We start from the raw sequence: 57,671 nt of genomic DNA, 5'->3' as shown, positions 1-57,671 counted from the left end.
AGCTTTTTCTGTGCCAATTTGAGGCTATCAGAAAGTTACTGGGTAACAACCAACGTGCCCATCTTTTGCCATTGGGCATTGAGCAATTACCCGAACTAAAAGCCTTTGATACGGTATTTTCAATGGGGGTACTTTACCACCGCCGTTCTCCCCTCGACCATTTATGGCAACTGAAAAACCAGCTCGTTTCCGGCGGCGAGTTAGTTCTGGAGAGCATGGTGATTGAAGGTGACGAATACCAATGCCTTATGCCGGGTGAACGTTATGCACAAATGCGGAATGTCTACTTTCTTCCATCGGCTAAGATGCTAAAAGTGTGGTTGGAAAAGTGTGGTTTTATTGATGTCCGCATTGTTGATCATGCCGTCACAACACTGGACGAACAACGCCAGACCGAATGGATGAAGACTGAATCACTGGCTGATTTTCTCGATCCAAACGATCACCGTAAAACGATAGAAGGCTATCCGGCACCGCTGCGAGCGGTTCTTATTGCCCGCAAGCAAACCATGACCTGACACTCCCCATCTTTTAAATTATCATTTTGCTCTTTCTGGCTACCCTTCCCAGTCACAGGGTTAACTCTGTGACTGGGGGTTCTGGCTGTTATTTTTTCCGTTGAACCAGACTAATTACGCTTTTCATCGATTCAACTAACGATCCATCAACACAATAATAAGCATATTCATCGACATCACTGTCGTCAGAACTCATTGTCACGCCCGCTTTCCGGTATTTCATGGAAGAAGGCACCGTCTTACCTGCTGAACTGTGAACTTCCGTGACGCCAATTTCCAAAAATTTACTGATATTGCTCATTCTGACCCCCGCTCCTGGCATAATAATTGGTCCTTGGCTAGCCTGTAATAACTCTTTTAACAGAGGCAGCCCCAACTCAGCATTTTGTTGCTGGCCTGAAGTTAAAATACGCTGCACACCGAGTTCGGTCAGTTGCTCCAACGCAACATGTGGATTAAAACACATATCAAAAGCACGATGAAAAGTGACTTTCATATTCCCTGATAATGACATCAATTGCCTCATGCGCAGCCGATCGATATGACCTTCTTCGTTTAACAGACCAAAGACGACACCAGGAAATCCCATATCACGGATACGAGCGACATCATTTTTCATCACTTCGAAATCCGTGTTGCTGTAGCAGAAGTCGCCTCCTCTTGGTCGTACAATAGGATGCACAGGAATTGATAAATGCTGTCGTGCATGCTGCAATGCTCCGAAGCTCGGTGTTACCCCGCCTTCCGGTGGGCTGGCACACAGTTCAATGCGATCAGCTCCCGCCTTTTGTGCAACTAAAGCACAGCTTATGCTATAACAGCAAATTTCCAGCCTTATCATTCAAAATCCCTCGGATATAAACCCTGGTTATTCTGTTTAACACGAGTTTGATTAGCCTACACGTTTTACTTCTCCCACGAGAAAGATATAGGAGAGTGCACCAATCAATGTTACAACGGAAATGTAAACCAGTGCTGGAGAAAAACCGTAGCTCTGCGCCAAATAACCTATCACAAGCGGCATCGAGATCCCTCCCAACCCGCCGGCAAAATTAAAAATGCCGCCGGTCAAACCAATCAAACGAATCGGTGCCAGTGAAGAAACCAGTGACCAGGTAATAGATGCAAAGCCATTACCAAAGAATGCCAGCGCCATCAGCACCATGACCCATATTGGGTTGTTAGTATAGTTGGCTCCCATAATACAGGCGGAAATGATCAAACCACAAATAATCGGTGTCTTACGCGCCGCGCCCAAAGAGAAACCTTTGCGTACCATTTTATCTGCCAACCAACCAGAAAGGAGTACACCGAGAAATGCGGCCAGGAACGGAACGGTCGTCATAAAGCCGGCTTTCAGCGCGGTGATCCCTTTCTCTTGAATCAGATAATTCGGGAACCAGGTCAAAAAGAACCACAGTGTTGAAGCGACTGCAAATTGCCCCAGATAGACACCCACCAGCTTACGATGGAACATTAGCTTCCAGTCAGCGATAGTAAGAGACGGTTGTTCCGCTCTCTTAGCGGGTGAGTCATCATCGATCAATCCTCCTCCACTGCGGATATATTCAAGCTCTGCATGACTCATATTTTTTGTTAACCGCGGCCGCCGATAAATTTTAATCCAGATGAATGACCAAATAATCCCGATACCACCAGTCAAGAAAAAAACCCAATGCCAGCTAATGAGTACCTGAATCCACATGAGAAGTGGGGTCAGAAAAGCAAGTCCAACAAACTGCCCTGAGGTGTAAAAACCAACGGCAGAGGCGCGCTCATGCTCAGGGAACCAACTTGTCACCATGCGGTTATTGGTGGGGAATGTCGGGGCTTCAAAAATACCAATGATGGAACGTAGTCCAATAAGTGACATCAGCCCGATGGCAAAACCCTGTAATAACGTCGCCACCGACCAGCCAAGAATAGCAATAAAATAGGTCAGGCGTGAGCCAACGCGATCAAGGAACCAGCCACCAGGAATTTGACATAAGGTATAAAGCCAGGAGAAAGCTGAAAAAATGTAACCCATTTCTGTTTTCGTGATAGCAAACTCTTTTTGAATATCTGCTGACGCAACAGCAAGGTTAGCGCGATCAACATAACAAATAACGACGGTGATAAAGATCATTATCAGCGTCAAATAGCGCCGACGCCCAATTTTCGTAGTTGTTTCTGAAATATTCATATCAATCTGTCTCCAGATTCTGGGCACAGAGAACCCTGTCACTTTGCCCTGTTGTTAACAGAGGGCGTAAAAAACGCATTGATTGAGTTAGTTAATGATGGGCATTATTACCATTCAGCAACGGAACCATCTTTATGTCGCCACAATGGATTCCGCCAGTCTGGTGCATTTTTGCTACGTTCAATGACCTGTGCTTCGTCAATTTCAACACCAAGCCCCGATTTCATTAAGGGTTTAAAGACCCCCCCTTCCATACTGAAATCTTCTTTATTTTTCACCAGATCAAGTAACTCAGCTCCTTTATTGTAATGAATGCCCATGCTCTGCTCCTGAAATACCGCATTACGTGATATGAAATCGATGTGCAGGCAAGCGGCCAGTGCAATCGGACCCAGTGGACAATGGGGTGCCAGAGCCACATCATACGCTTCAGCCATACCCGCAATTTTATAGCATTCAGTCATTCCTCCCGCATGCGATAAATCTGGCTGGATAATGGCCAGCCCTCCCATTTCCAATACACGTTTAAATTCAAAACGGGAAAACATGCGCTCACCTGCCGCAATTGGAATATGGGTTTGTGCTGCCAGACGTGGATAATATTCCGATTGCTCCGCCAGCACCGGTTCTTCAATGAATAGAGGGCGATACGGTTCTAACGCCTTAATTAATACTTTCGCCATTGGCGCACTAACACGGCCATGAAAATCAAGCCCAAATTCAATTTCATTACCGAACACTTCACGGATTTGTGCCACGGTATTGACAGCAGCATCAATTTTTCGAGAATCATCAATGATGCTCAGTTCTTCACAACCATTTAATTTGAATGTATCAAAACCGATCTTCCGTAAGGTTTTAATACCGTCAATCACCTCCGACGGGCGATCGCCCCCTACCCAGCTATAAGCTTTAATCTTATCACGCACTAACCCTCCCATGAGCTGCCACACGGGGGCATTCAAAACCTTACCTTTGATATCCCATAAAGCCTGATCGATACCCGCAATGGCGCTCATCAGAATGGAGCCGCCACGATAAAAACCCGCACGATACATAACCTGCCACAGGTCATTGATGCGGGCAGGATCTTGTCCAATCAAATATTCACTTAGTTCGTGCACTGCCGTTTCCACTGTGCGGACACGGCCTTCAAGCACCGGTTCTCCCCAGCCGACAACACCTTCATCTGTTTCAATTTTTAAGAACATCCAGCGGGGTGGTAAACGGTAAGTCGTGAATTGAGTTATTTTCATTGCACAGCCTCTCGGTACGCACTCACAAATAAGGTTGCTTGCCGTGCGGTATTCTCAACCGATTGACCGGCACGATAAAGATCACTGCCTAAACCGGCGCCTATGCAACCTGCTTTAATCCACTGAGACAAATTATCTGGCGTTACACCACCCACGGCAAAAACAGGCACATCTGATGGTAAAACGGCTTTCAGGGCTTTGATATAATCTGGGCCGAATGCTGATGCAGGGAAAATTTTTAGTGACTGAGCACCAGCTTCCAGCGCAGTAAAAGCTTCCGTGGCTGTCGCGCAACCAGGGCATACTGTCATACCATAAGAGACCGCTTTGCGAATCACTTCACTGTGAATATTAGGCGTGACAATCAGTCTGCAACCCATTTCCGCCAGCATATCCACCTGTTCTGGTTTAAGTACCGTTCCCGCCCCAATCAGCGCCTGACTGCCAAACGCTTTCACAACGACCGGAATACTCTGTTCCCACTGTGGAGAATTAAGAGGGATTTCCACTGTATCGAACCCGGCATTAATGACCGCTGCAATGTGTCCAAGCACTTCGTCCGGCTTAACACCGCGCAGAATAGCGATAAGTGGAAGATTGGTTTGCCACAGCATTTGCGATACTCCTTATACCTACCTGAAAAACGGTATCGCCGTCTGCCAGAGAAACATTTCGCCCAATAGTATCGAACGCCTGCTTATAACGAGCAGCTAACGAAAGTCCGGCAACGAGTGTGATAGTCTGTTGATCTGCAAAATAGTGACTCATGCTCGCAACTTCGGCACCAATCAACAGGCCAGATAAAAATTCACTCACATGTTCGCGCGGCAGAGCATTCAATATGTGTGAAGCGCGAACTTCGAATAAAAGCGACAAAATAGCAGGAGAATCTATTCCCCGTTTAAGCCCTGCGTTAAAAACCTCAGGGCAGACAATCTGTTCTGGTAACCCCGCCCCTACCAGTGAATGATGCAAAAGTAAATGGTGGAGTTCACCAGTCATCACAGTACGGAAATCACGGATTTGTTGGTTGTCAGCCAATACCCATTTGCAGTGAGTACCGGGCATGACATAAAGAGAAGAAGGAAAAAGCTGGTGAGCGCCCAATAATTGCGTCTCTTCGCCTCGCATCACGTTGTGATTATCTTCACGTGAAACACACAATCCAGAAATAATCCAGACATTGCTTTCAACGGGAGTTAATTGCTCACCTATTGCAGAGAACCTAATGGGAACCGACAAATAGGGAGCTATTTTCCAACCCACATTACTCCCGATCATTCCTGCCATGACAACCGGCGTTTTATCATTCCGCCAGCCTTGCGTGATTTCTGCTAACACTACTTGCGGGGATTTTCCATTAAGACGAGTCACTCCCATTGCAGATTGCCTGCTTTCCAGACATTCATCGCCCTGATATAGCCAGGCTCGTAAATTGGTCGACCCCCAATCAATAGTAATGTAGCGTGCTGTCATGTGATTTCCTTAAGTCTTCGTGTCAGAGTGCCTTAAGCCTGCTAACTTCATCGCCCATCCAGATTCGTTCAAATAACACTCACCGAAATGAGCTTATCGCCATGTTGAGTTGCAGTACTACGATAAAGATCACAAAAAGAATACGGCATTTTTAATAACACGATTTACAGGCTGATTTTAATCGGGATAGCAAAGAATTGCTGGAAAGGCGAGCTGAAAACAAAAAGTCATAACGCAAGCGGCGGCTGATGGTAGCATGCAGGATGCTGAATATGGTATAAAACCTGTTATTTTGTCATAACTCACACGCTTAAAAGTATTTGCATAGTTCAAATGCACGGGCTTTTATTCGTAATTTAAGGTAACTCGGTGAATATTCAAGCCATTCTTTCAGAAAAAATTAGCCATGCGCTGATTGCTGCTGGTGCTCCAGCCGACAGTGAAGCCCACGTTCGTCAATCTGCAAAAGCTCAGTTTGGTGACTACCAGGCGAATGGTGTCATGGCGGCAGCGAAAAAAGTGGGCATGCCCCCCCGACAATTGGCAGAAAAAGTCGTCAGTTTGCTGGATCTGCAAGGAATTGCCAGCAAAGTTGAGATTGCAGGCCCTGGTTTTATCAATATTTTTCTGGATAAAACGTGGATTGCTGCCAATATTGAAACTGCGCTGAAAGATGAAAAATTGGGTATCACTCCGGTAGAGCCACAAACCATCGTGATCGACTATTCTGCGCCGAATGTGGCCAAACAAATGCATATTGGGCACATTCGTTCCACGATTATTGGTGATGCTGCCGCACGTACTCTTGAGTTTTTGGGACACAAAATCATCCGAGCCAACCACGTTGGTGACTGGGGTACTCAGTTCGGGATGCTAATTGCCTATCTGGAAAAAATCCAGAACGAAGATGCCAGTGACATGGCATTGGCCGATTTGGAAGCCTTCTATCGTGAAGCGAAGAAAACTTACGACGAAGATGAAGAGTTTGCTGTTCGTGCCCGTAGTTACGTAGTAAAACTGCAAGGTGGTGATGAATATTGCCGTACCATGTGGCGCAAACTGGTTGATATCACTATGTCACAAAATCAGGAAACCTATGATCGCCTGAATGTGACGCTGACGAAAAAAGATGTTATGGGTGAAAGCCTGTATAACGATATGCTGCCTAGTGTTGTTGCCGATCTGAAACAACGTGGGCTTGCCGTTGAGAGTGATGGCGCTATCGTGGTTTACCTTGATGAATATAAAAACAAAGAAGGCGAACCAATGGGTGTCATCATCCAGAAAAAAGATGGGGGTTATCTATATACCACCACCGATATCGCCTGTGCCAAGTATCGTCATGAAGTCTTGCACGCTGACCGCGTTCTTTACTACATCGATTCACGCCAACACCAGCACCTGATGCAAGCCTGGACAATAGTGCGCAAGGCAGGTTACATTCCTGAATCCATGTCACTTGAACACCATATGTTCGGCATGATGTTGGGTAAAGATGGCAAGCCATTCAAAACTCGCGCAGGTGGCACAGTAAGACTGTCTGATTTGCTGGACGAGGCCATTGAACGGGCAGATGCCTTGATCCGCGGGAAAAACCCAGATATGCCGGAGGACGAACTGAAAAAAGTTGTCAACGCTGTAGGTATTGGCGCGGTGAAATATGCGGATCTTTCCAAAAGCCGGACTACCGACTACGTATTTGACTGGGATAATATGCTCGCCTTTGAAGGTAATACCGCTCCTTATATGCAATATGCTTATACCCGTGTCAATTCTATCTTCAAGCGTGCAAAAACCGATGAAAGCAGTCTGACACACCCCGTTCTTCTGAATGAAGAACGTGAACAAGCCTTAGCGACACGCCTGTTGCAATTTGAAGAAACTATCACAACGGTTGCCCGTGAAGGCACTCCTCACGTGATGTGTGCTTACCTCTATGATCTGGCCGGCCTGTTCTCTGGTTTCTACGAACATTGCCCAATCCTGAATGCGGATAGCGAAGAACTGCGCCAGAGCCGCCTGAAACTGGCTTTGCTGACGGCAAAAACTTTGAAGCAAGGTCTTGATACCTTGGGTATCGAGACAGTAGAACGGATGTAATTATCTTCTCCCAAACTGGCATGATCAAATCATGCCAGTCTCATCATGGCTACAATCCCCGTTGGGAAAAATCTTTTAATCTGAATCCCATTAAAGTGACACTGTCAGGGGCTTTGCCAAAATGCCCAACGCCACCGCGCAAGGTAAAGCCAGCAAAAAGCAAAGGCGCAATAAGTTAGGTAGTTTGCAAGCAACGAAAAAGGCATCCGTCGCTAAATATTAAATTTTTGATACCAAAATGTTACAAAATACTTTATTTATATCCTGCCAGGTGTATCCCACTTACTCTTTTAGAAAAAAAAGACAATATCATAAAAAATAAATTTATATATCTAATAGAAAAAAGCAATTTTTGCTCAAAAAAACCTAAATTTTAGACTTGTTTCATTAGCTAATCTCAACGAGGAATTTTCTAAAAAATTATGTTAACCAGACTAAAAAAATAATCTTTTCGATAAAATATTCAAGACTCACTAATCAATCCACTCCGCTCTTAAATATTCATAATAATTAATAAGTTATGCATTGCAATATATAAAAATGAATCTTAATCAACATGTTTAAGCTATTTTTAGCATTAAGTAAATCTGTAATTTTTAAATATTAATAAACATATATACAAGCATAGTAATAAATCTCAATTAAATAATAAAAATAAACTTATATATCTCATCAACAGAATATAATCTACAGATTGCAAATAGTAAATATTATGCTGAACTCATAATCAGAGAAGTCATCACCTTATTATTACTCCCCTTTTTGTATGTTCCTTATCCAAAAAGAATATGCTATCTTGATTTTGCTCTTTTAGAGCCATTTTATACATATTCCTTGCTGGCAAGGAATATGCGGTAGCTATAAACTAAAGCAAGGGCATCCTATGAAAAGACAGTTTATCGCACATACCTCACTGCCTGATAATTCTTTGCTTTTCAAATCATTGATAGGGAGAGAAAGATTATCTGAAGCCTACGAGTTTGAAGTTGAATTATTAAGTAAGAAAAGATTATCAAACCCAATATCTCTGCATAATAAGATACTCACTGTAGAGATAAAAAATAAGTCAGCACCAACAAGATACTTAAGTGGTTATATAGAAAAAATATCTTACGCACCATTCTATAAATATGATGATAGACTTTATTTATATACTGCTATTGTCAGACCTAAACTGTGGGAATTAAAACAAAGATTTGGTTATAGTATTTGGCAAGATAAGACTGTACCCGATATCATCACTGAGATATTGAGTAAGGCTGGTATTCTGTTTGACAATCAACTCATTGAAAAATATCGCAAATGGGAATACTGCGTCAAACATAATGAAAGTGATTTCGATTTTATTCATCGTCTGATGGAACATGAGGGAATTTATTATTATTTTAAACATGATATGGGAAACCATACCATGATTTTGGTTGACGCCCCCCAATCACATGAACCCATGCCTGAATATGAAACAATTAAATATTTCAGCACAGGTCATTCACTGAAAGAACACCTTACAGAGTATCTCTATAGTTGGAATGTCTCTAGTATCACCATACCGAATACCTACAGCCTTGATGACTACGACTTCCGTAAGCCACGGGCTGAATTACATACGGCTGTTCAAACCCCAAGTAGCTCTATTGATAACTCAGAGATATTCATTTGTCCCGGGCGCTATGTAGAAAGTGAACAAGGACAATTTTATGCTCGCGTTCGTCAGCAAGCTGCCGAAGCAAAAAGTGAGCTGGTTGGAGGCAAAGGAAATGTATTAGGAATGGCTCCAGGGCACACTTTTACCCTATCACTCCCCAGTGGCATCAAAGGTGATGATCATGGAGACTATTTAATTATAGGTACGCAATACTTTCTTTATGAAAAACCTTATGTCACCGATTCTACTGGCAAGGTTCTTAATACTGTCACCAACGACCTCTCAAATTCAGATACAAACAAAAACACCATTCAATTTGAGGCAATTCCTGCCAGCACTCATTGGAAACCACTTGCTGTGACCCCGTGGCCAAAAGTAACGGGCCTTGAAACCGCCGTTGTCACTGGTCCTAAAGATAAGCAGATATGGACTGACGAATACGGTCGTATAAAAGTGAAGTTTCGTTGGGATAAAGACAGTAAAAAAGATGATACCCGCTCTTGCTGGGTGCGTGTTGCGACTTATTGGGCAGGTTGGCGTTATGGTAGTCTGTGTGTCCCTCGTGTGGGCGAAGAAGTGGTTATCAGTTTCGTCAACGGTGATCCTGATAAACCTTTAGTCATCGGCAGTACTTATAACCAAGAGAATAAGCCCCCGTGGGAGCTGCCCAAACATGAAACTCGTGTCGGTATTATGTCAAATACCAAGGGAGGTAAGCATGAACAGGCAAACTATCTTTTTTTAGATGATGAACCCAATAATGAATCGTTTGATCTACATGCAGAACGTGACATGAATATTTCGGTGGAAAAAGATAAAAAAGTCACTATTGGCGGGGAGTGGGTACAAAAGATTACAGGCGAAACAAATATCTCAAGTTCTAAAACCATTACTATAAAAAGTGATACTCATGTAAATATCGATACTCCAACAACTTTCGTGAATAATAAATATAGTTGCATTAATACGACGCCATTTAATATGAACGTAAATGGAGCAAATGTAAGCGTTAATGGAGCAAATTTAAGCCTTAATGGAGCAAATGAAAGCATTAATTTAGCAAATGTAAGCAGTAATGGAATAAATATCAGCGGTAATGGAATAAATATCAGCGGTAATGGAGTAAACTGTAGCCGTAATCAAATAGAAATAAAAAGAAAAGATATATCTATCGAGACATCGGGTGTAGTCTTAATCAGTAGCAGAATTTTACACATTAACTAATAAATACATCCATCAGAATTCTAATGAAAATTATCGGTCATGTATTCAAGGCGTTGTTCTTCATCTAAATGCCTATTTTGCGAGATAACTTGCATGGTCACAGTAGAAGTCAAATGTCGATTTTGTCACCAGACGAAGGACGTTAAAAAACATGGTATTGGCAAAGGTGGGCACCAACGTTATCGTTGTTTAGTCACCTGAAATGCATGACAAAATCATTGGTATTTTCATTGAACGTGAATATTATGCTTGAGGGTGATCAACGCTTTGAATACATGTTCCCCAAACTGGCATGATCAAATCATGCCAGTCTCATCATGGCTACAATCCCCGTTGGGAAAAATCTTTTAATCTGAATCCCATTAAAGCCAGTGCAGCAAAATAGCTACCCGCCCCCGCAATCACAACGCCCATTAACCGTAGCAAGCGCCATGCCATATTGCCCTGCTCCCAATCCGGCATAAGCCACAATATTGTCAGTAATACCCCAACCATGACCGCAAGCGCTATTGCCAGTTTCAGCAGGAAAACGCCCCATCCGGCCAATGGCTTAAAAATCTCACGCTTACGCAATTGCCAATAAAGCATGCTGGCATTGAAACAAGCAGCCAGACCGATAGAAAGCGCCAATCCCGCATGTTTCAATGGGCCAATAAAGGCAAGATTCATTAACTGAGTCAAAATCAAAGTCGCAATCGCAATCTTAACCGGCGTTTTAATATCCTGACGAGCGTAAAAACCCGGAGCGAGAACTTTAACGACAATCAATCCCATTAAACCAAAACAGTAAGCGATTAACGCCCGTTGCGTCATCTCTGCATCAAAGGCAGAAAAATTGCCGTATTGAAAAAGTGACACTGTCAGGGGTTTTGCCAGAATGCCCAACGCCACCGCGCAAGGTAAAGCCAGCAAAAAGCAAAGGCGCAATCCCCAATCCATTAACCTTCTATATTCCAGGTGATCCCCAGTGGAAAAACTTTTTGCCAGTGAAGGCAGCAGGATCGTGCCTAACGCTACTCCCAGCACTCCCGAAGGTAATTCCATTAAACGATCGGCGTAATACATCCAAGAAACCGATCCAGACACAAGAAATGAAGCAAAAATAGTGTTGATAATCAGTGAAATCTGGCTGACTGAAACCCCTAAAATAGCGGGTCCCATTTGCCGAATAACACGCCATACCCCGCTGTCACGAAAGGAAATGCGTGGCAATACCAGCATGCCTATTTTTTTCAGATGAGGAAGCTGATAAGCCAATTGCAAAATACCACCAGCGATCACTGCCCAACCTAATGCCATTACAGGCGGGTTACAGTAAGGTGCCACAAACAGCGAAAAAATAATCATGCTGATATTAAGCAATGTGGGTGCAAAAGCGGGCACAGAAAAGCGATTCCACGTATTGAGAACCGCTCCCGCTAACGAAGCCAGAGATATCAAGAAAATGTAAGGGAAGGTAATTTTGAGTAGATCACGGGTTAAAGTGAATTTATCCGGTGTATCTGTAAAACCCGGAGCCGTAACATAGATTATCCAGGGTGCGGCCATTACCCCTATCACTGTGACTATCGCCAAAATCAGCGTCAACATCCCTGATATATAAGCAATAAAGGTGCGGGTCGCTTCATCCCCCTGCTGATTTTTATACTCAGCAAGTATAGGAACAAACGCTTGTGAAAAAGCGCCCTCAGCAAAAATACGGCGCAGCAAGTTAGGGAGTTTGAAGGCAACGAAAAAGGCATCACTCGCCACCCCCGCACCAAATATACGAGCAATGATAGCATCACGAATAAAGCCCAGAACGCGAGAGAACATCGTCATTGAGCTGACCGCTGCCAGTGATTTCAGTAAATTCATGGTATTTTCTAAGATTGATTTTTATGAAATGAGCATAAAAGATGTAAATCTATTAGGCAAAATAAATCAAGCTAATATTGTTGAATATTAATAATTTCTATTCATTCCAAACCTGGGAGTACAGTAAACAACCTCAATCTATATGCAACCTGCAACCAGATGGCTACATCGCCATCAACGGGTTGAAAACATGACCAAATTATAGTAGCCAGCTTCAAAAACATTTTTCCGAAAGGATGTTAAAAGCAAAATAACTACTTTAATATATTGAATATAGATTATTTATTTCAAAAATCTCAAAAATGAGTCTCAGTTTAAACATTTAAGAAATTACATATAAAAACAAACTGTATATTTAAAATTTATTTATATATAAACACATGAATATAAGTAATTATAGTAATAAAATTAAACAAAAAAAATAAGAGTATTTATTCCATAAACAAGATACAATCTATAGATTGCGAATACTGAACATTATGTTTAACTTATATCAGAGAAACTATATCCCATATTCCAATTTCGTATATTCCTTACTCCTGCAAGGAGTATGCGGTAGCTTTGAGCAAAAGCAAGGATATTCTTATGGAAAGACAGTTTATCGCACATGTCTCATTACCCGATAATACCTTATATTTCAAATCCCTTAGAGGAATAGAGAGATTATCTGAGGCCTACCAGTTTGAGATTGAATTATTGAGTGAAAAGAGGTTATCAAATCCAATATCGCTACATAAAACGACACTCACTGTAGAAATAAAAAATAAATCAGCACAAACAAGATACTTAAGTGGTTATATAGACAAAATATCCTATTCCCCATTCTATAAACATAATGACAGACTTTATTTATATACGGTCACTGTCAGACCTAAGTTGTGGGAATTAAAGCAAAATATTGGTTATAGCATATGGCAAGATAAGACTGCACCCGATATTATCACCGAAGTACTAAACAAGGCTAACATTCTGTTTGAAAATCAGCTTGTTGAGAAATATCGCACATGGGAATATTGCGTCAAGCATAATGAAGCTGATTTCGATTTTATCCATCGCCTGATGGAACATGAAGGAATTTACTATTATTTCAAACATGAAATGGAAAACCATACCATGATCCTGGTTGACGCACCTCAATCACATGAGCCAATGCCCGGATATAAAAATATTTACTATATCAACAAGGGTGATTCACCGAGAGCACACATCAAAGAATACCTCTATAATTGGAATGTCTCCAGTATCACTGTACCAAATACTTACAGCCTTGATGACTACGACTTCCGTAAACCACGGGCTGAACTATATACAGCTACCCAGACCCCAATCAGCTCCATTGATAACACAGAAATATTCATTTGGCCTGGGCGCTATGTAGAAAATAAACAAGGGCAATTTTATGCCCGAGTTCGCCAGCAAGCTACCGAAGCAAAAAGTGAGCTGATTAATAGCAAAGGAAATGTGCTGGGGATAGCTCCAGGACATACTTTCACACTATCACTACCCAATGACATCAAAGGCGATGATCATGGTGACTATTTAATTATAGGCACACACTACTTTCTCTATGAAAAACCTTACATAGCCAGTTCTTCTGACAATGCTTTTGATACCGTTATTGACAAAGTTTTTAATACGCTCACTGGCGATCTTTTTAGTTCAGATTCAGACAAAAACAAAAACACGATTCAATTTGAGGCAATTCCTGCCAGTACTCATTGGAAACCGCTGGCAGTGACGCCGTGGCCAAAAGTGACGGGTCTTGAAACTGCTGTCGTTACCGGTCCCAAAGATAAACAAATATGGACTGATAAATACGGCCGTATAAAAGTGAAATTCCGTTGGGATAAGGATTGCAAAAAAGATGATACCCGCTCTTGCTGGATGCGTGTTGCGAGCCATTGGGCTGGTTGGCGTTATGGCAGTATATGCGTCCCTCGGGTGGGCGAAGAAGTGGTTATCAGTTTCGTCAATGGTGATCCTGATAAACCTTTAGTGATTGGCAGCACTTATAACAATGAGAATATGCCTCCGTGGGAGCTACCTAAATATGAAACCCGCGTCGGTATTATGTCGAATACCAAAGAAGGTAAGCATGATCAGGCAAATTATCTCTTTTTAGATGATGAACCGGATAAGGAATTATTTGATCTGCATGCAGAACGGGACATGAATATTTCGGTGGAAAAAGATAAAAAAGTCACTATTAATGGCAACCGTACGACTGAAATAAAAAAACAGCAAAAAGACGCTGTGACTGGAGATGCTGACTTCACCTATAAGGCAAACCATGAAACAACCATTCAAGGCAAAGATACATTAAAGATCAACGACGGTCAGCAAGAAACCATCAAAAATGGACGAAAAACCGAGATTAATGGTGGCGATACTTATACCCTTAAGGGGAATTTAAACGCAAAAATTGATGGAAATTGGGAGCAGAATATTACAGGAATGACGACAATCTCAAGCCCCAGCTTCATTACGATAAAAAGCGATACCAAAACTGAGAATTCAAACACCAATATTTCAAATAGCAGCTTACATATTCTCAACTAATGACCATCTTTAATAACTATCCCCATGAATAACCAATACCTCCAGGGTTGTTATGAAAATCATCAAACCGTTGCGCCTGAGTGTACTTTATCGACCTTATCGTTGGTTACAAAGAAACCACCTCGGAATTTCCATTATGGCACTAGCAGATATGGGAGCAACTCCACGCTTACGCCCGGAAATAGAGCTTTGGCAACTGGCAGAAAATGAGTTGCAAACCTGTAATGGCATTATTGATCTCGCTATACCGAAACCTTGTGCTGAATTTTTAGCCACAGGATATGTCTATACCCACCATCAAGCTGATAAAACCACCTGTGCTGCGCGTATTCAGATTGGGCAGTTGGATAAGACATTAGTGGCTTTCGGTGATCGCTATTGGATAGATGATTCTCCTTCAAAACCTCAACCTTTTGCGCAAATGCGATTAGATTGGAGTCGAGCGTTTGGGGGGAAAGGTTGTGACGAAAACCCTCACGGAATCGGTTTCATCCCAGAAGAATTGGATAACGGATTAAAAATTCATCGTCTGCCTAATATTGAAGCCCTGCATCATCGCTTAATGTCACAACAGCAATTGACGTCACAGCAGGGAGCGCCCATTCCGGCCAGTTTTTGCCCTTTAGATTTTATATGGCCACGCCGTTTTACCCGTATTGGGAAAAAATACGACAAGGCCTGGCTGGAAAATGAATTTCCCGGTTTTGCCAATGACATTGACTGGCGGATATTTAATGCTGCCTCCGAAGATCAATGGTGGGACAAAAATACTACTCTGCCAGAGAAAGCAGCGTGGCGCATTTGGAATATGCATCCGGAACAACCTGTTCAGGAAGGTATTTTACCCGCATGGAACGCACGTTGCTTTATCAAACGGTTGCGTCTTGATGAGGAAATTTTTGAAGAAGTCGTCATGCGCAATACAACTGTATGGTTTTTTCCCCACCTGGAACAAATGATCCTGGTTTGGCATGGCAGCGCACAAATTAATGAAGATGATGCCAAGGATGTCTTGCAAATGATATCGGCACTGGAATTAAGCGATAACCCTCGCCCGCAGGAACATTACCTGCATGTCCTTGAACAACGATTGGATAAAGAAAAAGGCGTTCTATACACTTTTCGGGAAAAAGATCTTATCGCCGAAGAGATGATTAGCCCGTGGCTGGATACAGAACAACCAGAAAATAGCTCACCATTGCAACAAAATTTGCAAAATCGTGAAAAACGCCTGCGTGAACAGCAACAAGAACGCTTGTCTGAGTATGGCTACGATATCAATACAATATTGCCAGTTGATACAGAACAACCTCCTCCTTTTCCAAAACTGGATGAATTACCGGAGTTCATGGAAAAAATCGAACAATATGCCACCGAAAAAAAGGCAGAAGCTGAATTACAGAAAGAAAACGCAATTGCTTTAGCCAAAGAACAAGGCATTGATATTGAAAAAACAACGGTAAAGTCAGAACCCAAAGGGCCAGAAAACCTGCATCAGATACGGGATATGTTGCAAAAGCACCAAATAGGCTTCAATGATAAAGAGCTGGCACAAATCGAGCAAACAGTACACTCGATGTATTTATCTTCAGTACAGACACAAAGCCCTGCCCTGCGCTTAACAGGCAGCCTGTCACAGATCATTCGCAAAAGAGTACAAAAAATCATGCTACAAGGGGGAAATTTCACTGGCATGGATTTTACTGGCGCAGATTTGTCTGGCATGGATCTACGGGGAGCTAATTTCACTCGCACCTTATTGGAAAGCGCATGTTTAAACCATTGCCAGCTAGACGAAGCAAATTTCAACGAAGCCATGCTGGCGAGGACTGAAATTTGTAACGCTTCATTACGTGGAGCCAAATTAGATCATGCCAGCTTGTCGCTGGCTAAATGTGAACAAAGTGATTTTTCTTCAGCAAGTTTCACTGAAACCCAACTGCAAGAAACTCGATTTGACCATTGTCACTTTGACCATGCCATATTTACAGAACTACTCCTGCGAAAAATATTTATTACGCGTTGCCAATTCCAATATTCACAGTGGAAAAACTGTATATTTATGGAACTTGAACTTCCTGCTCTTAAGCTCAGCCACGCAAACCTGAATAAAGTTTCATTTATTAAGTGCAAGCTAAAACAAGCAACTTTTGATTATGCAGAACTGGAAAGCTGTTCATGGGTGGAAACTGAAGCAAACGGTATCCGGTTTCATTCAGCCAAGTTGCTGACCTGCGCATTTGCTATGAACAGTGAGCTTAATCAAGCCGATTTCAGCCATGCAACATTGACAGAATGTAACTTGCGCCAAATGCCTTTGGTCAAGGCGAAATTCTATGCCACAACCTTGAATAACACCGATCTCAGTGAATCCAACTGCCAGTCGGTTGATATGCAGTACCTTAATGCAGAAAACAGCCTGTTTATTAGGACAGATTTCCGGAGTGCCTTACTGAATAATGCCAACCTGATGAGCGCATTTATGCAGAAATGTAACTTTAATAATGCAGACTTACAGGAAGCTAATCTATTTCGTACTGATATATCCCAATCAATTGTCAGCGATTCAACCTCAATCACAAATGCTTATATCAAGCGTACCAAGACCTTGCCCAAACGAGATAAGGATGTGATATGAGTTCACTGACAGCCGATGAATTAGCAGACAAAATTAAGCAAGGTGAGATCATTGAAAAAATCAGTTTGCAGAATATTTCCCTGACCGGACGTGACTTATCCGGGGGAATCTTTAAAGAAGTTGATTTTTCAGGCGCTGATTTTTCTCGTACTTTAATAAAAGAAACCTGTTTTATCGAGTGTCAGGCACAAGAAGCCATTTTCGACTCGGCGATACTTGAGCAGAACACGTTTGAACAGTGCAATCTGAGGCTTGCAGTCTTTAATAAAAGCACACTGACAGACAATGTATTCCATCAATCTGTTTTGGAAAAAACCCAATTTACAGCGACAAAACAGAAGAATACCCAATTCGCATCTTGTTCATTGCAATATGCTGACTTCAGCCACAGTGACTTTGAACGAACCACATTTCTTACGTCATCAATGGATCAAACAAGATTTAGCCACGCTCATTTCTTTTTGGTCACTTTTTTTCAGCAGAATTTACGAACAAGCGATTTTTCTGCCAGTGAATTTAATAAAACCGTTTTTTTTGAATGCGATCTGCGTAAGCAAAATTTCCATAAACAAACCCTTAAAATGTGTCAGTTTATGAACAGCCAACTTGAATCCGTCAATTTTAATCATGCCATACTGACTAATTGCAATTTCAAAGGAGCCATTTTAAAAGACGCCTTACTATCAAATGTCAATGCAACCCAGGCATTATTTACCGAAGCAGATTTAACCCGAGCCAGTTGCAAAAACAGCCTGTTTGAACAAGCCCTTTTTATTGGTGCATCCCTTGAATCTGCCGATTTTCGGCACAGTAATCTGGCATTGGCAGTTATGCACAAAGTACAGGCAATGAATGCACGATTCACCGGTTGTAATATGCCTTACACGGATTTTTCCTATGCAAACGTCAACAATAGTGATTTTCGTGCTGCTCAATTTATGAGAACACTTTTTCATCGTGCTCAACAAATTGGAACATTATTTTCTGACCGCCAAGGTATTCTGGAAAATGATCCTGAACTATTTGCCGCTGAAGAGTGGAATATACAACATAACAAGATTTCATCAGGAGAATCAAAATGACGAAGCCCGCTTATGCACTTTCCTCATTCACCCTTAATACTGAGCCATTACAGCAGATTACCGGCCAGATTGTTAACGTTCTCCCAGATGGCAGTTTTATGGCGGAAAGCCATAACAATCGTGGCTGGCATTGCCGGCAAGCGGCCAGTTGTTTATTGACACCCAGCATGGGGGATACGGTATTAATTACGAAAATCAACAATCAACTCTGGATATTAGCCATATTGGAACGGGCAAAACAACAGCACATTGCTGAAATTAGTGTTCCAGGTGATCTCACCATCACCTCACAAGGAAACCTGAGCATGCACAGCAACGGATTCGCTATCACAGCCAATAATGGAAATTGCCATATCAGGGAAATGCAATATAGCGGGGAGTCCCTGTCTGCATGGATCTCGATAACCCGTCTGGTTGGTAATCAGTTCGAGTCTCTGTGGAAAACAGTCACACAACTGAGTCATCGTCTATTTCGCCATACCACACAAACAGAGCAGGTTCGTGCAGGTCAATTAGATATGCAAGCGGAAAATTATGCCCGATTACATGCCCAGCAGACTATTGTTTCTGCAAAAGCCATGACAAAAATCGATGCTGAACAAATTCATATCGGATGAGGATAAGACTATGTTTGCTAACACTCAAAGTGGTGGAATGGATATAGCCGCTCCTGATGTCTGTTTGACACCCGCGGTTACACCTGTACCTGTGCCTTATCCTAATATGGCTCAAGGCACTACCGGTATAAGCAATGCCACCAATATCTTATTTATGGGTTGTCCAGCCCATAATTTGGCAACAACCATACCCATGACAACAGGAGATAATTCCGGCGTTAATGGTGGTGTCGCTTCCGGCACCGTAATGGGTAATGCCCGCCATGTCATGGGAGCCAATTCCGTCTTGATCAAAGGTTCTCCGGCAACCCGTGTTTCCAGTTCTACTATGCAAAATTCGACTAATGCTATGGGCTCACGAATTGTACCCAGCCAAACAAAAGTTCTTATCACAGCCGCTTAGCTTTTTGTCTTTTTGATTTATTAATCGTTCATTATGCCTAAATATGCTTTGACAAACATTATGACAATGTTTCTTTCATTCAGTAAAAAAGCGGCAAAAAATGGCTTCCTATCCACAGTATCGATAACCACAGTATTGATAGCCATAACGGGTTGTTCATCAAAAACAAATTTGCCGCCCTATAAATTTATCTTCAATACAGAATCTAATGTAAATGATTACGCACCCGTGAAGATAAATATTTTTTTACTAAAATCAAATGAAGAGTTTATGTCTGCCGATTTTTTTTCCTTGCAAAACAAAGCTCAGAATACGTTAGGCGATAAATTGGTTAATAAAGACCTATTGTTTATACTCCCTTCTCAATCTACGCATTGCTTGTTGGAAAAAAACCAACCGGAAGCTAACTACATCGGACTTATCGCTGAATATAAAACATTGAACGGTAAGAAATGGCGCATTTTATTTCCCGTTCCTGTCCCTGAAAAACCCTCTTTTTACGAATTTTGGCGCACTCCTTCTGACGAACTACGGCTCTGCATAAAGGTCACTAACAATGGCTTAAGTCTCATCAATGAATGCAACTTGGGTTGTGTGACAGGAGATAAATAAGATAATGAAATCAGAAAAAGTTATCTGGGCAGAAGGCATGTTTTTACGCCCCCATCACTTCCAGCAAGCTGAAAAATACTTGGAAGCCTATATTCGTGATTGGGGAACAGCACAAAATCCTTATTATTGGGGGTTCTTAACTCTCGAATTAGATCAAGAACTACTCACGCAGGGTAAAGTCAGTCTTTCCTCAGCCAGTGGTATTTTTCCTGACGGAACCCCCTTTAGTTTTGATGCCGCCAATGCCCCCACGCCCTTACAGCTTGGTGAAAACCCGTCTGATAGCCGTGTTGTTCTGGCTTTACCAACTCGTCAGCGAGGGAAAGAGGAGGTCATTTTCAGTGAAAAAAGTGATTCCCTGGCTCGCTTTGTTAGCTTTGAAGCTGAAGTCAACGACTTTAATGCCATGTCTGTTGGCAATGCTACGATACAATTTGGCAAAATGCGTTTGCGCCTGATGTTGGAATCTGATTTAACTCCTGAGTGGATCGCATTGGGTCTTGTATATGTCATGAACAAAACGAATGACAAGAAACTCTATCTTGACTCGCAATTTATTCCGCCCCTGCTCAACTGTCATGCGAATCTACAAATCAAAAGTTTTATCAATCAAATACAAGACTTATTAGAACAGCGCCGCCAACAAATTAGCCATCGCCTGTTACAGTTGGGACGATACAATGATTCTGAGATTATGGATTTTCTCTTGCTGTCACTTTTGAATCGCTATAGCGGCCAGATGCACCATATGCAGAGCCTGTCGCTACTGCATCCAGAACGGTTATTCAACGAATGGTTACAATTTGCCACTGAATTGGCGACATTCTCCCAACGCCGTGTACCGGAAAAAAATTTACCTCTCTATGATCATGACAATTTAACGCAGTGCTTCAACCAACTTATGTTCCAACTACGCCAAGGATTGTCAATTATTCTTGAAGAACAGGCCATTCAGTTGCCATTAACGGAATACTCTCATGGCTTGAATATCGCAACGTTACCCGACGCCAATATGATACATACGTTCAGCTTTATTCTGGCCATCCATGCTGATGTTACAAATGATATCCTCATGAATAAATTCCCTGCCCAAATGAAAATTGCCCCCGTTGGCCGTATACGTGAATTGGTTCAATTGCAATTACCCGGCATCTTATTACGAACCATGCCATCTGTGCCCAGACAAATTCCCTGGCATTCGGGTTATGTCTATTTTGAATTAGAAAAAGAGGGTGACTTATGGAAACAGATGGAGAAATCCAGCGGTTTTGCCTTACATCTGGCCGGTGGATTCCCTGGCTTGCGCATAGAATTTTGGGCTGTCCGTAATCAGGCAAAATCGAGGTAACGAAGCCAATGACGCAAGAAAAGCAGAAAACTGAACATAAGATGCTTTCTGATGAAATCAACCATAACCCGTTGGTTTCTGTTGCAAATCCGTTGTTAAATACTATTCCCCAGATCCGCCATTCAATTGTTCACCCTGATCCAACCCATTTACGCCAGCAACTGATCAATGAAATCCGGCGTTTTGAAGTGGAATGTCAACAAATCAATCTGCCCTATAACGTGATCATTGGTGCACGCTACTGTCTGTGCACTGCATTGGATGAGGCCGCAGCACTCACACCTTGGGGGCTGCGCAGTGTTTGGTCTGGCAGTGGCCTGCTCGTCACTTTTCATAATGAAACCTGGGGGGGTGAAAAATTTTTCCAGTTATTAGCCAAGTTGTCACAAAATCCCAGGGATAATTTATTCCTATTAGAACTTATTAATTTCTGTCTCCTGCTTGGATTTGAGGGACGTTATCGTGTCATCGATAACGGTCGCTCCCAATTGGAAACCGTGAAACAACGCTTATTCCAGTTAATAAGTTCAATTAGAGGTAATTACTCCATTGAATTATCAAAAAAAACACAAGCCATTACCTTACCGAATAAATCCCACTCCATTTCCTTACCAGTATGGATCTCTATAGCGGTATTAAGTTTTCTGGTATGTATCTTGTATATAAACCTGAACTGGCAGTTGAATGATAGGGTTAATCCCATTTTGGCAAAAATCTACCAGACTAATTTGCCCAATGTAACGGTCAGCAATAAGGGATTTCCGTCTGCCCCCCTCCCCTCTCCTCCTCCTCAAAATCTGCAAAGCCGGCTAGAGGATGAAATAGCAGCGGGATTATTAGACGTCACTGATATGCCAGATAGAAGCGTGATCACGCTAAAAGGAGATGGTTTATTCAATACCAGCTCCATTCAGATCAAAAGCCGTTATTTGGATGTCATCAGGAGGCTTGCTGAAGTATTAAACCATTTTAATGGAGAAATCCTGATTGTCGGGTATACCGATAACATTCCCATTAATACCCGTTTTTCCCGTTTTTCATCCAATTACTCTTTATCACTAGCGAGAGCCAAGTCTGTGCAAAAAGAACTACAACGTTACCTGAACCAGCCCGAAAGAGTCAAAGCAGAGGGAAAAGGTGCTAAAAATCCTTTAGTGCCAAATAATACTGCCAGTAATCGAGCCAAAAACAGACGAGTCGAAATCACACTGTTAGTTTCTCCTGTAAGCCAAACGATGTAAGGAAATTAAGACATGCTGAATGCACTTTTTTCTATCATCACCAGCCGGTTAACATGGAGTTTTCTTGGAGTAACGGCTATTTCTTTTTTTATCTGGTACATTGGCCCCATTATTTCTGTTGATAACCAGTTCCCTTTTGAAACGAATACAATACGAATCATTACCATTATTTCTTTTTATTTGCTTTGGTTATTAATCAAAGTAATGCCGCGGTTATACCAATCATGGCTTAACCAAAAGCTGGCCAAGAAATTGGATATCACTAAAGATGAAAATGAAGAAAATAAGCAGAATAAGCAATATATTACATTGGCAGAGCGTTTCTCTGATGCTGCAAGATTATTGAAAAAAGCCTATTTTTCTGGTTGGTATAATAAAAATAAACCAGGCTGGATAAATTTTTTCAGCCGACAATATATATATCAATTACCCTGGTATCTGGTGATCGGTGCTCCCAACTCAGGCAAAACTACAACCCTGGCAAACTCTGGCCTACATTTTCCTCTGTCAGATTATTTGGGTAAATCCGCACTGTACAGTATGCAAGACATAAATAGCTGTAGCTGGTGGTTCACCAATAAAGCCGTTCTACTGGATACTACAGGTCACTATGTCACACAGGATAGCCAACAGGAGACTAAGGAATGGAAAAGTTTCATCCGATTGTTGAAAAAATACCGGATACGCCAGCCACTTAATGGAATTATTATCGCTATTAGTGTGGAAGATTTACTCAATTCATCCACTGAAAAACGAGATCAACAGGCTTATATGCTGCGCAAGCGCCTGTCAGAATTACATGAACAACTTAAGATACAATTCCCTATTTATATCATGATCACTAAGACTGACTTATTAAAAGGGTTTAGTGCTTATTTCTCCCATTTTGACAAAAAATCCCGTGAGCAAATTTGGGGATTTAATTTTCCATGGAATAATGCTTCACGGGGAAAATGGAATAAAGTCCTTGATTTTGATTTGAATGGAATTTTTAATCAACAATATAGCCAATTAGAATTACGGTTAGATGCTGAATTACCTTCTGTTCTCTTACACAGACACAGCCCACAACAATGTGCTGAAAGTTATTTGTTCCCGCAAGAGTTTGCATCCCTGCGACCGCTGATCGCACAATATCTTGAAATCGTATTCGCAAAGTCGGGATTTGAAATACCTTACTATCCACGAGGGCTATATTTTACCAGTGGAACACAAACAGGGTTTTCTCTTGACAATGTCATGGAGAAATTTAACCGCAATTTTCAGTTACCAACAAATAACAATAGTGATGCCATGTCATGGGAGAATAATAAAGGAATTATTCATCCTGTCCCGACCAACCAGGCTTACTTTATAAAAAATTTACTGGAAAATATCTTCAATGAAGCAGGAATTGCCGGTTATAACCGCTGGTGGATATACCGCAAACGCGTTCTGGGGGGATTGGGATATGTTGTTTCACTGGCAATACTGGCATTAGTGGCTAATTTACTTTTGACCAGCTACAACAATAACAAACATTACCTGATGGAAGTGCAAGCCAAATTTCCCGCCATTGCAAAACAAAGTGTTGACTTAAAGAAAAATGCCAATGATATTTATGCTTTTCTTCCTATTTTAAACAGTCTGACTCATTTAGATAAAAGCCAACGTTTTTCCTTAAATGATCCCCCTTTATCCTATCGAATGGGATTATATTGTGGTGAACAAATCAGTGATGCCAGCCGCTTTCTATATAGAAAAGCGCTACAAACATTATTGTTGCCCCAGATAGCAACAATCATTACTGACCAAATGCATGATAACAACAACGATAACATAGAGAAAACCTACAATACGCTAAAGGCTTATCAAATGTTATACCAGCCTAAGCATTATGATGGTAAGTTTCTGCATAACTGGGTCATGCAATATTTGAAAACCCAATTAAAAGCAGACACAACTCAACAGCATTTACAACAAATCGAGGAACACATCGGCCAATTGTTAGATAACCAGATTGTCACATCTCCTTTCATTCGTGACGATGCTCTGATCGAAAAAAAACAGCAATTAATTGGCAACATCCCACCAGCACAACGTGCTTATAATTATATGAAGGGAAAATTAATCAATGATCCCAATTTAGCTCCCGTAAATTTGGAATCACTTGCAGGTCCTCAAGCTGAATTGGCTTTCTCACACATTAGTGGCACACCCATTACAGATGGTATATCGGGGATGTTTACCCCTGCCGGTTATCAACAAGGTTTTGAAAAAAACCTCAATACTTTTCTAACAACCTTATATTCACAGGACAATTGGGTGCTCGGTAGCTATGCAAAAAAGCAGACCAATAAGGAAATAGAATTCTCCGTTAAGCAATTTTATATTAACGACTACATATATCAGTGGAGCGAATTTCTGGCGGATATTAATTTGATCAATATCGATAGTCTGGAACAGCGGATCAACACTTCACGCCTGTTGTCTTCTTTTGATTCACCTATGCGTAACCTTTTAATTAATATCAGTAAAAACGTCATACTGAATGAAAATAGCAATAATATCAAACAACTCAACAATATTGCGAAAATCCCTGTTGTGAAAAACCAATCAGATAAGTTAACGAGATTAGTGCCCAAACAAATAATGCCAGCTAATAATCAACCTACACCAGAACAGGGATTAGAAGAGTATTTTTCACAAATTATTGCGTTAGCAAAAAGACCGAATAAAAACACCCAAAGTATTCCCTTTGATAAGACCTTAAAAGAAATTAACGAATTATACCTGTATTTAACCTCAGTACAAAATGCAACCAATGCGGGAATGCCCTTACCTCCTGATCAGATTATCACGCGGCTACAAGCAACATCAGCCCTCCTGCCTATACCGTTCAGGGGTATAGTTTCTTCACTCGCAGTTGGAGCCAGTAGCGATACCCAGCTTAGTGACATGAAAAATGTCGGTAAGCATCTCAGTACAGAAATAGGCGATTTTTGCAACCAAGCGATTGCCAATCGCTATCCGTTGAACCCTAACGCAAAGCAGGACATCAAGCCCGATGACATGGCACGAATGTTTGCCCCAGAAACCGGCTTAATGGACAGTTTTTTCCAGAAAAATTTAGTGGGTAAGGTAGATACCTCCCTCCCAAGATGGCAATTTATACCCAGTGTGAATGGCAAGCCCTTACCAAAGGGGGAAAAGCTGCTCAGGCCTTTCCAACAGGCTCAGATTATCCGCAATACGTTATTTACCAACGGAATCCCAACGCCATCATTTCGCGTCATGGTTCGTCCTATCAACATGGATAACGATATATTGAGTATGGTGTTGGATATAGATGGACAGAGATTAGAATACAGTCACGGCCCGCAGCTTTCACAACTCATTAGCTGGCCTGGCCCTGCCAATACCAATCAGGTTCGTATTCAATTGAATCTCACTAATGGTACAACCGCAAACTTATCAACATCAGGTTTTTGGGCACTAAATCGATTACTGGATAATGCAAAACGGATCTGGCGTGGTAAAGCAGAGAACCCAACTAATGTCGGTGATATGAGCTTATGGGTAAGGTTTAATATCAGTGGTCATACTGTCTTGCTGGAATTTACCCCAAACAGTATTTTTAGTCCGTTTAATCTCCCTGCTTTCTCGTGCCCAAATCCAAAACTGTTTCAAGCAGTATGATCGATATCCTTACGATAAACTTGTGAACTGAATATAAGCTGAAAATACCATGAATATTGATGCCTTACTCACCCCAATCAGTGTGGAGTTTCCTTGCGGGGAAGATCTCGAATACGATGTTGAATTTCTGTCATTGGAGCAAAGCCTAATCGAAAAACCGGAACAACAGTTTGGTGAAGTACTCATTCCCGCTGAGCCGCCCAACTGGATAGAGGTGGAAAAAAAAGCCATTCATCTACTGTCCCGTTCCAAAGATCTGCGTGTCATCATAGCCCTTATGCAAGCATGGTTAAATATTCGGGGAATATGTGGGTATGCCGATGGCCTGAGTTTACTACGCCAAACCCTGGAACGTTATTGGGAAGATGTGTGGCCAAAATTGGAGCTTAATGATGAATATGATCCCTTATTCCGCCTAAACACGCTAGCCATCATTGAAGATGGTTCACCATGTACGATAAAAGCTCAAAACTCGATTCTCCTCAGGAGTGTTTCAGCGCAATTGTCATTACAGGAAATTTGTTTATTACTTAATGGTACGGTAACCGAAATCAAAGGTTATACTGGCGGACGCACTAGATTAATTAACGAGTTGCACCAGCAACCTAATAGCCCTGAGATCTTGGCAATCATCACCATTCATGAACAACTTACTGCCTTGGTTGAAATTATTCGCCATCATTTATCCGACAATGACATACCCGAATTGCCGCAGTTTTTAAAACAGTTGGATACCATCATTGGATTTTTTCCCATGTATAAACCAGGAGCAGATATTTCGGGACATTCTGGCGACACAAAAACATTTGGATCCGAACTTATGCAACAAAACAGCGCAACGGAGCAAATAACTTCACCAACCACAATCCCTGAATCCCTTGAAAAACAAACATTTTACCACTGGCAAGAAATAGAAATCAGTGACCGTAATGATGCACGCATTTTATTAGAAAAAGCCAAAATTTATTTTCTTCAACATGAGCCAAGCCATCCTGCGCCTATGATGATTGACCGCATCTTACGACTGATTGACAGTGATTTTATTAATATTATCTACGATCTTGTCCCTGAAGGATTAAATCAGCTTGAGAGCGTTTTTGGTCGCCCCAATAACCTTGATGGGATGGATTAAATGAATCGGAATACATGTACGTCACTTACCAAACTGCGGCTTAAAGATAACAGGGTATCAACTTAGTTATCCAGACAATAACGGAGAATGTATTATGAAATCCAGTGGACAAAAATTTATCGCACGGAATCGCCCTCCTCGCGTACAGATTGAATATGATGTCGAACTTTACGGTTCAGAGAAGACGGTTCAATTACCATTTGTTATGGGAGTTATGGCTGATTTAGCAGGAAAACCTGTAGAAGCCTTGCCAGACGTCAATGACCGCAAATTTTTAGAAATTGACATTGACAACTTTGATGAACGCATGGGTTCAATCAAACCGCGAGCCGCCTTTCAAGTTGAAAATACCCTGACCGGTGATGGTAAGCTGAATGTCGATTTAACATTTGAAACTATGGCTGATTTTCAACCTGATGCCATAGCCAAAAAAGTCGAACCATTGGCGCAATTGCTGGAAGCACGCACCCAACTGGCAAACCTGCTTTCTTATATGGACGGCAAAAATGGCGCAGAAAAATTGATTGCCGAGATATTACAAAACCCCGCTTTGCTCAAATCCTTAGCTGAAGCACCAAATCTTACCGATAACGCTTCAGCAGAAGGTAATGAAGAGAAGGAGTAATTGATGAGTCAAGTTGAACAAGAAACCCAGATTCAGCAATCAGAAGTAGCAAAAGAATATACCCCTGATGAGCTAAGTACATTGCTGAATAAGGAATTTCGTCCGCAAAGTGATAATACCCGTAGTGCCGTTGAAAATGCGGTGAAAACACTGGCACAACAAGCGTTGGAAAACACGGTTACTATTTCTGGCGATACCTACCGTACTATCCAATCATTGATTGCTGAAATTGATACCAAGATATCACAACAGGTGAACCATATTCTGCACCATGAAGAATTCCAGACCTTGGAAGGCGCTTGGCGCGGTTTGCATTATATGGTAAGCAACACAGAAACCGATGAAATGCTGAAAATCCGTGTAATGTGCATTTCCAAGAAGGAGTTAGGCAAAATACTAAAACGTTTCAAAGGGGTTAGTTGGGATCAAAGCCCCATTTTCAAAAAGATCTATGAAGCGGAATACGGTCAATTTGGTGGCGAGCCGTTTGGCTGTCTAGTGGGGGATTATTATTTCGATCATACCGCACCAGATGTTGAACTTCTGCGCCAGATGGCACAAATCAGTGCAGCAGCACATTGCCCATTTATTTCGGGCACATCACCAAGTGTTATGCAAATGGAATCCTGGCAGGAATTAGCTAACCCACGGGATCTCTCCAAAATTTTCCAAAACACTGAATATGCACCTTGGCGCAGCTTACGTGAATCAGAAGACGTGCGTTATATCGGGCTGGTACTACCGCGTTTCCTCTCCCGTCTCCCTTATGGCTTCCTCACTAATCCCGTTGATAATTTCAATTTTGAGGAAAATACAGAAGGTTCAACGCACAATAACTACACTTGGGCAAATGCCGCTTATGCTATGGCGGTTAATATTAGTCGTTCTTTTAAACTGTATGGCTGGTGTACTTCCATCCGTGGTGTAGAGTCCGGTGGTATCGTAGAAAACCTGCCTTGCTATACCTTCCCTTCTGATGATGGAGGGGTGGATATGAAGTGCCCAACGGAAATCGCCATTAGCGATCGCCGTGAAGCAGAATTGGCAAAAAATGGCTTCATTCCGTTATTACATCGCAAGAACACGGATGTTGCCGCCTTTATTGGTGCCCAGTCCCTGCAAAAGCCAGCAGAATACTATGATCCTGATGCGACTGCCAATGCCAACCTTGCTGCCCGTTTGCCCTACTTATTTGCCTGCTGTCGTTTCGCCCATTATCTGAAATGTATCGTGCGCGATAAGATTGGGACTTTTCAGGAGCGCTCAGATATGGAACGTTGGCTTAATGATTGGATTATAAATTATGTTGATGGCGATCCCGTTAATTCATCACAAGGAACTAAAGCGAGAAAACCGCTGGCAGCAGCAGAAGTTCTGGTGGAAGAACTGGAAGGCAACCCAGGATATTATCAGGCTAAATTTTTCCTGCGCCCCCACTATCAACTGGAAGGCTTAACCGTTTCCTTACGCTTAATTTCAAAACTCCCCTCACTAAAAGGAATCTAATATTAAAAATTAAAGAATATTTTTTACTTATAAAACTTCTCTCTATCCAAAACTTATTTATCCATCTTTGAATTTCAATACGTATATATCTTTATGCATAGCAACCAATATGTATTTATTGGATGTACTTATTAGTTTCATTCAATTCTCTATATTAAGGAGAAGATTATGTCTATACCAGGTGATGCATACATTAACTTTACTGATGTTAAAGGAGAATCAGGCGATTCTGAGTTTAAAGGGTGGACGGCTGTCATGTCGTTTTCACTTGAAATAATGAACAATGTTAATCCCCATGCTCAAGCTACTGGGTTAGGTGCAGGTATCGTGGCAGTTTCTGGTTTATCTTTGGATATTTTGTTTGACAAATCTAACATAACTTTGCGCCAATACCTCGTTAAAGGGACACATATCAAAGAAGTGCAACTTAAAGTACGTAGGCAGGGGGGTAAACAAGAGCCTTGGTATACATTGGTTTTGACAAATTCTTTAGTCGCTAGATCCGCCCTGACATACGGGGGAGGTATGTTCCATTCTTCTATCCTCTTGGCCTTCAAAAAACATAAAGAAAGCTATTTTTCTCAGGAATATGGCACAGGCGCTAAAGGTCCTGAAGTCAGCTATGAATGGGATTCTCACACCAATAAAGACGGCTAACATACACAAATCACACATATTAATGACCTTCCTGTGGATACTCACAGGAAGGCTGCCTTTTCAATTTCATTATCTCAAAACGTGATTATCTCCTAATTCATTGTCATCTATAACAATAGGTCTCCATACTTATGAGATTCACCATTGTTAATAACTCTGGTTCAAGCCAACCACCACAACTGAGTTACGATTTTTCTTCCCCTGGAGGAACAATCGGGCGTAGTACGGAAAATGACTGGTATTTACCCGATGATGGACAAGCAATTGCCAGATTACAGGCCGTTGTGTCTATTTCTGCTGATGGAGAATGCCGGATAAATAATCAAGGCTCCTCCTCTGAAGTTTTACTGAACAAGATACCCTTGGCTCCCAATCGCCGAGTTGAAATTCGTGATGGTGATATGCTGAATATTGGTAATTATCAGATCCAAGTTATTGATATCAATATGCACCTATCACAACAGGCGCCCCCCCACGGGATCAATCCTGAGCACTTGCTAGTTTCCAGTGAAATCTGGCACGATCTTGAGTGTATTTCAACCAATTCTGCTACCCCATCTTCTTCTGATCCACCCCAAGCTAAACCGGAAATAAATGACAATAACCCTCTGGTAACAAGCCAATACGATAAAGAACGCAATCCACTTGATCCATTGGCAGAAATTGAGCCAACAACCGATTTTGATGCCCTGCAATTGCGGACAACAGATCCGATTGCCATGTTCAATTCAGATACCATTTTTCAACAAGAAGACATATTGGATGACCATACACCAACCACGTTATTGCCACATGATGAAGATGATAAAGATAATGATAAGCAGGAGGTTGACCCACTGGCACTGTTTTCCGACAAACACAGTAAGGCTGCACAACCAATCAAAGATGATGATCTGTTGAATCAAATATTGGGTAACGCCGTACCGTTAAAGGAATCGGCTAATAGAGAAGAAACAGGAAAGGAAACCTTCCACGATTATTGCCAACATCAAGACATACACAATAACCAGGACACACGCGCTAATCAAAATACCAATGACCAAGATGCACACCAGTATCAAAACAATAACATTATCAAATTAGAAGACAAATTAATGGCGGCGTTATTAGATGGTATGGGGCTAAAAGAGATCAGCAGGCTGCAATTTGATGAACAAAAGATGTATCAATTAGGATCATTCATCAGTCAGTTAACTCAGGGTGTCCTTACTCTCAACACCTTACGTAACCAACTGAAGCACGAAAAAAACGCCGCCATACCTCAACCTCAGTCTGACGCCAACAACCCATTTAACCTTTTACCTTCTGGTCAGTCTGTTTTGGTGCTGATGCTTTGTCATCATGTACAAGGGTTTATGCCACTTGAACTGGCAACCCGTGACATTTTGATCGAGTTGCAGGCACACCAATTAGGCATGATTGCGGGAATACGAGCTATTGCGACAAATATATTACATTTATTTCATCCCGCTACTCTTGAACAAAAAGCACAAAAAGACAGTTACTCGCCGCGTTTTTCTTTGTCATCGGCTAGAAACAAAGCCTCAATGTGGGAGTACCTTCTCAAACACTACCAAGAAATAGAGAAAGAGCTTAAACAAGATTCTTTCCTGTTTGATGAAAAATTCCAGCAAGCCTATGAAGCAGAGGTTAACCGATATAAAAATTCCCAACTATAATGGCGAATGAGTGGATCATGAACGAAAATATAACTTTATTGCATGGTGGTTATCATAATCGGAATAACACTACGCGTATTACTGCCAAAGATAGAATACTGCCTTCTTTATTCGACAGACTCACCGATCATGAACCTGATAAAAAACAAGAAACAATCAACAATTACATGTTGTCACACACGGCCTTAAGACAGAATATCCTAAGGGATTTGCAATGGTTACTCAATAACATCAACAATGAATTCCTAGAAAATCTCACCCCATTTCCAGCAATTCGCCATTCTGTATATAACTTTGGTTTATCCTCCTTAGCAGGTGAATGTATATCTGAAATAGGATGGGAGAGTATCCAGAACAAGATCATTACAGCAATTCATATATTCGAGCCACGTATCATTCCCGATGGGCTGGAAGTCAGTTGTATATCCGATCCTCATACATTACCTCTGTACAACACTTTATCCATGGAAATAAAGGGATTGTTGTGGTGTGTTCCCTGGCCATTGGAATTCATGTTCCGTAGTGATATCGATCTTGAAAACGGTTATTTCACTATAAAAGAGGCTGGATAAATTCGAGAGAGAAGATATAGAAGCATGTAATAAATGCAGACCCAACCACTTAGCCGTCGTCATGAGTGAAGAGATATGGATAATAAACTACTTGAGTATTATAACCGTGAATTAGTGTATTTACGGGAAATGGGTAAAGAATTTGCCAAACTCTACCCTAAGGTTGCCAATCGTTTAGGTATGCATGGCATCGACATTGTTGATCCCTATGTTGAACGTCTGATGGAAGGTTTTGCTTTTCTGACCTCCCGCATTCAATTGAAAATGGATGCAGAATTCCCCCACTTTTCCGAGCAATTACTGGAGACACTGTACCCTAACTATTTATCTCCTACACCTTCAATGGCAATCGTCGAGCTCAAACCAGATACCAGCAAGGGAGATATTAGCCACGGGTTTTTAGTGCCACGAGGCACAATCATGCATTGCCAAACATTGAAAAAGGATGGGATCAATTTCCACTACACCACCACACAAGATGTTACCTTACAGCCTCTGCATCTAAAAAACGTTGAACTTGGCAGGATCCCCGCTAACCTTCCGCTCGTAGCACTGAACCTTCATCAATATGGCGCCGTCAGTGCACTGCGTATTCATCTTAGCTGTCAAGGAAAATTTTTCCTCAATGAACTGGATCTCAAGAAACTGGTATTCTTTCTTTCAGGGCCAGATATTCAATCCCAACGGTTGTTAGAACTGATTATGGAACATTCTGTTGGCATTGTATGCCAGACGCTTGGTGATGCTCCCCAATATCAGGTCTTGCCCGATATATCCCCGCATCATGAAGGATTTGATGATGAACAATCATTACTTCCCAATGATTCGCGTAATTTCAGTGGCTATCGGCAGCTCCAGGAATATTTTGCTTTTCCGGCACGCTTTCAATTCTTCAGTATCGGTAACATGGAATCTCTACTAAAACAGACAAAAGAAAAGAGTGAGTTTGAGTTGATACTGCTTTTGGATCAAACCGACTCCGAACTGGAACGTTTGGTGGGTGTTTCTTATCTGGCATTGAACAGTACACCGGTAATTAATTTATTCCCTAAAATCACGGAACGAGTTTCGATGGAAGAAAGTACCAGTGAATACCATTTAGTTGTCGATAACATTCGTCCTCTGGATTACGAAATTTTCTCGGTACAACGCCTGCACGGCGCAAACATCAAACGTAAAGAAACACAAGTATTCAGGCCATTTTGGTCTACTCTCAGTGACGACAAGGATAATTACGGCTCTTATTTTTCTGTGCGCCGTGAACCCCGTATTTTATCTGAACATACCCGTCACTATGGCACCCGAACCAGTTATATTGGAACAGAATCCTTTGTCTCTATTGTTGATGAACAGAACTCTCCGTGGCTCAATGAGCTAAAATTCCTGACCGCTGATGTCATGTGCACCAACCGCGACTTATCAGCGATGTTGCGCCAACAGGATCTCAACAGTTTTGTCATGTTAGATTCGGTTCCAATCAACCAAATTGTATTTCTCAAAAGACCTACCATTCCACGCCCTGCCTTAGCTCAAGGCTCAACCTCTTGGAAACTGATTAGCCAGCTTCAACTTAATTATCTGAACTTCATGGATAAAGATGACGAGCAAGGTACTCAGGCATTAAGGCAATTGCTAAGCTTATATGCCAACCTTGCAGAGCCATCCGTCGTCCGCCAGATTAATGGTATCCGTCACTGTTCATTAAAAACGATTTATCGGCGGGTTCCTGAGCCTGGCCCGATCGTCTTTGCCCGTGGTGTTAGCATTAGAATTGAAGTGAATGAACAAGAATTTGCAGGAACCAGCCCCTGGCTATTGGGTAGTGTGCTGGAAAAGCTCTTCTCACGACTGGTCACCATGAACTCCTTTACTGAAATGACGCTATATAGCCAGCAACGCGGCAATATCGGATTTTGGCCTGCCCGTATGGGCAGCAAGAATTTGCTATAACAGACAAGAAATGAATATGATGCAAAAAAATGTTATTTCTATTCATCAATTATGTCGTTTGCCGGATAATTTTTGGCAGCAACTCACCCAAACTCCCTGGCAATTCGATTTATTTCAAACCCTGCGCCGTATAGATGCCCAATCTGGGGCAAATTATATGCTAGGTTCTGCCCCATTGCCGAAATATGATCTACTGCGGTTAGGACAAAAAGCGTCCATGATTTTCGCTCCTTCTACTATTGCTGAAATCAAGCAACGAGAAAACTCGACGCTGTATGACATGCTCATTTACAGTTTTGGCTTGTTCGGTCCCAATGGCCCATTGCCACTACATATGACCGAATATGCCTATTCACGACAATATAATTATCAAGACCCAACCCTGAGTGCATTCGCTAACCTATTCCATCATAGATTAATACTGTTATTCTATCGAGCATGGGCCAATACTCGACCAACCGTATCGCTCGATCGTCAGGATAATCAACGCTTTTGCCATTATTTCTCCTGTCTGGTGGGTATGGGGTTGCCTGCTCAACAAAAATCAGACACCATCGACGATCACGCCCGTTATTTTTTATCTGGCCATTTATCCCGTCAAGGGCATAACGCAGAAGGATTAGAAAAAATACTTTCCAGTTACTTCCATGTGCCGCTAAAAATTGTGCAGAATATTCCTCAATGGCTAAAAATAGATGTGCAAGATCAGGCTCAATTAAAAGTGGGTCGCAATATGCCGCGTTTAGGTAAATCGGCTTTTTTAGGCATTGCACTCTACGATATCCAACATAAATTTCGCATTAAATTGGGTCCGCTAAAACTGGCTGAATACAAGATGTTCTTGCCGGAAGGAACCAAATCAAGGCAGTTGCGTGACTGGGTTTATCAATATTTGGGGATTGAATACGCATGGGATGTCCAGTTAATTCTCCACCAGTCAGATGTAAAAGGAATTTGTCTTTCTGAACCAATAAAATTAGGACTAAGCAGTTGGCTTGGAAAAATTGAGCTGGCTAAAAATAAACAACCAACCCATCGCGGGGATTTAATTTACAAACCGGAATGATCCCCCCCTCTCTTGCCTGCAAAACTCAATCACAGTCAACAATATTACGGATTATACGCTATGTCAGAAATCAGTCGTTCTGTGCTATTTGGCAAACTTAACCGCATCCTGTTCACTTCCTTAGAAAGTGCCACCACTTTTTGTAAACTACGTGGTAACCCTTATGTTGAGTTAGTTCATTGGCTGCACCAACTCATGCAGCAACAAAACAGTGATTTACAGCAAATTATTCGCCATTTTTCACTGGACGAGTCTGCGTTGACTAAAGACATTGTTACGGCGCTTGATCGCTTGCCACGCGGAGCCAGTGCCATCTCTGATCTTTCCGAACATATCGATAATGCCGTAGAACGCGCTTGGGTATATGGGTCGCTGAAATTTGGCGTCAATGAAATTCGCAGTGCCCATTTGCTGATAGGTATATTGAAAACCTTTAACTTACACAATGCACTGAAATCCATTTCTCTCCAGTTTGACCATGTGAATGCAAATACTCTACTCGACAATTTCAACGACATCTGCAACGGTAGCGATGAATCCCAATCAAATGCATCACAGGGAGCAACATTAGAGGGTGCAGCAAGTTCTTCTCTACAACAATCTTCCCTACAATCTTCTCTACAATCTCCTCTACAACAATATGGACAAGAACTGACTGCTCGCGCACGCAATGGTGAAATTGACCCTGTATCAGGGCGTGATGAAGAAATTCGTCAGATTATTGATATTCTGATGCGTCGCCGCCAAAACAATCCACTGTTGACTGGCGAGGCCGGTGTCGGTAAAACCGCTGTCATTGAAGGGCTGGCATTGAAGATTGTAGCGAAAGAAGTGCCCCCACCTTTGCTGGATGTCCAGCTTTGGTTGCTGGATATTGGTATGTTACAAGCTGGTGCAAGTGTCAAAGGCGAGTTTGAGTCACGTCTGCGTAAAGTCATCGATGAAGTACAATCTAGCCCGACGCCAATCATTTTGTTCATTGACGAAATTCATACCTTAATTGGGGCGGGCGGACAACAAGGAACCGGCGATGCTGCCAACCTGTTAAAACCGGCATTAGCACGCGGGCAATTACGAACTCTTGGTGCCACGACTTGGTCGGAATACAAAAAATATATCGAAAAAGATCCTGCCCTTACCCGCCGTTTTCAAGTGGTTCAAATTCATGAGCCCGATGAAAATAAGGCACTGCTCATGCTACGCAGTTTGGTCAAAGCTCTGGAACACCATCACCGTGTACTTTTGCTGGATGAGGCCGTTGAAGCTGCTGTACGCCTTTCACATCGCTATATTCCTGCCCGCCAGTTACCAGATAAAGCTGTGGCTCTACTGGATACTGCCTGTGCCAGAGTTGCAATCAGCCAATACGCAGAACCACCTCAACTGGAAAGTTATCGCCATCGCATAGATGCATTGCGGATTGAATTGGAGATTGCTGAACGGGAATTTAAAGTAGGCATCGGTGATAAACAACGCCCAGAAACTATTCTGGACGAATTATCTACGCTGGAAATCCAAAAAAACCAATTACAAGAACGTTGGGAACAAGAACTTTCCTTGAGCGATAGAATTATTTCTCTGCGAACGCAATTAAACGCAAACCACTACGACGACTTTGAAGTAAAACATGCCGAATTGTCAGAATTACAGCAACAATTGAAAACCTTACAAGGTGAAGAACCTCTTATTTTTGCTGCTGTAGACAGCAATATTATTTCTTCCGTTGTTTCAGATTGGACAGGAATTCCACTCAATCGTATGGTAAGAGACGAAATTGATGCCGTATTACAGTTGGCTGATACCCTTAGTCAACGTGTTATCGGTCAGTATCATGGATTAGAATTAATTGCAAAACGCATACGCACTTCACGCGCCAAACTGGATGATCCCAATAAACCTGTTGGCGTTTTCATGTTGTGTGGCCCATCCGGTGTAGGCAAAACGGAAACAGCTCTCGCCCTTGCCGAAACTTTATATGGCGGAGAACAAAACCTTATTACTATCAATATGAGCGAATTTCAGGAAGCACATACGGTATCAACGCTGAAAGGAGCGCCTCCTGGCTATGTGGGTTATGGTGAAGGTGGTGTACTGACGGAAGCTGTCCGACGCCGCCCTTACAGTGTGGTCTTGTTGGATGAAATAGAGAAAGCCCACCCTGATGTGCATGAAATTTTCTTTCAGGTCTTCGACAAGGGCTGGATGGAGGATGGCGAAGGGCGTCACATCGACTTTCGGAATACGATTATTATTCTGACATCCAATGTCGGGGCTGATTTAATCAGTTCATTATGTAGCCAGGACACCTTACCGGAACCAGAAGAACTCAGTACGGCATTGCGTAAACCATTATTAAATGTGTTTCCGGCCGCCCTATTGGGTCGATTACTGGTCATTCCTTACTCCCCATTAAGTAATGAAGTGATGATAAATATTGTGCATTTACAATTGGAGAGGATTAAAAAACGTCTGTTGGAAAACCACGGAATTACAGCAACATTCGATGATGTCATGATCGAGCATATCGTCAGTAGGTGTACAGAAATTGAGTCAGGTGGACGCATGGTTGATGCTATTCTGACAAATACCCTGCTACCACAAATCAGCCAACAACTGCTTTCCGCTAGTGCACATGATGTGCAATATCACCAGCTTCGGGTTTCTCTTGAGCAAGGTGAGTTTCAATGTCAATTCCTGGATTAAGCAGATAACAAGAGATTGCCCATTTGCAAAATTCTCACAAGACACATATCGTTGATTACATTGGTTTTACTCACCCTCTTCCGGTCGGATACTGCCTCAATGAATTTGAAATCGAAGAAGTCATTGGCAAAAGCCGCGGCAGTATTGTGTATCGTGTTTGGGATCACCATCTCAAGCAATCTATCGCTATTAAAGAATATACGCCTCACTTTTTTGCTATACGCCGTCAAGATATGAAACTCAACTTACGAGGAAAAAAGTTAGAAAAACGATTTTATTCTGGATTGCAAAACTTTATCCGTGAAGCCCATTTGATGTCCTGTTTCGAACATCCCTGTCTCCCCCGCTTTCTTCGCTTTTGGCAACAAAACTGCACAGCATATATAGCCACTTCCTTTTATAAAGGGATGACATTAAATAAATTGAGGATAAAACATCCACACTTGATCAATGAAAATTGGCTTCGTCAGATACTGTTTCCCTTGTTGAATGCACTTGATACGCTCCATCAAAGAAATTATTTACATTGCGACATTTCCTTGGATAATATTTTTATCCAAAAAAATCAGTCACCTATATTGCTGGATTTAGGCTCTACCCACCAAACAACAACATGCTTGTCTGATGATACAGAAATAACCATCCGATCTGGCTTTACCCCCGTTGAACAATACACTGCCAATGAAGAGAGCCAGCAAGGACCCTGGACAGATCTTTATGCGTTGGGGGCAGTACTCTATACCTTGATTGTGGGTAAATCACCTCCGGTTAGCATTGTGCGCAATCTTGAAGATAATTATCAGCCTCTGATAAAACTCCGCCCAGAAGGATATTCCTTACCATTTCTGCATGCCATTGACTCCGCCCTGGCAATAACCCCCTCAAAACGACCACTGTCTATATCCGAATTCATTGCTATTTTTTCAGCAAATTTATAAATTCACATTATCCCATGAATCATCAATCAATGATGTCAACACATGATCTTGCCAAACTCCGTCAATCATTAAATAGTTCCTTGCATAACCTTCTCGTTCAAAACCTAACTTCTTAAGTAAATTTCCACTGCGACGATTATGCGGCATGTAATTAGCCATAATCCGGTGCATTTTTTGGTGACGTTGCATATAACGGATTATCGGTTGCAAGGCTTCATGCATTAACCCTTGCCCTTGCCATTTTTCACCTAAAGAATAACCAAGGTAACAGGAATAAAATGCTCCCCGTACAACATTGGTGAAATTAGCGATCCCCATCACTTCATTTTCATTAGGATCCAGTAACAAGAAATTAAATGCCGATCCCTGCCGTTGTAATTCCGCTATATAATTCAGCCTATTTGCCCATCCAGAAGGTTGATAAAAACTACCATCTCTTGTCGGCTCCCATGGTTTAAGAAAATCTTTATTTTCTGAATAATATTCAGCCAGCCTGTAAGTATCCCGTTCATACACCACACGAACAATCATTCTATTTGTAATAAAGCGAATCCTGGGAGATGTAGAACGATAACCAAACATGTTTTCTCCTGATATTTACTTTGTAAAATCTATTAAGTAATTTAGCGCTTACGGCATTTTTAATCACCATCTGACGATAAAAAAATATCATCTATACCCCTCTACCTTAATACACAAATTAAGTCCAAAATAACAACGTATTCATATTTGTCTTTTCATATTTCAATGGTGCAAAATGTCATTAGTTTCACAAGCGCGTAGCTTGGGTAAATATTTTCTTTTATTTGATAATCTGTTAGTTGTTTTAGGATTTTTCGTTGTTTTTCCCCTAATTTCTATTCGTTTCGTCGAACAACTTGGCTGGGCTGCTGTTATTGTCGGTTTTGCACTAGGTTTGCGTCAACTGGTACAACAAGGGCTGGGTATCTTTGGTGGTGCTATAGCGGATAGGTTCGGTGCCAAGCCCATGATTGTAACGGGTATGTTACTGCGGGCTATGGGTTTTGCCTTGATGGCTATGGCATTTGAACCCTGGGTTTTACTCCTTTCCTGCATTTTATCTGGATTAGGCGGGACATTGTTCGATCCTCCAAGGGCTGCATTGGTCATAAAATTAACCCGCCCTCATGAACGTAACCGTTTCTATTCACTTTTATTGATGCAAGATAGCGCGGGTGCCGTCATTGGTGCGCTGGTAGGAAGCTGGTTGCTGCAATATAATTTCAATATTGTCTGCTGGATTGGCGCAACCATTTTTGTACTAGCCGCTCTATTTAACGCTTTGTTTCTGCCAGCATACCGTATCTCAACAGTTCGTACACCAATCAAGGAAGGTATGAAGCGTGTGATTAAAGATCGGCGGTTTTTTTATTACGTGCTGACATTAGCCGGTTATTTTGTCCTATCAGTACAAGTGATGTTGATGTTTCCGATCATAATCCATGAAATTTCCGGTACAGCTACCGCCGTTAAATGGATGTATGCCATTGAAGCCGCAATCTCCCTGACACTGCTCTATCCTATCGCCCGCTGGAGTGAGAAATATTTTCGGCAGGAGCAACGCTTGATGGCAGGTTTGTTTTTAATGAGTCTTTGCATGTTCCCAATAGGTTGGGTCAATCAACTACATCTCATATTTGGCCTGATTTGTCTGTTCTATCTGGGTCTGGTAACCGCAGAGCCGGCACGTGAAACATTGAGTGCTTCACTGGCTGATCCACGGGCACGCGGTAGTTACATGGGATTCAGTCGCCTGGGGCTGGCATTAGGAGGCGCATTGGGCTATACCGGCGGCGGGTGGCTCTATGATGCAGGCCATGCCTTGGACATACCGCAATTACCGTGGCTCCTGCTAGGATTGGTGGGCTTAATTACCATTTATGCCCTGCACCATCAATTCAACCAGAAGAAAATTGAACCTATCATTATTAACAAGCATTAATCATATAATGAGCTAATTAAGTAATAATTAGTGTAAGATCTGCTCATTGAAAACAAAAGGAGATGACAATGAGAAAATTTTTCTTAGGGGCAATTTTGCTACTGGCAGGATTAATCAGCGGCTGTGATCAATTCAAGGAAATCAGCATTAACGAAGGGTTGCTGAATGATTATCTATTAAAAAAAGTTCATTATCAAAAGCAAATTAGCCTGCCCGCAGCGACCAAAGCCAATATCACACTGGAAGATTTGACCAGTCAGATTGGCCGCCAAGATCCAGAAAAAATTGAATTATCGACACTGGCAAAAGTGCAATTAGTGACCTTGCTGGGAACGGTTCATGCTGATATGAAACTAACTATTAGAGCTAAACCGATATTTGATGCGGAAAAAGGCGCTATTTTCATTAAAGGTTTGGAAATCGTAGACTACCAAACCACACCAGAAAAAGTTGCCTCGCCAATTAAAACGTTGCTCCCTTATTTGAATGTGTCTTTAAGTGAGTTTTTTGATGCACATCCGGTTTATGTTTTAAATCCAGAAAAAAGCAAGTCTGAAGCCACTGCTTTAAAATTGGCCAAAGGCTTGAAAATTCAACCTGGCAAATTGATTATTGATTTGGTTGATAAATAATTTTCATTATCGATAAAATAGTAAAGGCGGGTTATTAAATAACCCGCCTTTACTTATTATCGCTATTTACCGATTAGCTCATCTATATGAGTTGTCACTCTACTTCCAGCTCTTCACGTAACGCTTGCAATGCCTCTCGAGTAATCATCGCCAACGTCCGATAAAAACCGCTGGTCGCATGGGCTTCAACTTTACCAAGAAATTGCCCACACCAAGGCAGCAAATATTCATCAAACAACTTAATCTGGGCCTGGACTTCATCCTCTGCGGCCTGATCTTCCAACCATGATGCAGCCAACAATAAGGAGCCAAATTGATCGGCAGGGATATCAGTCAAAGGCATGCCTCGCTCCACCAAAAACTGGCGTACTTCACTTTCATCCTTATCAGTATAGTCAGAGCGGCAGACTGCAACGCCCGCAGATGATCCAGTAAATAAGGCATGATAATCGGCTTCAATCACCGATAACTCACTGCTTTTCTGTAATCTATCCAATAACTCATCCTGATCCAAAGGCCACAATGGTTTCAATTTTCCCTCAGTAATCATGGTAATTACAGGTTGCAAAACAGGATCTTGTGGTGCTCGGTTAAACAATATTCCCAATATGCGGCAGACAATAGAAAATTCGTTCATGATTTAATACATCTCCAATAACTTATCTAAATAATAAATATCTGTTATTGTCCCTAATCGTCTGCCTTGCTGTAAAGTGACTTGTTAATAACCAAGGGTCATATCAACAAGGCCAATGGGTGATTCACCTTTTTCCATTCGTCGAATATTGTCACAAATCATTTCCATAGCTTCATCAGGAATAGTCTTAGCCGCGATATGTGGAGTGATATTAATGCGTGGATGAGTCCAGAAGGGATGTAAATTTGATAGTGGCTCTTCAACAAATACATCAAGGGTCGCACCAGCCACATAACCTTTATCAATGGCTGTCAGCAAATCTTGTTCTACCAATTGAGCGCCTCGTGCAATATTGATCACATATGAGCCAGATTTTAACTGCTTGAATAATGAAAGATCTAAAATACCACGAGTTTCTGGTGTATCTGGCAGGATATTAATCAATACCTTACATTCGGAAAGAAAATCACCTAACTGCTCTTTCCCATAAAAATTCTCGATATGATCAATTTGTTTTGGCGTTCGGCTCCAACAACGAACGTTGAAATCAAATTCTTTCAATTTTTCAATAACGCTACACCCCAGAACGCCTGCCCCCAAGACGCCAATGACAAACTCTTTTCGATTATGGGCTGGCATAGGGTTCCAAAAACGCTGTGCTTGATATTGTTTATATTCATCCATCCGACGGAAATAGTATAAAACTGAAGAAACCGCATACTCCTGCATTTGCCGTGCCATGCCCGTATCTTCAAGACGTATTAGCGGTATTTCCTTAGGCAATGTCCCCGGATTTTCTAATTCTTGTTGAAGGATGGCATCCACCCCAGCCCCAAGTGAAAATATCCCTTTGATATCCTGACGGTTAGCTAACATTTCATAGGGCGGTAACCAAACTAAAGCATAATCAGCAGGGGCGTTATCACCACTAACCCATTGCCGGACGTTAGCCTCAGGTAATCTAGCTTGTATTCCCTGAATCCATTTATCGCAATTAAAATTAGGAGAAGAGTGAAAGAAAATGATGTTCATAAAATCTCATTCCTTTTTGTTTTTCTAATAGGGTTAACTTATTGCTGAAAGGTTGCAAGCCTCCAATTAAGAAGACGGGAATGAAAATATTGATAATGTTATCTGGTTAACAAATTTGCCATGAACCGTTGCAACAAAAAAGCATTTTTATTCCCATAATTGGCTACCAGCCACACAAATTGTTTTTTATTTATCTAATCGGTAAAAAAGCCTGAAAAAAATCATCATAAGCCTGTTGACGCCTGCCCTGCTTTTCCCTATAGTAGCGCCCCGTTGCAGTGACGAACTCAAGAGAAATCACTGCAATATAAAATATGGTGAGGTGTCCGAGAGGCTGAAGGAGCACGCCTGGAAAGTGTGTATACGTGAAAACGTATCGAGGGTTCGAATCCCTCCCTCACCGCCATTTTCTACAAAAAAGCCTGAACAGAATGCCAAGGCTTTTTTAATAACTAGAAACTTAACCATAATGGGTTAGGTTAATATTGCAGTAACGCATTCTTATTGAATGTGAATGCAACGAAAAAAATTCGGTGAGGTGTCCGAGAGGCTGAAGGAGCACGCCTGGAAAGTGTGTATACGTGAAAACGTATCGAGGGTTCGAATCCCTCCCTCACCGCCATTTTCTACAAAAAAGCCTGAACATTTGTTCAGGCTTTTTTCGTCACTATAGCCAATAAAATTACCTATACCATCAGCATAATTTTTGCTCTAATAAAAGCCAAACTTTCTCACGTAGGTCACGGGCAATACTCATTTTATCTTCAACACTACGAGAATAGAAAGAAAACATAAAACAATTTCACCTTATGCCTTTTTACTAGGGCGTGTTGATGTTTTGTGAGGGATTATTAAACAGCATGATGATTTGGTATAATTACTTTCGCCAAAAAACAACCAGACCTCACCATCATGCCGCGAACTATGTTAACAGATCTCCAATGGAATAAGCTATCTGCGTTAATGCAACATGCGGGTTGGATTTATCACAAACCTGAACACCGTTTGACCGTTGAAGGCATTCTTTACCGAATGAGAACGAGCGTTCCCTGGCGCGATTTACCGCCAGAATTCGGCAAATGGAATAGTGTCTTTCAACGTTTCAATGCGTGGTCAAAGAAAGGGGTTTTACAGCTCATTTTCAAGTGGTTATCTGGGTTTGCTGATAGGGAATGGTTGTTTATTGATGGGAGTATCGTCCGTGCTCATCAGCACAGTGCCGGAGCGGCTTCAGATGATGATGAGGCGATTGGCAAAAGTTGTGGTGGACGTTCAACCAAAATTCATTTGGCCGTCGATAGTTATGGCTTGCCTGTTCATTTTGAATTGTCCGGGGGACAAGTGCATGACATTGTTCATGCTGAAAGTTTAGTCGAACAATCGCCCCCTTCGGACTTTGTGATAGCTGACAAAGGGTACGACAGTCAGGCTTTCAGAAATCATATTGAACAGCAAGGAGCAACGCCGATTATTCCCTACCGGAAAAATAGCCGAAAATCGGATAAACAGATTGATAAATGTTTATATCGTTATCGTCATTTGGTGGAGAATGCGTTCGCTAGGGTTAAACATTTTCGTGCAATAGCAACAAGATACGATAAGCTTGAACGGAATTACGCCAGTATATTGGCTCTGGCGTTTATCATTGTCTGGTTGCCCATGTGGGTTGAATGAATTATGACCTTAAAACATCAACAGACCCTATTATAGTGAATAAATAAATTAAGCGTTCCACCCCAAAAGACACCATCCGATAAGCCACATATAAAGCCAAACAGTAAATTAAAATTAAAAGAATATAACAAATTAGAGTTAATACTCATCATGGCAGAAATAATAAATTTCACTATAAAAACAGTGAGGATCAAAATCAAAGTCAAAGGGGTTCCTGAACGAATGATTGAACCATTTTCATTACCCCTTCTTAATCTTGGTTGACTACGCCATAAGCCCCATCCGATAACCCCACCCACAACAATGCCTACAATAAGCGCCAGAAATGCCGAATTTGGAAATGTTGTTTCATTTAATACGCTGTAAACAGCCAATATTAAAAATAAAACTGGCATAAAGAACAGTCGATCAATGCGCATTTCCCTATCATATAGCGCATTGATACCCCGTTTAATCAGAAAAACAAACAAAATCCAAACCCAGATAGGAGTACCTTTAATAATGGCTAAAATTGACATATTACTCACCTTTCTTACATTGAGCATTAAACCCTTTACATTTTAAATAAAATAGTCCATTCTTCATATTTATTCATCATTAAACTGTCAATTCTTAATATAATATAGACAAAGTCGTCATGTCAGCATCAGTTACTAATAACATGCAGAATTAAAAGTAACAGATGAAAATAATACCAAAAATAAACCAATTGCACTCTAATTTACATTACAAGTAACCTTATGAAAAATAAAAAACACTCAATAACAATCTCCCATTTTTAACCATAATATAAGAGATAAGCAGTGACATTTTTAGGAATAGTGAATAGTAAAGAATATAAGACATGGAAGCACCCCACACCTTTTCTCCCTTGCTTTCATTTTTATGAAATTCATGAATCAGAATCTATAAAAGTACCAGCAAAAGAAATAACCCAGGCTGTAAAAAATTTTGAAATGTCCGATGACTTATTTATTAAAACTTTGTCAAAAATTAGAAATGCGCCAACTTATTTACTTAATAAATTAGGAAGAAAAAATAACGACCAAGAATTTGGCTTAAAAACCTTTACCCCACTTAATGAAAATAGCCATGAAATATCAATGGGATTAACTGGCAGATTTTGGCAAAAGGATTTAGGTATCATACATCAACCTGATCTAGAATCATTTATTAACTTTGATGATCATAAATCAGCCAAATTGGTGCTACGCTTTTTAGTCAGGGAACATCTTAATGGCTATCATTCACTAGTGACCGAAACATTCATTTTTTGTCCCAATGATAATGTCAAGAAAAAATTCACTTTCTACTGGTTTATAATTAGGCCAGCCAGTGGGTTTATCCGAAAAAGAGCACTATCTGTAATAATTAACAAGTTAAAAAATAAGTTTTAATTATAAATAAGCAGAAAAATCATATTTATATTCAAGTAACAACCTTGAAACCATAAAAATCGAAAGATATTCAAAAATAAACATGCCTGAGACTTCTTGTCCAGGAAATGTAATCACAGCTCTCAGGCATGGACTCACTTTACATCAAAGAGACGACCCACTATTCGTAGCCTAATTTCAGTTGAAGAACACTGGATACTGAAAGAAAACGGCAAGTCCTAGCCAACGACATAAACTGAAAAAACTAATAGGAATGGTGATTATCGCGCGAGAGTATTTTTTGATAAAAATAGTTCTCATCCTGTATCGCAGAGAGAGCAATCATGGCGGAATACCTATCAGACGTTATATTGTTCGTTTTTTACCCAATCCTGTTGTTAGAAAAAGTTTATTAGAGAATGTAATTAAAGGCCTTCGATATATAAATTTATTTTATGTAAATATATTGACACCTATTTATTTGAATGTAATCTTGCTTGAAAATCTCAGTAAAACTTCGCCGTTAGTTTCGGCGTACTACAGGCCTATAAATACAAATTCTCTGTCACTTTCAATACAGGCAAAAACCTGCTGTTGACCACCTCCATAGGATGTGGTTTTCAGTTAAGAATAAAATTTATACTTTGAAAGGATAATATAATGGCTAACATGACAACGGTTCCTGCGGATGGTAAAAGTATTATCAAAGGACAACCATTCAGTGTAGTTTTTACGATAACTGGTGAATCAAATATTACGGATGCGGTGACGGTCAGTATTGTTTCTTCACCGGGTCTGATACTAATAAAGACATTCCCTGGCTCAGTTTATAAGAAAGTATTTTCCCAGCAATTGATATTCCTGGCCGATGAAAGCAGCAAGGATCATCAAATCAGCTTTACCACAAATTCTCCGAGCAAACTAAAAGGGGAGGTGACCTATCACTCTATCGACAATCCAGAGATGATACGAGACACTTGTGTACTGAGAGGAGCCTCGGCTTATTTGTACGATCCAAGTCCCGTTGCGTTTACTGGTCCAGCCCCAACAACCAACCCATTCATTTCAGCGTCAATCAATCCGATGATGAAAAAGGGAGGAGCAATTTCAAGCTATGATATTCCTCTTCGTGCAACAGCGCCCCTGCGAATATTCACTGCGGAGGACATGAAAGAAATTCCTGCTTATGAGGTTGATCTGGAAAAACAATATTATTACTATATGGTTAATAAACCATCAACTGATGCTGTTAACCTAAAAATATACGCAACTCAAAGTATCAATCGGTTCGTCGGGATTGAGACGATCTTCAGCCAGATAGAATACAGTCAAAAAGAAACCATATTTATTAACACTATTAAGCTTAATACATCCGATAGCTTTGAACCGCCTGTTATTGAGGAAACATACTCATCTTCTAATTTAACAAGGCCGGATCAAACGGATAATTTCCATTTCATGATTCCAAATTATCCGGGCGCGAAATCCGGTGATTTCATCATCGGGTTTGTGACCGACGATGACAAAGACATTTATAAGAAACAGCTATGTTTTGGACAGTTAGAGCGTGAACAGAGCGGATATTATAAATTGTCAGCCGATTACGATAATCTATACGCGGGTGATAATTTTATCAGCTATGTTGGGCTTGACGAAAAAGGCAACACTGTAGGATCTAAGCTTAATTACATAAGCTACGATAGTGGCGGCAATAACACCCCAGATCCCAATGATACAAACCGAACTCTGATTGCCCCAGAAGTCTATGATCAGTTCGGAGTATTTATTGGTATATATCAGGCAGTCAATATCAACAGTATTGGCCAAAAAGGGCTTGAGGTGCGACTGTTATCCGATTCGACGAAACCGGATACAACAATAGCCGCAGGTGACATGATCACGATTAAAGCTTATATCTCACACAGCATCGATACTCTCTCACCAGCCCGTCCTTTACCGATAGTAGTTATTGAAAATCACCCTGTGAAACCGAATGAAATAATAGATGGTTATTATAAGGTTATCATCAAACCTGAATTGCTGATGGGTTATGGCTCATCAGGGGGTGATGACGATAGCACGATCGCGATAGACTACAGACGTGTTGCTCAGAACCAGAAATCGAAACTTTATATCAGGAGCTTTGGTACAAGCTTTGGTATAGCAGAATCTTAACTAACCAAAATAAGTGGCAGCTAATAACTGTCACTTTTTATTAATCCGGCTGCAGTTTATATCGTCATAGGAATAAAGATTTCATGTAGTTTGCAGCCACATAAACTCTGTTCGGTAATATCAAAATAATTAAATTAATTGGTCAGAGGTGATTATATGTCTATAAAAAACAGTCTGACGGCCCCTTTTTTACCACAAAGTAGCAATGGTATTATTGATGAATCAGAACTAAGTCAATCCGTATTGGTGGTAGTAGTAAACCAATATGAAAAAGCCCATATTGGCGATTATATCATTGTTCATTTGAATGGAGATGTAAATATATCGTCAAAACCATTTTATATCATAGAGGAAAATATTCATCTTCCTAACTATGAAATAATAATACCATTTTCTGATATTCCTCTCGGTAGCTATGATGTTTTCTATACTGTTACCGACTGGACAGGAAATCCGGTGTCATCTGTAACTAGCCGCGTTACAATTAAAAAATCAGATTCTCCACAACAACCTATTGAAGCAACACTAATAATAACCGGATATCAACAAGTCGGTGACAATTATGCAATACTGACAATCCAGATTCACGATACAAAGACATCTGAACAAATTAAAAATACTGCCATCTCTTATAAAATAGAGCAGGCCATAAACATAAGTAGTGTGTTAGACATTGGCGGAGACCCCGAAACGATACAATCAATGACTACAGATGATTATGGACAGTTCAAAATGAATTTGAAAGGCCAAGAGGGAGGTAATTGTATTATAAGGGTTACAGCCAACAATCATGTCGGAAGTATAAAATATTTTATGGAACTATATTAAAGGGGAATTAATAATGGCAACTAAAACACTTAAATTTATTGATATAAAAAGTGGATGGTATATTTCATATTTTTTTATGACAGAGGCTGAATACGGTTATACAGTGAAAATATATGATGAAGATACAAAAACACTTTACGCCCAATGGACAAAACCAGACTATGGAGATAGTGAGATAAATAAATATGATGGCAAAACATTTCAATACACAGGAGCAGACGGGAAACTTGTATGCACTGTTGAGTGCCCTGAGAGTAATCATCTTGATAACAGTTGGAGTGAAGGTTCAATACAACCAAGTTCAGGAACGCCGATATTAGGAAGAACTTATTGTGCGGCTTTTGAGGATTTTGGTGGCTCAATTGATTACAATGACTTTTTTGTCTGTCTGGTAGGATGGTCACACGAAGGATAAGCACATCCCATTTTGCTATCAAAAAAGACCACCGCGAATTTTCACCGTGGGTGATAATACCCACGGTTTTCTGTTAATTCCAATGACATTCTCTTAATCACCATGTCATTTTTAGACCAATTTTTGCACTCAGCTCATAACTGTCTGCAAAATTATTCAGGCTGGTATTGACTGACGTCTGACCAGAGACAGAATACCTGCCATTACCCCAACTGTAGGAGCCACCAAAACCTGTCTCACCCCAAGTGTGGTCATTCCCACCGTGGAAGGCAACATTAGCAACATCAACAGCGTCATTATGTCCCAGAATTTCCTGACGGATGTTGAAAAGGCCGTAAAGATTAGAGGTTTTTTCATTCTTGCCCTGAGCATCACTCCCCTTTTGGCTGTAGTCTATCTTCGCACCTATGAGTAATTTCATGTTCCTACTTTGATCAAAGCGGACTTTGGTCCCAAACGTATCATGGAAATTATTCATATCGATGGAAGAATAAACCAACTGTGCTTGCGGAGTCAGTGACCATTTTGGCGTCAAATCAAACCGTCGCCCAGTTTCCAGACCCAATGCATATCCAAGGGCGGACTTACCATTACCCAGATGCTGATTCGCAGTCTTTGAATCCAGATCATTGTTAAAGTAAGTAAGTTGCGATAAGCCATCCAGATAAAACCCATTATTGCCGTACCACGTACTTGTCGCACCTATCGTGTAACCATTCGCATGGATTTTACCTTCACCATGTTCGGAGCCTACGTCTGCATTAATATTCGAATATTGCAGGAAAACACCACCAATCACTGAACCGTGGTCATTTTCATAAAAGCGTCCGTCTATGCCGACTTGAGCACGAGCCATGTTATAGGTGATATTACCAGCACCAGATGTGGTGATACGTGGCGATAATTTGCCGTAAGAGGCTGTCATCCGCCCCCATGCTCCATTGGACAACGGTTTTTTGTTATCGTCTGTGCTACCCTCGTCTGTAGTGGTTCTGAAACCCTTCACACCACGCAGTCTATCCTCACGCCCGTAGACTCGTCCATGCAAAGATTCAGGCATATTCAGAGTCTGTAAAACCCGGCCATAAGCCTCGTAAACGCTAACACCAGCATGATAGAGCCGCGTCGGAGGTATAGGATCTGGATTGGGTTTTGGATTGGTCAGCGATGAGCGCAGATACCAATTTCCATCCGAATTATCAATGCCATTCTTATGAAGACGGTAAGCATAAGCACCAGCCACAACGGCTGGCTCTCCCTTATAACTATAGTCACCAACCAAACTGAAAGTTCCGTCTGACGTGCCTTTCACATCAACAACCTTGATGCCTTCATTCGTCGGCGCACCCGCTCCGCCGACATTTTTGATAACGAGATGAGTTGTGCCGGATGTGCTGCCGTTCACCACAAGTCTATCAGTTTTTGAATTATCGCCTTCCAACACGGTCGATAAATTCACCGTACCGTTATTGCCGCTGTAGTTACCCGCAATCGCCAGTGTACGCCCCACGGCTTCGTTATCTCCGCCAGCCAAGACTGTGCCACTGTTATTCAAAGCGGAAATAGTCGTATTAAATCCGCCTATATCAAGCTTACCATGTTGCCCGATTGTATATGACGAAGCTACACTGAAAGCCCCTTCCGCTCCTTGGCGAAGTGTTCCCTTTTGTACTTCTGTTATGCCTGTATAGTGGTTAGCGCCTGTCAGAACGGTAGTACCGCTACCGGCCTGCACCAATTGCCCTTGCCCTTTTAGGGAACCGGAAAATGTCACTTGATCGGCACGGTTGAAAACCAGTTTCGTATCAACCCCACTCTCCACCAGCCCTGCGAGGGTTCCGCTGTTATGCCCGTCACCGATCTGTAAAGTGCCATGACGGATTACCGTGCCACCCGAATGAGTATTTGTGCCGGTAAGCGCCAGCGTGCCTTTACCGTTTTGAACCAATCGTCCCTCACCGGTGATATTGCCACCAAATGTCACTGCATCTGCGCGGTCAAAAGCCAGCGTGCCTTTGCTCCCAGTGACCACATCGCCGGAAATGTTGCCCTTGGTACCGCCGTCACCTATCTGGAGAATACCGTGTGTCACTGTAGTGCCACCCGAATGAGTATTTGTACCGGTAAGCGCCAGCGTGCCTTTACCGTTTTGAACCAATCGTCCCTCACCGGTGATATTGCCACCAAATGTCACTGCATCAGGGCGGTCAAAAGCCAGCGTGCCTTTGCTCCCAGTGACCACATCGCCGGAAATATTGCCCTTGGTACCGCCGTCACCTATCTGGAGAATACCCTGTGTCACTGTCGTGCCACCCGAATGAGTATTTGTACCGGTAAGCGCCAGTGTGCCTTTACCGTTTTGAACCAATCGTCCCTCGCCAGTGATATTGCCGCCAAATGTCACTGCATCTGCGCGGTCAAAAGCCAGCGTGCCTTTGCTCCCAGTGACCACATCGCCGGAAATGTTGCCCTTGGTACCGCCGTCACCTATCTGGAGAATACCCTGTGTCACTGTCGTGCCACCCGAATGAGTATTTGTACCGGTAAGCGCCAGTGTGCCTTTACCGTTTTGAACCAATCGTCCCTCGCCAGTGATATTGCCGCCAAATGTCACTGCATCTGCGCGGTCAAAAGCCAGCGTGCCTTTGCTCCCAGTGACCACATCGCCGGAAATGTTGCCCTTGGTACCGCCGTCACCTATCTGGAGAATACCCTGTGTCACTGTCGTGCCACCCGAATGAGTATTTGTACCGGTAAGCGCCAGTGTGCCTTTACCGTTTTGAACCAATCGTCCCTCGCCAGTGATATTGCCGCCAAATGTCACTGCATCTGCGCGGTCAAAAGCCAGCGTGCCTTTGCTCCCAGTGACCACATCGCCGGAAATGTTGCCCTTGGTACCGCCGTCACCTATCTGAAGGACACCCCGCGTCACTTTCGTACCGCCCGTGTAATCATTCTTACCGTTCAGAACCAACGTACCGAAATCCGTTGTTTCAAGTGTAGCCGAACCCGTCAGGATTGACTCAATTGTGGCAACTCTACCGGTTGTTGACATATTACCCGTTCCAACGCGAATTTTAGCGCTGCCTGTTTTATCATTTTCTAAGGTCAGAGAATCACCGGTGATTTTGTAACCATCAGCGCTAAACTGCATACCATTTACAGTGACATTACCATCGCTGTTATCTAGCTTCACGGTGCCTGAGGCACCGGAGAAGATGGCAAACTGGTCAGTACTTTTCCAACTGGAATTGGGATATCCTGTTTTTGACGTCCAGTTATCATTTCCACCGACCTGCCAAATACCATCACCCCCATCAATGGCATTATTGTTGTGTTTACTGCTGTCACTACCATCCCAGTAATTCAGGAGCATACCGCCAGTATTGATGAGATGAACTTCATGGTTTCTATTCATACCGAGAGAGAGTGAGTCCGGTTTTCCGCCAGTGAGCGTCATTCCGTTATCGGTTAAGGTGCCGCCATAATGGAATATATCGTATTCACCTGCTGCTAGCCCACCAAGATCCGCGACATTAAGCGTTCCTGCCAGTGTCAGATCACCACGGACATTAAATAATGCAGACGCGGATGCATCCTCTGCCCCAAGCGAAATATCCACATTGGCGCCGCTACTGAGAATAAGATCTTTGCTAAATGTCAGAGTATCGCCTTGTTTGCCTGTAAGGTGACCGCCGCTTTCGATTGTTGTCGTGCCGCCAATGATGCCAGTACCATTAACACTCCCCCCATTTTTAACATTGAAGGTCGAGGTTGTTGCGCCTAGCTGGTTGTCAACGACAAGAGTTCCCTTTTCAACACGCGTTGATCCTGTAAAAGCCGAGGAATCCGAACTTATCCTCGTTACACCAGCGCCCATCTTCTCGATATGACCATTTCCAGAAATAACACCATCAAAGTTGCTTGTTCCATTCAGATTGAGTGCCAAAGTGCCTTTGTTTACAATATCGCTCTTGGCAAGATTTCCGGTCGTGCCACCATTACCGAGTTGTAACGTTGCACCATTGCCAATGGTAGTCTGGCCTGAGTAGGTGCTATCATCGGTTACGATCGCCTTGCCACCCGTGATCTCCAGCGTACCTGTCCCGTTTATTTCACCATCAAGTGTCACCACACTGTTCGCGGCACCAGCAACAATAACCGCCCCATTATTGTCAATTCCGGTGAGTGAGAGCGTGCCGATTGTGGCACCATCGCCAAATTGCAGTTTGCCTGATGTCACGGTGATTGGCTTACCTGTAGTTACATTGCCGGTCAGGGTCAAATCACCTGTACCCTGTTGGTGAAGGGAACCAACGCCTTCAATATCAGCGGCAAAGAGGGTGTGAGCCGTTCGGTCGAAGGCCAGTACGCCTCCCTGCCCGATTGTCACTTTGGAAGTATTATCAATGCTTCCCGCTGTTCCTTTATCACCAAGTTGCAAAATACCCGATTCGATTTTTGTCTCACCTGTATAGGTGTTTGCATTTGTCAAAATGGTTATGCCACTACCCACTTGGTGAACTGAACCTGCGCCACTAATAATGTGGTTATAGGTAATTTTATCGTTCCAGTTGAAATAAAGGTTTCCCTCATTGTCAATATTACTGGAGACACTTCCTGTTTTATGTCCGTCACCCAGACGTAACGTGCTGCCGGATAATATATTGACCGTGCCAATATTCATGTCGTGGGTATAGGTAAGATCCAGATTTCCCGTCGTAGCACTTTTTCCCCCGATGGTGACAACTGAATTTTTCGTTCCGGACACATTGCCCTTCAGGCTTGCATTTGGACCAGACATATAAAGGCTGGTACTGCCAAGCTCTACATTGCCATCAATTGCGCCTGAATTATGAATATCGTTAGTAATGGTGCCATCATTCTTTATAGAGAATTGGTCTCCCTTTATTACACCGCCATCCAAATTCGTGATGGTATCAACAACGCCTTTATCGTCGATATAGATTCCATTTCGCTTTCCATATAAAAAGGAAGCGTTGGTAATCTGTTTAATTTTGGACGACCTGATCTGGGGATTGGCGTCTAATTGAGCCTTGCCTTGCCCAGTGACTTGAACCGCATCCTGGTCAGCCGTGATCCCTTTACTCCCGGAGTTATTATTCAGATTTTCGAGGTATCCTCCACCTTGAATCAGAATGCCGTGATAGAGGCCAGTCACTGTTCCATAATTATTGAAAGTATCGACATTACTGCCAGAGTCAATATCAAACGTTGCGAGATTAGAGAGAATGTTACTTTTCTGAGATTTAAGTATCCCATAATTATCAATGGATTCAAGTGTTGACGTTTCAACAGCTATTCCATCAATCGATCCTTTATTCCGATTTAGGATCTTACCTATGTATCCATATTTATCTTCATTATTTGAGCCACTCGCATATTGTATCTGTATTGCATTCAATGAGTTAATGTCATTATTGGCGTTAATTGAACCATCATTATCTAACGTGTTTATTTGACCAGAAACCCAAATAGCTCCCGACACTCCACTTATTGTTCCGTGATTGAGCAACTTTTCAACAGAACCAGTGTAAGTTACTGTGACTCCACTGGTTCCCTGCAAAACTCCATAATTCTCAATGCTATCAACTAAAGTTTTTGGGGCCAGATTATTGTTATCGCCGACATTAACTGCACTGTATTTCAGACCGTAATGATCAAAATCATTTGCATTCCCTTTAGGGGCATTAATCGATGCACCTTTATTAATAATAAGATTCTCACAACTTGATAGATTATAGGGATTTGTCTCATTATCGGAAATAGTCGTCGTATTCGAAGAGCCACATGATGATGCAACCACTATTGTATTAACACTTATTCCGGGAAAAAACAAAGCTACTCTAAGGGCTATCGGTAACACGGCACGTCTATATATTTTCATAATTTGGTTCCCTAAATAACTTAGGCTCATATAGAAAGGGAGCTAATGTGTCTGAAATATAATCAACGCTTTTATCAACAAAAATAAAATAGTGCGGACTCTCAGACTATAAATACTTTAGAATAACTTTATTATTTCGTCGATTATTTCTACCCCAATTTACACCTCTGGAATAGATTCTGTGCTAAGCAAGGGTAAGCTCAAGACGTGTGAATTTTTTGACGAATACAAAAACGCATAAGGCAGGATGACAGCGTTCTCAGGTATGAGAAATTTAATTCTCTGATATTAATGCGACAAAAAATCCTTCAAAAATAACATCAATAACTCAGGCTTTTCTTCATGAGGAGAATGACCAGTAAAAGGAATATTTAATAAGTAAGAATGAGTGAGTGAGTGACTTAATCAGCTAACTCAGTTAAGTGAGTGCGTGACACTAAACTATCCTAATCCGCCCCGCACTGCTATTAATTCATAAGTGATCTTGCAGATAGCTTGATTAGAACATTATTTCCTCCATTTTCCTTAATCCAAAGGACACACTCGGATTATATGGCCATCAGGATCTTTCACGAGGAAAGTGCGACCAAAAACGTCAGTGTAGGGTTCCTGCTGAATTTCAATGTCTGGATTTTGTTGCCATTGCTCAAAGAGTTGATCAACTTCTTCACAAGTGGGTAACATAATACCAATCTCTGAAAACCGCGGCACTGTGTTATCTGGCTTCGTTCCTCCACTCCAAATAGCAAAAATAGCTTCTTTACCTACAGTAAATGCAACATAACGTGGGCTGGAAAAAACCGGTTCAGAATTTAAAATAGTTGCATAAAAGGCTGTAGAGCGCTCGATATCAGAAACGTAAATCAGTTGAAGATTAGGCTTAACAGCAGAAACGAATTTTTCTATTGCGGGGATTTCTGTCTCAGGTCTTTCAACTACAACCTTAAGCCTTGAGAGTGTTTCGACCAGATCTTGCGTCACTTGCTTAAAAAAACTTACCGCTTGGGCATCAGAAAGTTGGTCTTTAGGCTCAAAAGAAACACTCACCTGAATACCATTTGCCATATTATTTTCGCCAGTCAAAATTTGGTGACAAAAAGTTAACACTCCCATCTGTGGCAAATTGACTTGATCAGTGAATTCTTTATTAACTTCAATCTTTGCAAGATAGAAACGAATTTCCGGCATACCACTCAATACCATTCTGCCGTATTGCCCTGTTTTCATTTCACCTTCAAATTCAAAATATTCAAGATCAACCTCCCATTTTTTTCGTAAATCAAAATTGACATAATGGGACCAAATATGGGATGGCTTTGCATTTACCGATGTAGAAAAAGTTAGGGTTAGCATAAAAAAACTCCAACAGTCAGGTAGCAGGTTCAATACATTAAGAATCCTCAAGATAACAAACCCGTGTGACAGTTTTTGTCAGTAGTTAATGCTCTATTTTTTCCGTTTCCCGCCACTCTCTAAGTAATGACTGTCTTGAACGGGGATAACACAGTTGTTCTATTTTCAAGTAGCGCATTCTATCCGACCTGAAATGGCGAAATGTTTTTCTTAATTCACACCAACCAATAACAATACTGATATTCTCAAAATATCCCAATGCAAATGGCCATATTGTTCTTGTCGATTGATTGTTTTTCAGATCTAAATAAGTGAAAGTGATTTTATGCCGATGATTGATCGCTTGCCGTATTTGCGGGATATCAATGGAAGGTTCAATTTTCGTAGTAGCAGGCCCAACTAATAATGCAT

The 57,671-nt window shown here is 41.7% G+C and carries 42 protein-coding genes, 2 tRNA genes and 1 pseudogene (2 of these 45 running past the window's edge); 32 read left to right on the top strand and 13 right to left on the bottom strand.

What is annotated here, in order from left to right:
• On the top strand, positions 1-518 hold the 3' portion of the coding sequence (gene cmoB / locus Xish_RS16295) for a tRNA 5-methoxyuridine(34)/uridine 5-oxyacetic acid(34) synthase CmoB (RefSeq protein WP_099118880.1). The gene continues 463 nt to the left of window position 1, outside the view; the window shows 518 of its 981 coding nt (coding positions 464-981); its start codon lies off the left edge, out of view; its stop codon occupies positions 516-518.
• A gap of 88 nt (positions 519-606) precedes the next feature.
• Here cmoB and cutC read toward each other — a convergent pair whose 3' ends face one another.
• From cutC to Xish_RS16270, 5 genes are all read right to left on the bottom strand, one after another.
• Complete coding sequence (gene cutC / locus Xish_RS16290; protein ID WP_099118879.1) at positions 607-1,359, bottom strand: copper homeostasis protein CutC; 753 nt, start codon at positions 1,357-1,359, stop codon at positions 607-609.
• Between the two features lie 51 nt (positions 1,360-1,410).
• Positions 1,411-2,703 carry an MFS transporter gene (locus Xish_RS16285; protein ID WP_099118878.1) on the bottom strand — a complete coding sequence of 431 codons (1,293 nt, stop codon included), beginning with the start codon at positions 2,701-2,703 and terminating at the stop codon, positions 1,411-1,413.
• Between the two features lie 107 nt (positions 2,704-2,810).
• Positions 2,811-3,959 (bottom strand): galactonate dehydratase, encoded by a 1,149-nt coding sequence (gene dgoD / locus Xish_RS16280; RefSeq protein WP_099118877.1) that lies wholly within the window; start codon positions 3,957-3,959, stop codon positions 2,811-2,813.
• Positions 3,956-4,573 (bottom strand): 2-dehydro-3-deoxy-6-phosphogalactonate aldolase, encoded by a 618-nt coding sequence (locus tag Xish_RS16275; protein WP_099118876.1) that lies wholly within the window; start codon positions 4,571-4,573, stop codon positions 3,956-3,958. The genes dgoD and Xish_RS16275 overlap by 4 nt, the downstream gene beginning before the upstream one ends.
• Positions 4,524-5,435, bottom strand: coding sequence for a 2-dehydro-3-deoxygalactonokinase (locus Xish_RS16270; RefSeq protein WP_099118875.1), 912 nt, complete (start codon positions 5,433-5,435; stop codon positions 4,524-4,526). Before Xish_RS16270 ends, Xish_RS16275 begins: the two co-directional genes overlap by 50 nt.
• Before the next feature lie 369 nt (positions 5,436-5,804).
• Here Xish_RS16270 and argS point away from each other — a divergent pair, with 369 nt between their 5' ends.
• The 3 genes and pseudogenes from argS to Xish_RS16255 all read left to right on the top strand — a co-directional run.
• Positions 5,805-7,535, top strand: coding sequence for an arginine--tRNA ligase (gene argS, locus Xish_RS16265; RefSeq protein ID WP_099118874.1), 1,731 nt, complete (start codon positions 5,805-5,807; stop codon positions 7,533-7,535).
• Positions 7,536-8,418: 883 nt separating this feature from the next.
• Complete coding sequence (locus tag Xish_RS16260) at positions 8,419-10,404, top strand: type VI secretion system Vgr family protein (protein WP_099118873.1); 1,986 nt, start codon at positions 8,419-8,421, stop codon at positions 10,402-10,404.
• Between the two features lie 93 nt (positions 10,405-10,497).
• Positions 10,498-10,596: pseudogene (locus Xish_RS16255) on the top strand (IS1 family transposase); the annotation flags it as partial.
• A 129-nt stretch (positions 10,597-10,725) separates the two neighbouring features.
• Here the strand turns inward: Xish_RS16255 and murJ are convergent.
• The gene (gene murJ / locus Xish_RS16250; RefSeq protein WP_099118872.1) at positions 10,726-12,261 is read right to left on the bottom strand and encodes a murein biosynthesis integral membrane protein MurJ; all 1,536 of its coding nucleotides are present in this window, start codon (positions 12,259-12,261) and stop codon (positions 10,726-10,728) included.
• A 585-nt stretch (positions 12,262-12,846) separates the two neighbouring features.
• Here murJ and Xish_RS16245 point away from each other — a divergent pair.
• From Xish_RS16245 to Xish_RS16155, 19 genes are all read left to right on the top strand, one after another.
• Positions 12,847-14,820, top strand: a complete 1,974-nt coding sequence (locus Xish_RS16245; protein WP_099118871.1) for a type VI secretion system Vgr family protein — start codon at positions 12,847-12,849, stop codon at positions 14,818-14,820.
• A gap of 52 nt (positions 14,821-14,872) precedes the next feature.
• Complete coding sequence (locus tag Xish_RS16240) at positions 14,873-17,458, top strand: DUF2169 family type VI secretion system accessory protein (RefSeq protein WP_099118870.1); 2,586 nt, start codon at positions 14,873-14,875, stop codon at positions 17,456-17,458.
• The gene (locus tag Xish_RS16235; protein ID WP_099118869.1) at positions 17,455-18,540 is read left to right on the top strand and encodes a pentapeptide repeat-containing protein; all 1,086 of its coding nucleotides are present in this window, start codon (positions 17,455-17,457) and stop codon (positions 18,538-18,540) included. Before Xish_RS16240 ends, Xish_RS16235 begins: the two co-directional genes overlap by 4 nt.
• Positions 18,537-19,157: a DUF3540 domain-containing protein gene (locus Xish_RS16230; RefSeq protein WP_099118868.1), complete on the top strand. Its 621-nt coding sequence runs from the start codon at positions 18,537-18,539 to the stop codon at positions 19,155-19,157. The genes Xish_RS16235 and Xish_RS16230 overlap by 4 nt, the downstream gene beginning before the upstream one ends.
• Positions 19,158-19,167: 10 nt before the next feature.
• A complete protein-coding gene (locus Xish_RS16225) occupies positions 19,168-19,560 on the top strand; it encodes a DUF4150 domain-containing protein (protein ID WP_099118867.1) in 393 nt (130 codons plus the stop codon).
• A gap of 33 nt (positions 19,561-19,593) precedes the next feature.
• On the top strand, positions 19,594-20,172 hold the full coding sequence (tssJ, locus tag Xish_RS16220) for a type VI secretion system lipoprotein TssJ (protein ID WP_341865773.1): 579 nt from the start codon (positions 19,594-19,596) through the stop codon (positions 20,170-20,172).
• 1 nt (position 20,173) lies between these two features.
• Positions 20,174-21,520, top strand: a complete 1,347-nt coding sequence (gene tssK, locus Xish_RS16215; RefSeq protein ID WP_099118865.1) for a type VI secretion system baseplate subunit TssK — start codon at positions 20,174-20,176, stop codon at positions 21,518-21,520.
• An 8-nt stretch (positions 21,521-21,528) separates the two neighbouring features.
• On the top strand, positions 21,529-22,761 hold the full coding sequence (locus Xish_RS16210; protein WP_099118864.1) for a DotU family type VI secretion system protein: 1,233 nt from the start codon (positions 21,529-21,531) through the stop codon (positions 22,759-22,761).
• Between the two features lie 12 nt (positions 22,762-22,773).
• Entirely contained in the window at positions 22,774-26,439 is a 3,666-nt protein-coding gene (gene tssM / locus Xish_RS16205) for a type VI secretion system membrane subunit TssM (protein ID WP_099118863.1), read from the top strand.
• Between the two features lie 49 nt (positions 26,440-26,488).
• On the top strand, positions 26,489-27,571 hold the full coding sequence (tssA, locus tag Xish_RS16200; protein ID WP_099118862.1) for a type VI secretion system protein TssA: 1,083 nt from the start codon (positions 26,489-26,491) through the stop codon (positions 27,569-27,571).
• 94 nt (positions 27,572-27,665) lie between these two features.
• Entirely contained in the window at positions 27,666-28,196 is a 531-nt protein-coding gene (tssB, locus tag Xish_RS16195; protein WP_099118861.1) for a type VI secretion system contractile sheath small subunit, read from the top strand.
• A 3-nt stretch (positions 28,197-28,199) separates the two neighbouring features.
• A complete protein-coding gene (tssC, locus tag Xish_RS16190; RefSeq protein ID WP_099118860.1) occupies positions 28,200-29,702 on the top strand; it encodes a type VI secretion system contractile sheath large subunit in 1,503 nt (500 codons plus the stop codon).
• Between the two features lie 168 nt (positions 29,703-29,870).
• Positions 29,871-30,359 (top strand): Hcp family type VI secretion system effector, encoded by a 489-nt coding sequence (locus tag Xish_RS16185; RefSeq protein WP_099118859.1) that lies wholly within the window; start codon positions 29,871-29,873, stop codon positions 30,357-30,359.
• Between the two features lie 131 nt (positions 30,360-30,490).
• Complete coding sequence (gene tagH, locus Xish_RS16180) at positions 30,491-32,038, top strand: type VI secretion system-associated FHA domain protein TagH (protein ID WP_099118858.1); 1,548 nt, start codon at positions 30,491-30,493, stop codon at positions 32,036-32,038.
• 17 nt (positions 32,039-32,055) lie between these two features.
• Positions 32,056-32,610 (top strand): type VI secretion system baseplate subunit TssE, encoded by a 555-nt coding sequence (locus tag Xish_RS16175; protein ID WP_099119124.1) that lies wholly within the window; start codon positions 32,056-32,058, stop codon positions 32,608-32,610.
• Between the two features lie 75 nt (positions 32,611-32,685).
• A complete protein-coding gene (gene tssF, locus Xish_RS16170) occupies positions 32,686-34,560 on the top strand; it encodes a type VI secretion system baseplate subunit TssF (RefSeq protein WP_099118857.1) in 1,875 nt (624 codons plus the stop codon).
• 10 nt (positions 34,561-34,570) lie between these two features.
• A complete protein-coding gene (tssG, locus tag Xish_RS16165; protein WP_425275041.1) occupies positions 34,571-35,626 on the top strand; it encodes a type VI secretion system baseplate subunit TssG in 1,056 nt (351 codons plus the stop codon).
• Positions 35,627-35,686: 60 nt separating this feature from the next.
• Complete coding sequence (gene tssH / locus Xish_RS16160; protein ID WP_099118855.1) at positions 35,687-38,329, top strand: type VI secretion system ATPase TssH; 2,643 nt, start codon at positions 35,687-35,689, stop codon at positions 38,327-38,329.
• Between the two features lie 23 nt (positions 38,330-38,352).
• Positions 38,353-39,267: a serine/threonine protein kinase gene (locus Xish_RS16155; protein ID WP_167383294.1), complete on the top strand. Its 915-nt coding sequence runs from the start codon at positions 38,353-38,355 to the stop codon at positions 39,265-39,267.
• Here the strand turns inward: Xish_RS16155 and rimJ are convergent.
• Positions 39,262-39,849, bottom strand: coding sequence for a ribosomal protein S5-alanine N-acetyltransferase (gene rimJ / locus Xish_RS16150; protein WP_099118853.1), 588 nt, complete (start codon positions 39,847-39,849; stop codon positions 39,262-39,264). The two genes, Xish_RS16155 and rimJ, sit on opposite strands and share 6 nt — an antisense overlap.
• Before the next feature lie 175 nt (positions 39,850-40,024).
• On the opposite strand from rimJ, the gene mdtH reads away from it, so the two are divergent.
• Positions 40,025-41,230: a multidrug efflux MFS transporter MdtH gene (gene mdtH / locus Xish_RS16145; RefSeq protein ID WP_099118852.1), complete on the top strand. Its 1,206-nt coding sequence runs from the start codon at positions 40,025-40,027 to the stop codon at positions 41,228-41,230.
• A 68-nt stretch (positions 41,231-41,298) separates the two neighbouring features.
• The gene (locus Xish_RS16140) at positions 41,299-41,862 is read left to right on the top strand and encodes a lipoprotein (RefSeq protein ID WP_099118851.1); all 564 of its coding nucleotides are present in this window, start codon (positions 41,299-41,301) and stop codon (positions 41,860-41,862) included.
• 94 nt (positions 41,863-41,956) lie between these two features.
• Here Xish_RS16140 and Xish_RS16135 read toward each other — a convergent pair whose 3' ends face one another.
• Positions 41,957-42,499, bottom strand: a complete 543-nt coding sequence (locus tag Xish_RS16135; protein ID WP_099118850.1) for a TorD/DmsD family molecular chaperone — start codon at positions 42,497-42,499, stop codon at positions 41,957-41,959.
• Between the two features lie 84 nt (positions 42,500-42,583).
• Positions 42,584-43,531, bottom strand: coding sequence for a glyoxylate/hydroxypyruvate reductase GhrA (gene ghrA, locus Xish_RS16130; RefSeq protein ID WP_099118849.1), 948 nt, complete (start codon positions 43,529-43,531; stop codon positions 42,584-42,586).
• 316 nt (positions 43,532-43,847) lie between these two features.
• Between ghrA and Xish_RS16125 the strand changes: the two genes are divergently transcribed.
• The 3 genes from Xish_RS16125 to Xish_RS16115 all read left to right on the top strand — a co-directional run bounded on the left by Xish_RS16125 (position 43,848) and on the right by Xish_RS16115 (position 45,205).
• Positions 43,848-43,937, top strand: a tRNA-Ser gene (locus Xish_RS16125).
• A gap of 126 nt (positions 43,938-44,063) precedes the next feature.
• Positions 44,064-44,153 (top strand) — tRNA-Ser (locus Xish_RS16120).
• 290 nt (positions 44,154-44,443) lie between these two features.
• Positions 44,444-45,205 (top strand): IS5 family transposase, encoded by a 762-nt coding sequence (locus tag Xish_RS16115; RefSeq protein ID WP_099116796.1) that lies wholly within the window; start codon positions 44,444-44,446, stop codon positions 45,203-45,205.
• A 17-nt stretch (positions 45,206-45,222) separates the two neighbouring features.
• Here the strand turns inward: Xish_RS16115 and Xish_RS16110 are convergent, their stop codons facing one another.
• Positions 45,223-45,723, bottom strand: coding sequence for a DUF6622 family protein (locus Xish_RS16110; protein ID WP_099118848.1), 501 nt, complete (start codon positions 45,721-45,723; stop codon positions 45,223-45,225).
• A 303-nt stretch (positions 45,724-46,026) separates the two neighbouring features.
• On the opposite strand from Xish_RS16110, the gene Xish_RS16105 reads away from it, so the two are divergent.
• The 4 genes from Xish_RS16105 to Xish_RS16090 all read left to right on the top strand — a co-directional run bounded on the left by Xish_RS16105 (position 46,027) and on the right by Xish_RS16090 (position 49,999).
• The gene (locus tag Xish_RS16105; protein ID WP_141553997.1) at positions 46,027-46,602 is read left to right on the top strand and encodes a hypothetical protein; all 576 of its coding nucleotides are present in this window, start codon (positions 46,027-46,029) and stop codon (positions 46,600-46,602) included.
• Between the two features lie 639 nt (positions 46,603-47,241).
• Positions 47,242-48,756: a hypothetical protein gene (locus tag Xish_RS16100; RefSeq protein ID WP_099118846.1), complete on the top strand. Its 1,515-nt coding sequence runs from the start codon at positions 47,242-47,244 to the stop codon at positions 48,754-48,756.
• A 156-nt stretch (positions 48,757-48,912) separates the two neighbouring features.
• Positions 48,913-49,584, top strand: coding sequence for a hypothetical protein (locus Xish_RS16095; protein WP_099118845.1), 672 nt, complete (start codon positions 48,913-48,915; stop codon positions 49,582-49,584).
• Positions 49,585-49,597: 13 nt separating this feature from the next.
• Positions 49,598-49,999 carry a hypothetical protein gene (locus Xish_RS16090; RefSeq protein WP_099118844.1) on the top strand — a complete coding sequence of 134 codons (402 nt, stop codon included), beginning with the start codon at positions 49,598-49,600 and terminating at the stop codon, positions 49,997-49,999.
• Between the two features lie 97 nt (positions 50,000-50,096).
• On the opposite strand, the gene Xish_RS16085 is transcribed toward Xish_RS16090, so the two are convergent.
• The 3 genes from Xish_RS16085 to Xish_RS16070 form a co-directional block, all read right to left on the bottom strand.
• Positions 50,097-55,907, bottom strand: coding sequence for an autotransporter outer membrane beta-barrel domain-containing protein (locus Xish_RS16085; protein WP_167383293.1), 5,811 nt, complete (start codon positions 55,905-55,907; stop codon positions 50,097-50,099).
• Positions 55,908-56,432: 525 nt separating this feature from the next.
• Complete coding sequence (locus Xish_RS16075; RefSeq protein ID WP_244186178.1) at positions 56,433-57,260, bottom strand: VOC family protein; 828 nt, start codon at positions 57,258-57,260, stop codon at positions 56,433-56,435.
• An 85-nt stretch (positions 57,261-57,345) separates the two neighbouring features.
• A protein-coding gene (locus Xish_RS16070; protein WP_099118842.1) for a helix-turn-helix transcriptional regulator crosses the window boundary here: on the bottom strand, positions 57,346-57,671 show its end. 361 nt of this gene lie beyond the right edge of the window; the window shows 326 of its 687 coding nt (coding positions 362-687); its start codon lies off the right edge, out of view — the gene reads right to left on this strand; the stop codon is at positions 57,346-57,348.

Origin of the sequence: Xenorhabdus ishibashii, assembly GCF_002632755.1 — a bacterium.
Lineage (GTDB): Bacteria > Pseudomonadota > Gammaproteobacteria > Enterobacterales > Enterobacteriaceae > Xenorhabdus > Xenorhabdus ishibashii.
Note: the sequence above shows the minus strand (reverse complement) of the source record. Positions and strands in the feature narration are given on the sequence as shown.

Coding starts and splice junctions, on each gene's coding strand:
- Xish_RS16210 (WP_099118864.1), top strand. CDS start 21,529: ATGACGCAAGAAAAGCAGAAAACTGAACATAAGATGCTTTCTGATGAA.
- Xish_RS16095 (WP_099118845.1), top strand. CDS start 48,913: ATGTCTATAAAAAACAGTCTGACGGCCCCTTTTTTACCACAAAGTAGC.
- Xish_RS16285 (WP_099118878.1), bottom strand. CDS start 2,703: ATGAATATTTCAGAAACAACTACGAAAATTGGGCGTCGGCGCTATTTG.
- Xish_RS16175 (WP_099119124.1), top strand. CDS start 32,056: ATGAACGAAAATATAACTTTATTGCATGGTGGTTATCATAATCGGAAT.
- ghrA (WP_099118849.1), bottom strand. CDS start 43,531: ATGAACATCATTTTCTTTCACTCTTCTCCTAATTTTAATTGCGATAAA.
- tssG (WP_425275041.1), top strand. CDS start 34,571: ATGAATATGATGCAAAAAAATGTTATTTCTATTCATCAATTATGTCGT.
- mdtH (WP_099118852.1), top strand. CDS start 40,025: ATGTCATTAGTTTCACAAGCGCGTAGCTTGGGTAAATATTTTCTTTTA.
- Xish_RS16110 (WP_099118848.1), bottom strand. CDS start 45,723: ATGTCAATTTTAGCCATTATTAAAGGTACTCCTATCTGGGTTTGGATT.
- Xish_RS16185 (WP_099118859.1), top strand. CDS start 29,871: ATGTCTATACCAGGTGATGCATACATTAACTTTACTGATGTTAAAGGA.
- Xish_RS16225 (WP_099118867.1), top strand. CDS start 19,168: ATGTTTGCTAACACTCAAAGTGGTGGAATGGATATAGCCGCTCCTGAT.
- tssB (WP_099118861.1), top strand. CDS start 27,666: ATGAAATCCAGTGGACAAAAATTTATCGCACGGAATCGCCCTCCTCGC.
- tssJ (WP_341865773.1), top strand. CDS start 19,594: ATGCCTAAATATGCTTTGACAAACATTATGACAATGTTTCTTTCATTC.
- tssH (WP_099118855.1), top strand. CDS start 35,687: ATGTCAGAAATCAGTCGTTCTGTGCTATTTGGCAAACTTAACCGCATC.
- tssC (WP_099118860.1), top strand. CDS start 28,200: ATGAGTCAAGTTGAACAAGAAACCCAGATTCAGCAATCAGAAGTAGCA.
- Xish_RS16090 (WP_099118844.1), top strand. CDS start 49,598: ATGGCAACTAAAACACTTAAATTTATTGATATAAAAAGTGGATGGTAT.
- Xish_RS16245 (WP_099118871.1), top strand. CDS start 12,847: ATGGAAAGACAGTTTATCGCACATGTCTCATTACCCGATAATACCTTA.
- Xish_RS16075 (WP_244186178.1), bottom strand. CDS start 57,260: ATGCTAACCCTAACTTTTTCTACATCGGTAAATGCAAAGCCATCCCAT.
- tagH (WP_099118858.1), top strand. CDS start 30,491: ATGAGATTCACCATTGTTAATAACTCTGGTTCAAGCCAACCACCACAA.
- tssM (WP_099118863.1), top strand. CDS start 22,774: ATGCTGAATGCACTTTTTTCTATCATCACCAGCCGGTTAACATGGAGT.
- Xish_RS16235 (WP_099118869.1), top strand. CDS start 17,455: ATGAGTTCACTGACAGCCGATGAATTAGCAGACAAAATTAAGCAAGGT.
- murJ (WP_099118872.1), bottom strand. CDS start 12,261: ATGAATTTACTGAAATCACTGGCAGCGGTCAGCTCAATGACGATGTTC.
- rimJ (WP_099118853.1), bottom strand. CDS start 39,849: ATGTTTGGTTATCGTTCTACATCTCCCAGGATTCGCTTTATTACAAAT.
- Xish_RS16100 (WP_099118846.1), top strand. CDS start 47,242: ATGGCTAACATGACAACGGTTCCTGCGGATGGTAAAAGTATTATCAAA.
- tssF (WP_099118857.1), top strand. CDS start 32,686: ATGGATAATAAACTACTTGAGTATTATAACCGTGAATTAGTGTATTTA.
- Xish_RS16135 (WP_099118850.1), bottom strand. CDS start 42,499: ATGAACGAATTTTCTATTGTCTGCCGCATATTGGGAATATTGTTTAAC.
- Xish_RS16260 (WP_099118873.1), top strand. CDS start 8,419: ATGAAAAGACAGTTTATCGCACATACCTCACTGCCTGATAATTCTTTG.
- Xish_RS16140 (WP_099118851.1), top strand. CDS start 41,299: ATGAGAAAATTTTTCTTAGGGGCAATTTTGCTACTGGCAGGATTAATC.
- Xish_RS16085 (WP_167383293.1), bottom strand. CDS start 55,907: ATGAAAATATATAGACGTGCCGTGTTACCGATAGCCCTTAGAGTAGCT.
- Xish_RS16275 (WP_099118876.1), bottom strand. CDS start 4,573: ATGCTGTGGCAAACCAATCTTCCACTTATCGCTATTCTGCGCGGTGTT.
- Xish_RS16240 (WP_099118870.1), top strand. CDS start 14,873: ATGAAAATCATCAAACCGTTGCGCCTGAGTGTACTTTATCGACCTTAT.
- dgoD (WP_099118877.1), bottom strand. CDS start 3,959: ATGAAAATAACTCAATTCACGACTTACCGTTTACCACCCCGCTGGATG.
- tssA (WP_099118862.1), top strand. CDS start 26,489: ATGAATATTGATGCCTTACTCACCCCAATCAGTGTGGAGTTTCCTTGC.
- Xish_RS16115 (WP_099116796.1), top strand. CDS start 44,444: ATGCCGCGAACTATGTTAACAGATCTCCAATGGAATAAGCTATCTGCG.
- Xish_RS16270 (WP_099118875.1), bottom strand. CDS start 5,435: ATGACAGCACGCTACATTACTATTGATTGGGGGTCGACCAATTTACGA.
- Xish_RS16230 (WP_099118868.1), top strand. CDS start 18,537: ATGACGAAGCCCGCTTATGCACTTTCCTCATTCACCCTTAATACTGAG.
- cutC (WP_099118879.1), bottom strand. CDS start 1,359: ATGATAAGGCTGGAAATTTGCTGTTATAGCATAAGCTGTGCTTTAGTT.